This is a genomic window from Gimesia sp., from assembly GCF_048260065.1.
Taxonomy (GTDB): Bacteria; Planctomycetota; Planctomycetia; order Planctomycetales; family Planctomycetaceae; genus Gimesia.
In genome coordinates this window covers 1-46,138 of record NZ_JBLXHC010000030.1, presented here as the reverse complement: position 1 = coordinate 46,138, position 46,138 = coordinate 1, and the positions used below count along the sequence as shown (strand labels likewise).

Annotated in this window: 37 protein-coding genes, 1 tRNA gene and 1 other RNA gene; 18 read left to right on the top strand and 21 right to left on the bottom strand. The window is 52.5% G+C overall.

The genetic code is table 11. The annotated features are described in order from the left end of the window. Positions 1-215: 215 nt before the first annotated feature. Both ACN0YN_RS29905 and ACN0YN_RS29900 read right to left on the bottom strand, forming a co-directional pair. Positions 216-1,358 carry a hypothetical protein gene (locus ACN0YN_RS29905; protein ID WP_417388549.1) on the bottom strand — a complete coding sequence of 381 codons (1,143 nt, stop codon included), beginning with the start codon at positions 1,356-1,358 and terminating at the stop codon, positions 216-218. 94 nt (positions 1,359-1,452) lie between these two features. Next, the gene (locus tag ACN0YN_RS29900) at positions 1,453-2,700 is read right to left on the bottom strand and encodes a hypothetical protein (protein WP_417388548.1); all 1,248 of its coding nucleotides are present in this window, start codon (positions 2,698-2,700) and stop codon (positions 1,453-1,455) included. A 154-nt stretch (positions 2,701-2,854) separates the two neighbouring features. On the opposite strand from ACN0YN_RS29900, the gene ACN0YN_RS29895 reads away from it, so the two are divergent. The 5 genes from ACN0YN_RS29895 to ACN0YN_RS29875 all read left to right on the top strand — a co-directional run bounded on the left by ACN0YN_RS29895 (position 2,855) and on the right by ACN0YN_RS29875 (position 5,815). After that, the gene (locus tag ACN0YN_RS29895) at positions 2,855-3,112 is read left to right on the top strand and encodes a hypothetical protein (protein WP_417388547.1); all 258 of its coding nucleotides are present in this window, start codon (positions 2,855-2,857) and stop codon (positions 3,110-3,112) included. A gap of 83 nt (positions 3,113-3,195) precedes the next feature. After that, on the top strand, positions 3,196-3,795 hold the full coding sequence (locus ACN0YN_RS29890) for a hypothetical protein (protein ID WP_417388546.1): 600 nt from the start codon (positions 3,196-3,198) through the stop codon (positions 3,793-3,795). A 452-nt stretch (positions 3,796-4,247) separates the two neighbouring features. Next, entirely contained in the window at positions 4,248-4,763 is a 516-nt protein-coding gene (locus ACN0YN_RS29885; protein WP_417388545.1) for a protein-tyrosine phosphatase family protein, read from the top strand. Further along, positions 4,760-5,476: a DUF6891 domain-containing protein gene (locus ACN0YN_RS29880; protein ID WP_417388544.1), complete on the top strand. Its 717-nt coding sequence runs from the start codon at positions 4,760-4,762 to the stop codon at positions 5,474-5,476. Before ACN0YN_RS29885 ends, ACN0YN_RS29880 begins: the two co-directional genes overlap by 4 nt. A 254-nt stretch (positions 5,477-5,730) precedes the next feature. After that, positions 5,731-5,815, top strand: a tRNA-Leu gene (locus ACN0YN_RS29875). 75 nt (positions 5,816-5,890) lie between these two features. On the opposite strand, the gene ACN0YN_RS29870 is transcribed toward ACN0YN_RS29875, so the two are convergent. After that, complete coding sequence (locus ACN0YN_RS29870) at positions 5,891-6,586, bottom strand: GntR family transcriptional regulator (protein ID WP_417388543.1); 696 nt, start codon at positions 6,584-6,586, stop codon at positions 5,891-5,893. A 442-nt stretch (positions 6,587-7,028) separates the two neighbouring features. Here ACN0YN_RS29870 and ACN0YN_RS29865 point away from each other — a divergent pair, with 442 nt between their 5' ends. The 3 genes from ACN0YN_RS29865 to ACN0YN_RS29855 all read left to right on the top strand — a co-directional run bounded on the left by ACN0YN_RS29865 (position 7,029) and on the right by ACN0YN_RS29855 (position 10,543). Beyond that, positions 7,029-7,970: a DUF1559 domain-containing protein gene (locus ACN0YN_RS29865; protein WP_417388542.1), complete on the top strand. Its 942-nt coding sequence runs from the start codon at positions 7,029-7,031 to the stop codon at positions 7,968-7,970. Between the two features lie 94 nt (positions 7,971-8,064). After that, positions 8,065-8,478 (top strand): carboxypeptidase regulatory-like domain-containing protein, encoded by a 414-nt coding sequence (locus ACN0YN_RS29860; protein ID WP_417388541.1) that lies wholly within the window; start codon positions 8,065-8,067, stop codon positions 8,476-8,478. Between the two features lie 31 nt (positions 8,479-8,509). Then, positions 8,510-10,543 (top strand): FG-GAP repeat domain-containing protein, encoded by a 2,034-nt coding sequence (locus ACN0YN_RS29855; RefSeq protein ID WP_417388540.1) that lies wholly within the window; start codon positions 8,510-8,512, stop codon positions 10,541-10,543. Positions 10,544-10,730: 187 nt separating this feature from the next. On the opposite strand, the gene ACN0YN_RS29850 is transcribed toward ACN0YN_RS29855, so the two are convergent. Next, positions 10,731-11,156, bottom strand: coding sequence for a hypothetical protein (locus tag ACN0YN_RS29850; protein WP_417388539.1), 426 nt, complete (start codon positions 11,154-11,156; stop codon positions 10,731-10,733). Positions 11,157-11,450: 294 nt separating this feature from the next. Continuing rightward, an RNA gene (rnpB, locus tag ACN0YN_RS29845) (RNase P RNA component class A) lies at positions 11,451-11,828 on the bottom strand. Positions 11,829-12,001: 173 nt separating this feature from the next. On the opposite strand from rnpB, the gene ACN0YN_RS29840 reads away from it, so the two are divergent. The 3 genes from ACN0YN_RS29840 to ACN0YN_RS29830 all read left to right on the top strand — a co-directional run bounded on the left by ACN0YN_RS29840 (position 12,002) and on the right by ACN0YN_RS29830 (position 15,319). Further along, positions 12,002-12,508: an FHA domain-containing protein gene (locus tag ACN0YN_RS29840; protein ID WP_417388538.1), complete on the top strand. Its 507-nt coding sequence runs from the start codon at positions 12,002-12,004 to the stop codon at positions 12,506-12,508. A gap of 34 nt (positions 12,509-12,542) precedes the next feature. Next, on the top strand, positions 12,543-13,697 hold the full coding sequence (gene rsgA / locus ACN0YN_RS29835; protein WP_417388537.1) for a ribosome small subunit-dependent GTPase A: 1,155 nt from the start codon (positions 12,543-12,545) through the stop codon (positions 13,695-13,697). A 179-nt stretch (positions 13,698-13,876) separates the two neighbouring features. Continuing rightward, positions 13,877-15,319: a right-handed parallel beta-helix repeat-containing protein gene (locus tag ACN0YN_RS29830; protein ID WP_417388536.1), complete on the top strand. Its 1,443-nt coding sequence runs from the start codon at positions 13,877-13,879 to the stop codon at positions 15,317-15,319. Between the two features lie 269 nt (positions 15,320-15,588). Here the strand turns inward: ACN0YN_RS29830 and ACN0YN_RS29825 are convergent, their stop codons facing one another. The 5 genes from ACN0YN_RS29825 to ACN0YN_RS29805 all read right to left on the bottom strand — a co-directional run bounded on the left by ACN0YN_RS29825 (position 15,589) and on the right by ACN0YN_RS29805 (position 22,901). Further along, positions 15,589-16,212: a hypothetical protein gene (locus tag ACN0YN_RS29825; RefSeq protein WP_417388535.1), complete on the bottom strand. Its 624-nt coding sequence runs from the start codon at positions 16,210-16,212 to the stop codon at positions 15,589-15,591. A gap of 315 nt (positions 16,213-16,527) precedes the next feature. Beyond that, entirely contained in the window at positions 16,528-17,739 is a 1,212-nt protein-coding gene (locus ACN0YN_RS29820) for an AI-2E family transporter (RefSeq protein WP_417388534.1), read from the bottom strand. Positions 17,740-17,872: 133 nt separating this feature from the next. After that, positions 17,873-19,096: a DUF1570 domain-containing protein gene (locus tag ACN0YN_RS29815; RefSeq protein ID WP_417388533.1), complete on the bottom strand. Its 1,224-nt coding sequence runs from the start codon at positions 19,094-19,096 to the stop codon at positions 17,873-17,875. Positions 19,097-19,257: 161 nt separating this feature from the next. Further along, the gene (locus tag ACN0YN_RS29810) at positions 19,258-21,441 is read right to left on the bottom strand and encodes a hypothetical protein (protein ID WP_417388532.1); all 2,184 of its coding nucleotides are present in this window, start codon (positions 21,439-21,441) and stop codon (positions 19,258-19,260) included. A gap of 113 nt (positions 21,442-21,554) precedes the next feature. Next, positions 21,555-22,901, bottom strand: coding sequence for a DUF1501 domain-containing protein (locus ACN0YN_RS29805; protein ID WP_417388531.1), 1,347 nt, complete (start codon positions 22,899-22,901; stop codon positions 21,555-21,557). Between the two features lie 491 nt (positions 22,902-23,392). On the opposite strand from ACN0YN_RS29805, the gene ACN0YN_RS29800 reads away from it, so the two are divergent. Next, entirely contained in the window at positions 23,393-25,927 is a 2,535-nt protein-coding gene (locus tag ACN0YN_RS29800) for a DUF1553 domain-containing protein (protein WP_417388530.1), read from the top strand. 88 nt (positions 25,928-26,015) lie between these two features. On the opposite strand, the gene ACN0YN_RS29795 is transcribed toward ACN0YN_RS29800, so the two are convergent. Both ACN0YN_RS29795 and ACN0YN_RS29790 read right to left on the bottom strand, forming a co-directional pair. Beyond that, complete coding sequence (locus tag ACN0YN_RS29795) at positions 26,016-27,527, bottom strand: sulfatase-like hydrolase/transferase (protein ID WP_417388529.1); 1,512 nt, start codon at positions 27,525-27,527, stop codon at positions 26,016-26,018. A gap of 237 nt (positions 27,528-27,764) precedes the next feature. After that, on the bottom strand, positions 27,765-28,286 hold the full coding sequence (locus tag ACN0YN_RS29790; protein ID WP_417388528.1) for a type II secretion system protein: 522 nt from the start codon (positions 28,284-28,286) through the stop codon (positions 27,765-27,767). A gap of 430 nt (positions 28,287-28,716) precedes the next feature. Here ACN0YN_RS29790 and ACN0YN_RS29785 point away from each other — a divergent pair, with 430 nt between their 5' ends. Next, positions 28,717-29,769, top strand: a complete 1,053-nt coding sequence (locus ACN0YN_RS29785; protein WP_417388527.1) for a hypothetical protein — start codon at positions 28,717-28,719, stop codon at positions 29,767-29,769. Between the two features lie 97 nt (positions 29,770-29,866). On the opposite strand, the gene metG is transcribed toward ACN0YN_RS29785, so the two are convergent. After that, positions 29,867-31,912 (bottom strand): methionine--tRNA ligase, encoded by a 2,046-nt coding sequence (metG, locus tag ACN0YN_RS29780; RefSeq protein ID WP_417388526.1) that lies wholly within the window; start codon positions 31,910-31,912, stop codon positions 29,867-29,869. Between the two features lie 217 nt (positions 31,913-32,129). Further along, a complete protein-coding gene (locus ACN0YN_RS29775; protein WP_417388525.1) occupies positions 32,130-33,137 on the bottom strand; it encodes a CNNM domain-containing protein in 1,008 nt (335 codons plus the stop codon). Positions 33,138-33,499: 362 nt separating this feature from the next. On the opposite strand from ACN0YN_RS29775, the gene ACN0YN_RS29770 reads away from it, so the two are divergent. From ACN0YN_RS29770 to ACN0YN_RS29760, 3 genes are all read left to right on the top strand, one after another. Continuing rightward, entirely contained in the window at positions 33,500-34,996 is a 1,497-nt protein-coding gene (locus tag ACN0YN_RS29770; protein ID WP_417388524.1) for a hypothetical protein, read from the top strand. 69 nt (positions 34,997-35,065) lie between these two features. Further along, positions 35,066-36,037 carry a sugar phosphate isomerase/epimerase family protein gene (locus ACN0YN_RS29765; RefSeq protein ID WP_417388523.1) on the top strand — a complete coding sequence of 324 codons (972 nt, stop codon included), beginning with the start codon at positions 35,066-35,068 and terminating at the stop codon, positions 36,035-36,037. A 3-nt stretch (positions 36,038-36,040) separates the two neighbouring features. Next, on the top strand, positions 36,041-37,162 hold the full coding sequence (locus ACN0YN_RS29760) for a glycosyltransferase family 4 protein (RefSeq protein WP_417388522.1): 1,122 nt from the start codon (positions 36,041-36,043) through the stop codon (positions 37,160-37,162). Positions 37,163-37,179: 17 nt separating this feature from the next. Here the strand turns inward: ACN0YN_RS29760 and ACN0YN_RS29755 are convergent, their stop codons facing one another. From ACN0YN_RS29755 to ACN0YN_RS29725, 7 genes are all read right to left on the bottom strand, one after another. Continuing rightward, positions 37,180-37,584: a hypothetical protein gene (locus ACN0YN_RS29755; protein WP_417388521.1), complete on the bottom strand. Its 405-nt coding sequence runs from the start codon at positions 37,582-37,584 to the stop codon at positions 37,180-37,182. Between the two features lie 147 nt (positions 37,585-37,731). Further along, positions 37,732-38,937, bottom strand: a complete 1,206-nt coding sequence (locus tag ACN0YN_RS29750) for a hypothetical protein (RefSeq protein WP_417388520.1) — start codon at positions 38,935-38,937, stop codon at positions 37,732-37,734. Then, positions 38,876-40,360, bottom strand: coding sequence for an IMP dehydrogenase (gene guaB / locus ACN0YN_RS29745; protein WP_417388519.1), 1,485 nt, complete (start codon positions 40,358-40,360; stop codon positions 38,876-38,878). Before guaB ends, ACN0YN_RS29750 begins: the two co-directional genes overlap by 62 nt. Before the next feature lie 113 nt (positions 40,361-40,473). Next, entirely contained in the window at positions 40,474-41,394 is a 921-nt protein-coding gene (gene rsmA / locus ACN0YN_RS29740) for a 16S rRNA (adenine(1518)-N(6)/adenine(1519)-N(6))-dimethyltransferase RsmA (protein WP_417388518.1), read from the bottom strand. Continuing rightward, entirely contained in the window at positions 41,381-41,998 is a 618-nt protein-coding gene (locus ACN0YN_RS29735) for a riboflavin synthase (RefSeq protein ID WP_417388517.1), read from the bottom strand. Before ACN0YN_RS29735 ends, rsmA begins: the two co-directional genes overlap by 14 nt. A gap of 54 nt (positions 41,999-42,052) precedes the next feature. Then, positions 42,053-42,940, bottom strand: coding sequence for a CDP-diacylglycerol--serine O-phosphatidyltransferase (gene pssA / locus ACN0YN_RS29730; RefSeq protein ID WP_417388516.1), 888 nt, complete (start codon positions 42,938-42,940; stop codon positions 42,053-42,055). Further along, entirely contained in the window at positions 42,924-43,922 is a 999-nt protein-coding gene (locus ACN0YN_RS29725; RefSeq protein WP_417388515.1) for a phosphatidylserine decarboxylase, read from the bottom strand. Before ACN0YN_RS29725 ends, pssA begins: the two co-directional genes overlap by 17 nt. A gap of 553 nt (positions 43,923-44,475) precedes the next feature. Here ACN0YN_RS29725 and eno point away from each other — a divergent pair. Both eno and ACN0YN_RS29715 read left to right on the top strand, forming a co-directional pair. Continuing rightward, positions 44,476-45,750 (top strand): phosphopyruvate hydratase, encoded by a 1,275-nt coding sequence (gene eno / locus ACN0YN_RS29720; RefSeq protein WP_417388514.1) that lies wholly within the window; start codon positions 44,476-44,478, stop codon positions 45,748-45,750. A gap of 170 nt (positions 45,751-45,920) precedes the next feature. After that, on the top strand, positions 45,921-46,138 hold a 218-nt coding region (locus ACN0YN_RS29715; protein ID WP_417388513.1), incomplete at its 3' end, for a hypothetical protein.

Here is a 46,138-nt window from a genome sequence, read left to right as displayed (position 1 = left end):
AAACCACTTGACAAGATGCTCTTCATAGATAAGCCCGAATATAATTCGGGCCGAGCGTAGCGAGCAGGAGGTCGCAGATGCCGCGTTCAATTCTGTACCGAGTGTCCTCTTCTTTCCGGGCACGGCCGGACGAGCCGGACCTTAGCACACACGTTCGGAGACATGGGTAACACTCATGTAATCTGTGATGCACCTTCATCACAGCTCGCCTTGCCTCAAAGCACCTGCAGTACCCGCTCAATCTTCTGCTGTGTCTCCTGCGCCAGATTCGGTTGCTCCCGGGCCCAGTCCAGCCAGGCGAATAAAAAGGGGCGCAGCTCCGTTCCCTGCTCAGGGATCTTGAAACAAGTCGGTAAAACATGCTGACACGGCTTCCCTTTTCCCTCTGCGATTTGCAGAAGCGTATCAATCACAGCGGGTTGCACCCGCTTTCGATCCAGCTGCTCGACAACCAGGATCCATTCACGAACCTCCGCGACCGGATCATTCAGCAGACTCCGGTTCATGATCTCGATTGACTCTGCATCACCGATCGCGCTCAAGGCTGTGTTCATGTTTTTGCGATCGCGCCAGTCCGGCAGCTGCTCGATATGATCCGAAATAAACGCTTTATAGCCTGCAAGGTATTTCTGCCGGTCCGCCTGGTACAGTTGGGTATAAACCACAAATCGCAGGGCAGCTTCAATCGACTGATCTTTCAGCAGTTGTTCCAGAAATGCCCTGTATTCCTGCGCCCCTCTGGTGGGCGGCGTCAGATAACGCAACAGCACGGGGTCCCCATACTGTCGATACAGGTCAGCCACCATCGGGCCGGTAAGCCCCCGTCCCTGCAATGCCTTGAGCACCGCTTCTTCCAACCCAATCCGGGCATGATACACCTGCAGCAGATCTTCTGGCTGTTTGATTTCCAGCTGAGACCGCTGCATTTCATCCAGTGTGAATCGCAGGATCGCAAACAGCAGCGGGTCCCTCGACTGCTGGTAAGTCTTCACATCCAGGAAAGCCACATAGCGCTCATAACGGAGTTGTTTCCGGGGAAGCTGATTCGCTTTTCGCTCAGTCCGGGTCAAATATTGAGTCGCTCTTAAGGGGGGCAGCCAGCCATGCACATCGATCCGATGACCCATGAAGTAAACTTCGCCCGGATGCCCATTGTTTTGATAAGGCTCTGTCAGCCGACGCACCGGAAATGATCCCAGTTCATACAAGATCGCTTCATACTCCTGCTGCTCTGATTTCTGATCAACAGCAGTTTTGATGGCGGGTTCCGACTGTGCCTCTTCGGCAGCAACGGAATCCAGGCAGACACCTGTGAGACACAAGATCAGGACAATTGCAGGGGGGATCATTTTCAACATCAGTCATCGTATTCCTTTACTGTCATCGGCAGGATGGTACAGTTGGCTTGCCAACTGTGATCGAGAGATATCGCAGCCAAACTGCAGGGCAGACTCACAATTCCTGAGCCGGTGGACTTATTCCACCAGTGGTGCGCAGCGGACGCCGAATCCGCTTCAGCTTCATCGTGTGCAGGCTCTGGAGGGAGTTCTGGATTTTCTGTTCCGACGCTTCGGAAAGACCCTGCTGCTGACGCGCCACCAGCAACAGATTTCGTAAAGTCCGTGACAGCTCGGTCTCCCCGTCATTCTTTCCCGGCCCTTCGTTTCCAAACACGTAAGCACATCGGCACTGCTTTCCCTTTTCCAGCACCAGCAGTTGAATTTCATCCAGGAAATGGTGTGTGAGTTTGAGCTCCTGCAGATCGTCGAGGATCCCCGTTCGCACTTCATAAATGGGATCATTCACCAGGCTCCGCCGGACAACCGCAAAGCAGTCCTCGCCGCCAAACTCCAGCAGCGCTCGATTCATGCGGCTACGGTCTGGCCATTCGGGAGCCTGCTCAGTACTTTGGATCAGAAATTTCCGGTATTCAGCGCGATATTGTCCCTGATCCCACTGATAGAGCAGTGAAAAAGCGACATGGCGGTAGCTGGCATTTAATCCAGGTTCCGTCAACAGCCGCTTTAGAGACGCAAGATATTCATCCTGACCGGACTCTGGTGGTGTCAGAAATCGCAAAACAACCCGAGCCCGATACCGTTGATAAAGTCTGGCCGCAACAGGTCCGGAGAATGGTTCTTTTTTAAGCTGCCTCAGAAAATAAAAATCCCATTTCTCACTGGGATAGTAGGCCTTCAGAAGATCGCCGGGATGTTCACTCTTTACGTTGCGATCATATAACTCATCAAACGTAAATTGAATGACAATCTCCAACAGCGGATCTTTCGTCTGCTCATAGGTTTCAATATCTAGAAAAGAAAGATAGCGTTCGAAGGGGAGCGCCGCTTTCGGAATACCATAGCGTGCTTTTTCCGACTCGTTCAAATACCCATTTCTACGAACGACATCGGGATAGAGCCAGCCATTGAATTCAATTCTGTGGGGGGTTAGGGAAGTAATATGCCCAGGGTTTCTCGGATCCTGATGCACGCTCCTGAGCCGGCGGACCGGAAACGCCCCCAACTCGTACAACATCGCTTCATACTTCTGCTGCTTTGCTTTCTGATCAACAGCAGTTTTGACGGCGGGTTCCGGCTGCGCCTCTTCGGCAGCAACGGAATCCAGGCAGACACCAGTCAGCCCGCACACCAGAACCAGAGCAGGGGAGATTCGGTTCAACACACGATTTGACAGCTTCATGCACAGCCTCAGAATCAAAAGAAATTCTTACCTGAACCAGATTTCAGTATAAGTAATGCATGAGAATCTGTCACCATGATTTTAAAATGTTATGCAGGGATTCGTATTCAACCGGTCTCGACCCCATTTACTCCCGTTGCACAATGCTAAACTCATGGCCGATCTTAAAAGCAATCGTCTGATCTATCTCAAAGGTTTTCTGTTTCTGGTGATCCTGCTGTTTGCCGCGGGGTTGATCATTGCCCGGACTCGTTCGTGGCAGATAGCATTGTTACTGCTGCTCGTGATCTGGTCCGCCGCCCGCCTGTATTACTTTATGTTTTACGTCATCGAAAAATATGTCGACCCCAAATATAAATTCGCCGGCATCGGCTCTTTTCTGCAGTACCTGATTTCGAAAAAACAAAAATAGCTGACACACAGATATGAATTCGCGAGTTTGAGAAAGTTGATTGAAAACAGTGTTGAGAAGCCGATGAAAACCAGAGGTGCACGATGATCTTTTTTAAAAAACAAGATTCCAACGGAGAACGGCTCATCGCACTGCTCAATCAGATTCGCGAGGCGGAATCTCCCGACGGCTGGGAAAGAGTGACCAGCATCGCTGTGGGCGGGTTAACCGATCTGGGCTTTTCCCAAAGCAGTCCCCATCTCCTTGTGATTTCATCGCAGGGACGGGTCGTGATCGATTGTCAGACAGGCGAAAAAGTAGCCCGGAATTATGATGAGATGGATGACTGGTTCAAGCCGCAGCTGCAGTTATGTCAGGGGATTGGCCCCCTTGCTTCCGAATGGATCCAGACCTGTGGTATCAACGGTGGTGGATTGCCATGGAGAAATCAGTTTGGAGAAAGTATAGAAATGCTTTCAGCATTCTGGCCCGTTTATGAGTTATACTTCTGCTCTGACTATCAGTCGCCATTGATCGAAGGTGCGGCCAGCCATTGTTGCATCATTGATTCAGATCCTCTGATAGCCTGTGGCTTCTCATGGTGTGGTCATTTTCTTGTCTCTGCCAGCAATAGTGATTTGACATTATGGAAAAAACAGAATTCAAATACACCGACCGCTTGGGCACCATCTTCGGCACCATGACCAACGATGGTACATGTATCAGAGAATTCGTGTAGACCAGTTTCACACCACGAAGGAAACTGATGAAACGTTCGAACTGGAATTTTCTACCACGAAAAACACGAAACCACACGAAAGTAAAAATGGGTGGGCCCGAATATAATTCGGGCCGAGCGCAGCGAGCAGGAGGTCGCAGTTCCCCCGTTCGTTCAAGCATCGGGTTCCCAACCTCTCACGGCACGGCCGGACGAGCCGGACCGTGGCACACGGAAACCCTGCTCGAATATGGGAAACATACTTTTGTATCAACCGTCCGTGTGCCACCGCTCAGCTTGATGTAAAGACCGGTCACACCGTCAACACACGTTCGGACACATGGGTAACACTGCCTGTGAAATTTAAATGAAGATCATATCGCACCGGATGTAATCCGGACCGTAATCGATTAGTCTGAAAAGTCGAAAGTCAGTTATATGTTTCAACCCACTATATACCTCATCCAGACGATCGGCGCGGGCTCGCTCTCTGTGATGGCCCGGCCGGTTCCCGGGGAATGGATCGATGATGAATTCGTCGGGATCGCGCGGCTGGGGATTTCACACGTGGTTTCGCTGCTCGAAGATCAGGAAGCCATCGAGATCGGTCTGGAAGAGGAACCTCAACTGGCAGAAAAGCATGGCATGCAGTTTAGCTCGTTTCCTATAGCGGACCGTTGTCTGCCTGAGTCAGCAGCCGCCTTTGCGGACTTCACACGGACCCTGTATCAGGGTATTCTGAAGGGAAGTCATACGGTCGTGCATTGCCGTGCGGGCATCGGGCGGGCCGGGATGACGGCGGCGGGTATTCTGCTGCAGCATGGCCTGACAACATCGCAGGCATTCGAACTGATTTCTAAACAGCGACGTGTTCCGGTGCCGGATACTCCCGAGCAGTACCACTGGGTCCTGAAGCACGAGCAGCAGATCACAGGCAAAGAAAAGCAGTCATGAAATATGCGAACGTGTTGCTCATCTTCTGTCTGCTCCCGTCCGGTTGTGATCAGTCGCAGGATCAGACGACTGTCACACCGTCGCCGGTTGAGAAAAAACGACTGCTGAAAGTTCCGGTTCTCAAACACAAGGGATCTCAGATGACTCTGGATGCGGAAGTACTCAAAGAAATGGACTGGCTGGTCCGCTCGGGTCTCTATGACAAAGCCGATCTGATGCGCGTCTTCTGTGAAGAGATGTATGCTCCGGGTGACCTGGACGAAACCCTGGTCTCAGCTGCCATCGATGAGCGACTGGCAGCCCACCGCGCGGCGCAGAAAAACTGGCCTGCTGTGACCGACTGCGATCGTCTGGATCAGGCATTTGACCGTATGGAAAAGCGGGGGCTGATCACCATCCAGAATGCCGGCAATACACAAACCGACGGGCATGAGATCTTTCAGGTCTACCTGGAAGAACACCCCCAGCCGGAAACGGTGATCGGTTACTGCTTCTACCATAATCAGGATCTGGAACGTGTAGTGGATGGTTTGCCCCTCTATCTGGCCTTTGGTCCCGTTGATTCTAAGGATGAGGAGACAAAAGGGGTCGAAATCGGGAACATCGTGCGGGAAGAACTGGAACGGGGCGGACTGGAAGTCGAATGGCAGGGCACATTTAACGATCGGCTCCGCGTGCCCGGTATGGTCTGGCAGAAGCGGATCCCGGAATGACTCCGATGTGGCGGAATCCGACAGGGGTTTGAGCCTTATAACCGGTTCCTGCTGCATATTCTGCGGGATGTTGTCGCATTTTTGCGAGTCTTATCACTGGAAATAGGGGACCAAAGTCTATAATATACCTGCTTCCCCACCGTGAGGCAGGGCAGATCCGAAAGTTTCATTTCGGTTTCTCAGCCATAAATTCTGTCCCCCACGGTTGATGTGTTTATGATGTAAGTCAATAATACAGAACAGGATACGATTAAGCCCAAGTGGCGGAATTGGCAGACGCGCTAGATTCAGGTTCTAGTATCTGTAATGGATGTGGAGGTTCGAATCCTCTCTTGGGCATTCCGTAAAAAAGACTTCGAGCAAATTTGCCCGGAGTCTTTTTTTATGGATTGTGAGTCCTGGTGAGAACCGCGTTTATTGCGGACATTCATCCTGCAGCCGACTTAATGTGAGTTCGCGGCTGTTCTGAATATGAACCGTCATGGCTTTGCGGGTCATTTCCGGGTCACGGCTGGTGAGTCCCTCGAAGATCGCCGTGTGGTCGGCAATGGTCATCTCCAGAACTTCGATGCTGTAACTGTGCCGCGCCGCGCCGATGATCTCGGTCAGCAGATGAAAGTCGCCAATCACGGTCAGCATGCGCTGGTTATTGACCGCGTTCATGATCGTCTGGTGAAACTTCAGATCAGACTTGTCAAACCGGACCGCGATATCCTGCCCCTGCTTCTTACCCGCTGTCATCGCATCATGCAGTTTTTTCATCGTATCGATGGTGGACTGCAGGGACTTTAACTGCCGGGCAGAAATCAGCTGCGAAGCCTTGGCGGCGGCATACGGTTCGATGGCTTCCCGCATCTCGTAGAGTTCGGTTGTGTCCCTCAGAGTCGGCCGCTTGACGACGGCTCCCAGTTGAGGCACCAGTTCGATCAGTCCTTCGCTGGCCAGTCGCCCGATGGCTTCGCGCACCGGTGTGGCACTCATGCCGATCTCGTCTCCCAGCGGGCCGTAGCGGATGCGGGCGCCCGGTGCAAATTCTCTGTTTAACAGTTTCTGTCGCAATACCTCATAAGCGATCTCGGACTGATTCTTCTCTGACGTCGGCTTTCGCATTTATTTTCTAAACCTGAGCTGGCTGAATCCAGTATTTCCTGTCAGCACTAGACTATCAAACTTTTCATTGTCACCCATGATACTGTCATTGATGTCTGTTAATAGTTTTTTTGTTCACATTTTTTACTGCGTCAGACTGTCAGAGGCGGAAAAGTCCGTTGAGTTTCTCTGGCTGAAACGTCTGTTATAAGGTGTTCTCTGCTAATAATATGATTTTATCACAGGAAGTCATGAAGTGACAAAGTGTATAGATTAGCCAAAAAATTTTCAAAAATTTTTCTTTGAACTGCGCGCTAAAGTCTATAGACTTTAATTATGGCTCACTACTTGCCTTGATTCTGGCAGAAGCGTCCAGGCGAGATCGAGAGCTCCATTCTTTGCGATTCAGCATTCCTTCGCTTCTGCTTGACATGCATTTCTAGAATGCGAAAGGACGAGTCTCATGCAACGTCATCACGTCAGAGTTCGTGGCTTTACCCTGATTGAGTTACTGGTGGTGATTGCTATCATCGCCATTCTGATTGCGCTTCTGTTACCTGCAGTTCAACAGGCGCGGGAAGCCGCCCGACGCAGTACCTGCAAAAACAATCTGAAGCAGCTGGGTCTGGCAATTCACAATTACCATGAAACACATCGCGTCTTCCCTCCCGGATACTGTGGAGATCCGAACAACAGCTGCTCGGTTGTGGATTCTTCCAATAACGGCTGGGGCTGGGGAGCGTTTATTCTGCCGTTCATCGATCAGGCGAATCTGTATGATCAGCTGGGCGTCGGCCAGGTGAAGCAGGCGGTGTGCAGCGTTCCGACAGGAGCTCAGGCCGCGGCGACTGTGGGCAGCGCCGATCTGCAAAAGACACCTATTCCGGTCTTCATGTGTCCGACGGCCACCGATCCGACGATTAACCCGGGGCGTGTTTCCGGCGGCCATGCCAAATCGAACTATGCAGGTGTCGCCGGCATCGACTGGACCGGAGTTGATTCGACGACAGGCTTCAAAGCGATTTTTGTCGACGGGACAAAATTCGTGACGCGTCTGCGCGACTTCATTGATGGATCGAGCAACACTTTCGCGATTGGCGAAAAATACCGACGCGATATAGACGGCACTTTAACGTCGCAAGTGGCAGGTGAATACTATGGAGCCGTCTGGGTCGGGATTGCCCCTGATGTTCGCGCAGCCAATGTTGTTGGACAGCTGGCGCCAACCGGCTCGTCTTATGCCGTGAATGGCGGCTCTGTCAATGCGTTTGCCAGCCAGCATGCCGGCGGCGCGCACTTCCTGTTCATTGACGGACGGGTTCAGTTCATCAGTGAGAATATGGACCAGGATAAGCTGTCTGCGATCGCCACGGGTAACGATGGCAAGGTTGCAAATATGGAGTAAGGAACGAAGCCAGTGTTGCAGAAATCTGCTGCACTGGCTTTCTGCTCACAATTCATCTCTCACGAATACAATTCGAATCATAGCAGGCGCAACTATGAGAAAAAGTTTGAAAACCGTTCTGTTCGTTTTTCTGTCGGGACTCTTCATAACCGCATGCAGTTCCCGCCCGGATGATCAACCGGAGCTGGCCGAAGTGAAAGGGCTGGTCACGCTGGACAGTTCGCCTCTCGTCGGGGTTCTGGTTCAATACACCCCAGAGGAAGGGCGGGGCTCGCAGGCTCTGACCGACGAGAACGGCAAGTATGAGTTGATGTATGTGTATCCTACCATGGGGGCCAAGGTGGGCTCGCATACGGTCACCATCAATACTCCTCCCACTGATGATTCCGATCCGGAGGCGCCTAAGGTGAAGGAAGTGGTGCCTGAAAAATATCGAAAGAACTCGATTCTGAAGGCTGAAGTCAAACCGGGGGAGAACGATATCAGCTTTGACCTGCAAACCAGGTAATTGAAAACCAGAGACGCTCAAGGAACTTCTTATGCTGTGGAAATCAAAATGCATGCTGTCATGCGCGCTCCTGTTAGTCACTTTCACAGTCTTGTGTCACGGACTGAAATCAACAGCAGGTGATGAACCGAAGCAGTCCGACTCCCGCAGCCCGGGATACTTTCGTCCCGCGCATCCGGTTCCCGTTTCCCCCAAAGTCGAATACGGGCAACTCGGGAGGGGCGAAGATTATCGCTCTGTTGTCGTGGGTACCGCCGATGTGTTCGGTTCAGGTCCTTATGATCTGTTTGTGTTTCCCGACAGACTGTTTCCGTTTCGAGGATTCAGTATCAGTGGCGTACCCGGTTATGGGAAGCCGGTCAAAATCACCGGTTCCGCGTTGAACGGGACGATTCTTACGGGCCCCGATAAAACGATTTACGGCCTGTTTGCCGCCGGGAAAAAAGTTCGTCTCTGCAGGTTTGATCGTGAGAAAAAAGAATTCCAGCAACAGGCGCTTTCGCCGGAACTCGATCTGCCTGGCGGCATGGGGCGGGCACTGGCGGGCTTCATTGACGCACAGGGACATTTCAATGTCTATCTTTCGATCGGCGACGGCAGCACTTACCGCCCTGAGGGGGATCACCATGCGGCATCGTATATGCCTTACGATGGTGCCGGTTTCTGGCGCGGTACGATTTCGCGTCGTCAGTTGTATCACGCCAGATTCGATTCACTCGATCTGAAAAAAGTGGAAGCCGTCTCCCGCGCGGGACAGGGGCCGGGAGAATTTCTGTTTAATTTGGGAGGTATGGCGATTGTCAATGCGGGAGCAGATCACCCGCCGGCACTGGTGACCAGCGATAAAATGGGCGTGTTCCGCTACTTTGAAATTGATCCGCAGACGGGCAGTCTCTCGCCGTATAAGCTGGTCAACGATCGAGAGCAGGTCGGGTTGCGGCATCCTGTGATTAATGCGAATCTGTGTGCCGTCGTCGATCCTGAAACGGGGCTCTCCAATCTGATTGTCGGTGATACCGGGCGCGTCTGGTTCTATCCCTGCTCGGGGCAGTTCGCGCCGAATGGCTCGCCGATTTATGATCCTGTTCGTGCCGTGATGAGAGAAGACGCGCACCTCTGTCTGGGAGAACTGCCTGTCATCAGTCCGGGGGATGTGGACGGCGATGGCCTGATCGATCTGATCGTCGGCAATGATGCGGGGCAACTGCTGTTTGTCAAAAACATCGGTGATCAGGAGCGAGTGGAGTTCGCGCAGCCCGCGGAGCCCGCTGTGGGAGGCAAAACGCTGGATATTAAAGCCGGTTATCGCGGTTCGATTCAGGGGCCCGGAGAGGGAATGTGGGGCTACACCTGTCCGACGCTGTATGACTGGAACGGCGACGGGCGACCGGACGTCATTCTCAACAGCATCATGGCTGACTACATGGTGCTGCTGCAGGAACCAGCGGAATCCGGTGTCGCGTTTTCGGAACCGAAGCCCCTCTACTGTGATGGCCTGCAGATGCACCTGGCGTGGCGATGTCAACCTGCGATTACAGACTGGGGCAAGCCGGGGCAGATCTGTCTGATTGCATTGGATGAGCAGAACCTGTTAAGGCGATTCTGGCGGATCGATAATCAAAATGTGGCGCGCGGCGAATTATTGACACTCAAGGATGGTTCGCCGATCACCGCCAATGTAGATGAAGCCGCCGGCCAGACCGGGCGGGCCAAGCTGGTTGCCCATGACTGGGATCAGGACGGGAAGATCGATCTGTTGATCGGTGCTTCGCGTGGACTGTCTTTCCCGGCATCGAAGTCAACGTATCTGCCCAGCGGTTATTTATTGACGCGTCAGGCGTCCGTTCTGTTTTTGCGGAACATCGGCACGAATGAGAAGCCGGTGTTTGACTATATCAAGCAGCTCGATTTTGAGGGAACGCGGATCGGCCTGGGAATTCATTCCTGCTCACCCGCGCCGGTGGACTTCGGTCGGGGTGTGGTGGACCTGTTTGTGGGAACCGAAAACGGAACGATTCATTATTACCCGCGCGAAAGCTTGTCGATTTCCACGTTGCCATATTAATCGGTTCGACAGAGAGAGAGGGGGGAGGCTGGCAGCTTAAACGAGTCTTTCTGCTGCTGATTCAATCAACAAAAAACGGACCCGCAACCAGAGTGGTGCGGGTCCGTTTCGCATGCTTGATTTATTAAAAACCCCTGGCCGGGTTAGGCCCGACCAGAGAAGGAAGGTTTACCTCTTTTAATTCGTCCTAGCGATTGTGACGCCAGTTGTCTTTGTAATCGTATCGGTCGTGATCATGTCGGTCATGTCGATCATGGTCAAAGCGATCGTGACGATTGTAGTCGTACTTGTAGTTGTTGTACTTACTGTTGTAGTAAGACGAAGTGTAGTTCGTCACAGGCCGGTAAGTATTGAACAGGCCGGTATAGGAACTGTTGTAACGATTCACAGCAGGATTGTACGGAGTAAACAACGGACGGTTATTCAGATAGCTGTTTTTGTAGCTTGAATAGTAGTTGTCATTCCAGTTTCGGCTGGCTGTGGAATTGTAACGTGTGTCATATTTTGAATTGTAGTAGCTGCTGGTGCCGCAGAACGGAGTCGCTGCAAAAGAAGTGCTGCTGATCAAAGTTACGGCTGCCATAGCTGCGATTGCGAGTGTGAAGTTTTTCATCATTATCTCCTTTAATGGTTTTGGATTTTTTAAAAGTGGCTTTTTTGGTTTTCAACTGTTTCACTTGTTGTTGATGAAAGAGTATTAAAGCAGATGGCGTGCCATAAAAATGTGGAATGATTCTAAGTGTATGTGATATAAGGAGATAAAAATTATTTAACTGTCGTAGAAATGATTTGAGGTGTTGTCAAAAGTGCAATATTGTAGAATTTGTTACAATCAATATGACAACAGTGTGTATTTTACTGTGTGTTCGAAGTGATGTCTTTGAGGGTTGCGGAGGGGAAATCAATAAGCGGGAGCAAGCCTGTAAGCCGGGTTATGTCGAGAGTGGCCATTTATCTGGGACAGCAGTTGCCTGCTGCCTCGCGCGACCGACCCGGAAGTCGTAACGGATCGGGCCGATCCGTGTCCTGGCGAACCAGAACTGCTCCCTGCTTGGTCTTGCACCCGGTGGGGTTTACCGAGCCAGACCGGTCACCCGGTCTGCTGGTGCGCTCTTACCGCACCGTTTCACCCTTACCTGGCCGGAGTACCGGCCGGGCGGTTTACTTTCTGTTGCACTTTCCCTGTCCTCGCGGACGGTGGGCGTTACCCACCACCGTGCCCTGTGGAGCCCGGACTTTCCTCCACGGATTCCGGAGAACCCGCAGCGACCACTCAGCCGACTCCCGCTATTGAAGACTCCAGTATAAAGTAAGGAGTCCCCTTGAACTATCCCCAAAATCTGACTTTTCTCAAGAGAAAGACTTTATAATGTGTGGCCAGCGGTATAGATTAAAGTCATGCGGGCAATTCATGATCTTTTGGTAAACAATACATAACAGAGGCGCCAGGAAGTCAGAATGTTAGGTGAACTCAACCCGTGTGGAGGCGGAGATCCGATCCCGCTGCTGTCTGAAGTGTTATTGATTGGTCGCCGCAGCAAATGTGACATCACGCTGCAGTTTCCCAATATCTCTTCGCATCACTGCCAGCTGGAATTCCTGAACGGCTACTGGCGGGTTCGTGATATGAACAGCCGCAACGGGATCAAAGTCAACGGTGACCGCTGCGATATGAAGTGGCTGCTGCCGGGAGATAAACTCTCAATTGCCAAACACGAGTACGAAATCAACTACACCCCCCAGTCCGATGAACCGCCGCCGGAAGAAGAAAATCCGTTCGAGATGAGCCTGATGGAAAAAGCGGGCCTGGTCAAACGGGAAAAACGGCCGGAACGCCCGATGGCACCGCCGGCCAGGAAACCATCCAAAATCGAGCTGCCGGAAGACGAATCCCAGATGACGGACGACGAACTCGGATTGAAATTTCTCACCGATCCGGATGACGAGCAGGATGGTTCAGCGTAATTTATGATCAGACAATGCGGGAACCAGAACTGTAGTGGCTAAGAAAAAAGGCAAAAAAATCCGGGTGGCGTTCAAAAAGAACCGCCAGAAAAAGGTCCGGAATAATAAACTCGCCAGCCACCAGATGGATGAGCAGGTTGACTCGCAGTACGGGGATGCTTCCGAGCGACTGACGGGCAAAGGGGATCTGACCCGCCATCGCACCGTCATGGGCGTCGAACAGGAAACGGAAGACGGCACCGAGATCGTCATCGACATCGACGAAACGAACTGCCTGTCAGGCCGCGTGATCCGTTCGCAGGGTCTGAACTCGGTCGTACAGGTAGAAGATGGCAACCGCTATGAATGCACCGTCCGAAGACTCGTGAGAACCATGTCCCGTGATGACCGTAACGCGGTCGTGGCCGGCGATCATGTACTGATTCGCCCGGAAGGGGATGAACACCAGGCGGTCATCGAACGCGTTGAACCGCGCCGCTCCTATCTTTCGCGTGGCAGTAAACGCCGCGAACACATCCTCGTCAGTAATATCGATCAGGCCGTCATTGTGGTCTCCGCCGACGATCCGCCCCTGAAGCCTTCACTGATTGACCGCTTCCTGATCAGTTCGGAAAAAGGGAACATCCACTCCATCATCTGCATCAACAAAATCGATCTGGTCGACCCGGTCGCCTTCCAGCCTCTGATCGGCGTGTATGCTCAGATGGGGTACGATATCGTCCTGACCAGCGTCACCGAAGGAACCGGCATTCCACGTCTGCGATCCCTGCTCAAAGGGAAGCAGAGCGTTTTTTCCGGTCAGAGTGGTGTAGGGAAATCATCGCTGCTCAACCAGATCGACGAACGGCTTTCGCTGGAGACAGCCACGATCAGCCAGGAAAACCGCAAAGGACGTCACACCACCCGTTCTGCCGTACTGCTTGAAATCGCTTCCGGTGGCTGGGTGGTCGATACCCCCGGCATTCGTCAGCTGGAGTTATGGGATGTGATTCCCGAAGAAGTGGAAGGATTCTTTCGCGACTTTATCCCCTTTGTGACGCAGTGCCGTTTCCCGGATTGCTCGCACACACATGAAGCCGACTGTGGCGTAAAACGTGCCGTCGCCCATGATTTCATTTCCCGCCAGCGCTATCAGAGTTATCTCAAAATCATCACCGGCGATGAACCCCGACCTGTGTACCATCAGTAGTTACAAAGCGATGCTGAATCTGTCACGCGCTGCCTCACGCAAATTTCTTCCCGCAGCCGTTGAACCTCCTTCCCTTCTTGCTTAGACTCAGAGATGCTTTTTAAGCAACGTTAAGTAATGCGCTGGTTTCAGTGCCTGCGAATTCCCACCTGAACTTCTCCCGATGGAAAGCCGTTCCCATGAAATCCAGAAGCCTCGTTCCCGTGTGTTTGGTTGCCGTGATACTGGCGGGCCTGTACCTGATTCCTCCCGCAACTTCGCAGTCTCAGACGACTGAACCGTCCGCTGCCGCTTCGCTCAAAGCGGGCAAAACCGTATTAGATATGGGAGCCACCGGGGATGGAAAAACGGATGACTCCGCCGCCATTCAGAAGATGGTCGATGCTTCGGTCGGCTCGCTGCGATTTCCTTCGGGGCAATATCGCTTCACCAAACCGGTGGTCATCGATTTGAACAAAGTCGGCCCAACTTCGATTTCCGGTGATGGCACCGCAACGATTCTGATGGAAGGAGCCGGCCCCGCATTCCATTTTGTAGGCACCCACAATGGAACGGCGAGTCCCAAAACCGTGCAGCCCGTCGTCTGGGATCAGGAACGCACACCGATGATCGACGGTATCGAAATCGTCGGCAAACATCCCGAAGCGATCGGCGTGGCAGCCTCAAAGACCATGCAGATCACCATCACAAGGCTGGTGGTACGCAAGGCCCTGCATGGAATTCATCTTTACGAACGCAACCGGAACGTCTCCATTGATGACTGTCATCTCTACGAAAATGAAGGGGTCGGCATTTATCTGGAGAATCTGAATCTGCATCAGATCAACATTTCCGATTCGCATATCAGCTACAACAAGCAGGGGGGCATCGTCGTCCGGGGGAGTGAAATCCGCAACATCCAGATCGGTAACTGCGACATTGAAGGAAATATGGGACAGGACACACAGCCCACCGCCAATATCCTGTTCGACATTTCCAAAGGCTCACTGCGGGAAGGTGCCATCTTCGGCTGCACGATTCAACACACGAATGATGCACCCGACTCTGCTAACGTCCGCTTTATCGGCAACGGTCCCGAAGATCCGCGCAAGGTCGGGAACTTCGCGATTGCCGACAATTCGATGAGTGATGTCGCCGTCAACATTCACCTCCAGCATGCCCGGGGCATCACGATTACCGGCAATACACTCTGGCAGGCATATGAACACAATCTGCTGGTGGAAGACTGCTCGCACATCGTTCTCGGCTCTAATCTGCTCGACCGCAATCCTGATTACCGGGCAAAAACCAAAGATGCGAACGTTTTCAAAGACTGCACCGACTGCACACTCAACGCGTTGAATATCCTGGCGACCCGGAATGTTGCCGCGGGTCTGATTCTGGAAAACTGCGCGCGAATGAACATCACGAACTGTTCGATCCGCCAGTGTCAGAACGGCGGCATTCTGCTCTCAAACGTCAAGCAGTCCCGCATCTCCGACTGTCTGATCACCGAAGGGGAGAAAAACTTCGCGATCCGCGTCACCGGTGGCCAGCAGATTCAAATCACCGACAACCTGGTTTCCGGCGACATCGACGTCGGCCCGGGAACAGATGTTTCGAATACCATGACCGTATATTGAGCGGCAACTCCGGTTGTGTTTCTTTGATGTCGCAGCAGCACCGTCGGTCAAGCCGAGCGGTGGCACACGGACGGTTGATATAAAAAAAGTATGTTTCCCATATTCAAGCAGGGTTCCCGTGTGCCACGGTCCGGCTCGTCCGGCCGTGCCGGGGGAGTATAGGACATCTGGTACTGGAACGAACGGGTCAGCTGTGACCTCCTGCTCGCTGCGCTCGGCCCGGTTACGTATTTTAGTTCGGTACGCTCTCCATGTTGCTGATCGCTTTCTCACGGACTCTGTCCTTCAGAGCTGGCGATATCTTTTTGTTTTACCTGGATTTTGCCAGAGGCGACCCGAGTTGCAACCGCCTCAAGTTCTTTCTTGTTGATCCAAACTGCAAACTCTATTGTGCCTTCTTCGCCAAGGTAATCGTCCATCATTCCAAAATAGTCGATGGGAATGAGGGAATTACTGACAAACTCATGTTTTGTACCGTCAGCGGTCTTAATTAAAAATGATTCTGTAGTCTTCACTAGCTCGAAAATTCTATCATCCAGATATTCCCGTGAGTATGAACGTAAGAAACGAAAACCAATCAGTTTTCTCATTTCCGTTTCACTTAGCACCTCAAGATTGTCAACGGCGTTTTTAACCGCATCTTCATAAGCCTGTATGAGTTCACTGTTCGATTCATCATAAAGATAGGCTTCGTCTTGAACCCATTCACCACAATCTGCACAGGCCCATATTGCACACCCTTTAATTATTTCAAAACATCCTATAAGGGCAATTTTATCTTGTAATTTGAGGGTATAAATTTCGTTATCCGATGGAGACCCATTAACTCCGGGGATAATCCGAGTTGAATCGCAATATTTACATTTATCTGGTTTGCCTTGTTTCGTTCTCATTGCTACTCACTCTTCCCTAAGAAGCAAGCCGCCCCTACTTCAGGGCAGGTAGGAAACTTGAAACAGGGTTGTGCGATTACTCTGACAGTTTCCTGTTGTCTGCGACAACCCCGGATTTTATCCGAGGCTACCCTTTCTTTTACATGGCCCGTACGGCATTAGTCGCGGTTACTGCAGAGTGGGAGACAACCGGAGCTAACGCTCTGTGGCTAATCAGTCCATTCTACGGTTAATTCTACTCCCACCACTCGTTTTACTTTCGTGTGGTTTCGTGTTTTTCGTGGTAGAAAATCAAGTAAGAAAAACTCACCGTTCTCACGCTACCGACGCCGATTCACCGGGCAGAATACCGGCCAGCAGGTTGCCTGCCATTCGTCCGGATTCAAATCGCATCAGGACGATCCGAATAGCAGCAGTAATGGGGACCGCCAGAATTGCGCCGATCGGGCCCCAGAGCAGGGTCCAGAAGGAGAGGGCCAGCAGGACCGTTACCGGGTGCAGTTGCAGGCCTTCGCCCATCAGTTTTGGTTCGATGCCGTTCCCGATGGCCATTTGAATCGCGCCGGGAATCAGGATCACGCCGGCTATTACCCAGGGACTGTCTGAGAACTGGGCAAAGGCAACCGGGATCGGCAGCAGAGTTGCGATCACCGAACCGACGGACGGAATGAAGTTCAGCAGAAAGGTCAGAATCGCAAACACCAGTGCCAGTTCCAGTCCAAACAGTTTTAATGTCACGCCGACCAGAATGCCGGTAATCAGTGACAGTACCAGCTTTGTCGAAATATAACTGCGAATTTTCTGTTCGATCTCGCAGTAGATTACATTTTTGACGACCGCATTCGGGTCGCGTCCCGCCAGCAGAAAGATGACGAAAACCGCCACAAAAAAGGAGGTCGTTGTAAAATTGAGCGCCGACTGCATGGTACTGACGGCGATCGATTTCAATGAGTCTTTCATGTAATCAATGGTCGCTTTTTTGAGCGAATCCAGGTCGATCCCCATTTTCTGGAACCAGCCGGTCTCGGGTTTTTCGGCAGCCACTGGTTCTGCTGTCTCAGCGTCTGCCGGGGCTGGTGTCTTCAAAGTCTCTTCTTTCGGATCGACGTCTTCCGGCTCAAGTTCTTTGATCTCTTTTTCCAGTTTGGGGAGGGGGAGATCATCGGCCTCTTTAGCAGCTTCAAAGGCAGAGTTGATAAAGATGCCGAACTTTTCGCTGTATTGATTTTCTGCTTTGTAAATCACCTGCTGTGTCGAATAAATCAGGGTCAGGCATAAGAGAAAGCCGAACGATAAGACCAGCAGCAGCGTCAGTGATATCGCGATGATTTGAGGCAGTTTCCATTTCAATACCAGCAGGTCGACGAGGGGCGTCACAATGGTGGCGATGAAGATGGCAATCACAAACGGAATCAGAACCGCCTGGGTGATATAAAAGACTCCTGCCAGCGCGATGATGGACAGCAGCAGCAGGCAGCCTGTGATGACCTTGGCTTGCTCATCCGATGGTTGCAGGGGAGTTGACATGAAAGATGCCCTTTGCGGATTGATATTTTCTGTTCGTGACGTCCGGTCTGCGCGTCGGGAAACGTCGCTGACTTCAAACAGCGTATGCGCACGATACTGGGAAACAGAGAAACTGCAAAGAGAAAAATTGCATTTAACGGCTGATTTGTCGCATGTATCTGAGAAATTGCTGATCGAGCTGGTTCAGGTCCTCGCCAAAGACGGACTGAAAGTCTTTGAGCCGTTGTTCCGGTGTCGACCAGATCAAAGGCTTCCGGGCCGCGATCAGGTGCAGATACTCTTCATACTGCCGGCGTCTGGTTTTAATCAGGAAGTAAGAAAAGGCCCACGCTTCCGCATACGTATCGAGGATGGTCTCGGCATTCTGAAACCGCTGGTCTGAAGAGATCAGTGTCTGCAGCGAGTCGGCTGGTCTGCGGGTGCGTGCATAATCCTGAAACTGTCTCAGTCGCCACGGATTCGGTTTGCCGACGGTGCGCCAGCCGGTCTTGCTTTTGAGGTCAGGGGTTTCAAAATACGTCGCCATGCCTTCGGTCAGCCAGAGCGGATTGTCGGCGAAGCGGGTATGCAGACCCACATTGAAGGCGATCTGATGTGTGCATTCATGGATGACGGTGGCGACATTGAACGGCGACTTTCGCAGTTTGAACAGAATGTCGGCATCGGTGTAAGCCGGACGTTCATTCGGAGCCGCGGTCAGATCGTAGAGCACCATCCGGTTGGATTGAATCGAATAAAATCCGTGTGTGGCAGCCGCACCGTCACCCAGGATCTGACTCGCGTACTGTTCGAAGTTGGCACGATCCTTGAAGATGACTGCGATTAAAGGGACTTCGGGTTCATGCAGGGGATGGGCTTTATCATCCCAGTAATTATGCAGGACCATATAGAGTCGTTCGAACAGAAAACCGCACCACTGTGAATAACGTTTGCCTGCCTGGCTGCAGATCGTGAAATGTTTGGTCTGTGTGACAGTGAAGTCATCGCCGAATTCCGCTTTGAGCTGTTTTTCCAGCTCGTCGGCATCCAGGGGTTTGAATTCGCGATCCAGAGCGCGTTTGCTTTTGAGTTGCTCGGGAGTTGCCGTCAACAGGCGGCCATCGCGGGTTAGCATCACCACACCGCCGTCCTGAGCCTGCAGGATCTGGGCTGCTTCGATTGTCTGTTCCCGGTTCTGGTCATCCGTAAACGTGAATTCATACAGAGGGGGGGCTGTTTTTTCGTCTTTAGCAGCGCTCTGAGCAGAAACCGGCTTGCCAGCAGACAGGCAGCTAAGACACAGGCAGCAGATCATCGTGCGCAGGAGAGAGCTGCGACTTAACAGTGAATGCGAAAATGTCAAATCTCTCCAGGTCATAACAGACTTTCTGCGCAGGAAGGAACTTCTAGAGCGTGTCACAATTAACCATAGCGTCTGTCAATCTAATTGACTCGGTCCCAATGGACCTGGAGACGCTACAGTAAAACTGGACACAGTCTAGCTTCCAGAATAGGGGAGAGAGGGGTTGAAGTCGATCCCTATTTTTTCGCCAGCTTGTCTTTGCCATCCTCATCGGTGATCGTCAGATAAATCACGTTCGATGCGTAGTTGGTGGTAATTGAAAATGTAATGCCCACGCGCGCCATGGCTGCGAACGGGAAGCGTTTGACGGGTGTCGCTTTTTTGGAAGCTTCAATGATCAATGTCCCTTCCAGTGTATCGCCGGTCAACCGGGTTTTGCTTTTCTTGGAAAGCGTGACGCCGGGTGGCAACTGCAGCCCGAATTTCGAATTGAAATATTCAAACGCGGTCGCCAGTACGATGGGGTCTTTATACGCTTCGCTGCGTTTGACCTTCACTTTGATCTCGGCAGATTCGCCGGGCTTCAAGACGATTTCACTGGGGGTGGCGGTCACTTCCAGGATATCCAGAGGTTTTGTGACGCCTACGATCGAGGTGTTGATCGGCCAGCGTGCCTGTCCGCCACCACGCGACTGAATTTCGCAGGTGATGCGTCCTTCGCGGACCAGTTCCTGCTCTTTGCCGTCCGGGCCTTTGACTTTGGCTTTGCCGGTGATTTTGACCAGAGAAGCGTTAATGGGGGCATCTTTATCTGCTTTCAGAATCAGACCACAGTCATTGACGCCGGCGGGAAGTGTCACTGGTTCAAAGGTGACGCCTTTGGGGAGACCTTCAATGTTCATTTCAATCGGGCCGTCAAAACCATTCAGACGTTTGACGCGGGCGAACCACATCATGTTCGTTCCCGGTGCGATCTGTGCGTAATAATATTCGCCGCCGACCTGAAAATCAGGACCACTCAGTTCCGCCGTCAGATGATAGGCAAAGCGAGCGCCGCCCCGATCGTGCAGATCACGGAGAGAGACATAGTACTCGCCGTCGGCAGGGGCCTGAAAATGGAAGTCGACGTCTTTCATCTGCAGTCCATCGTCGGCTTCCACGTTTGCACCACCGTTCACATAAACGCGTTGGGCTTTGCCTTTGGAGTCGAGCACTTCCATCACGCAGTCCAGCGGCAGATCAATGCGATTCGACATCAGCTGGAATGAATAGTACTGGTTTTTTTTCGCTTTGAATGAGAAGAACTGAGTCTGCTCTGCCTCTGTAATGACGCCGCTCACACCCAGGGGGAATGTCAGAGGGAAGGCGGTTTTCATCGAGGTGTTCGTGTCAGCGGCGACCGCCTGGGGATGCTCGCTGATCAGCGTCCAGACGGCGTTGGTCTTGCCGGCCGGTGTTTCAAAAGTCCGTTTGGCCCAGCCTGTCTCTTTGGCCTCTTTCGCGGAGAAGCTGGCTTTGTTGTGTCCCTGTAACGCGTAACCTGCAAGAGCGACTTCCGCTGCTTTCCCTTTTTGCACGGCCAGCGGCATCGTATGCGTCACATAGGGACCATCGCTGATCTCAACGCAGTACGCATATTTCCCGGTGCCCACATAACGGGTATCCCGGATTTCAAAAACATAGTCGCCGTCAGTAGGCAGAGTGAAGGAAATCAGGGAATCCGATTTAATGAAGTTGTCGTTCTGGGCGATGATCTGTTTCTGCGGACCGTACAGGGTCAGGATCGAATCCATCAGGTACACGTTGGAAGTCTGCATGGTATGAATCGCTTCTGTCACACGCTGAGCATAGACTTCCAGGGTGATCTGCTGTCCTTTTTTCCCTTTGAATTTGAAGCAGTCCATGTCTTCGGATCTCTCGACGATTCCGCAGACGGCTGCGGGAACCGTGATTTCCTGGGCAGTATCAAATGTGTTGTTATCTTTCTTTTCCACTTCTTCGATCACCGGATAGGGGGTGACCAGCAGGTGAGTGACACTGGAGACTGCCTGATCTGTCGCGACCCGGCATTCGTAAATGCGGGCGGCCTGATCTTTGGGGACTTCGATTTCAAAATCAAACGGAGTTCCTACGGAACCACGGCCACGGCGCGGTGCGTCTTTGTGCTTCGTTTCCGCAAAGGTCATCTTGATGCCGGGCTGATCGAAAAAGACAGAGTGGGTGTTGTCCAGCGTGTAACTGGAGTGCAACTGAATTTTCCGTTTGTCCCCCTGCTGGACAGCCACGGGTTTGAATGTCACCAGTTGACGGAACCCGATTTTTGCAGGGGGCGGCGTCTTCTTGTCATCGGCGGCTTTGAGGTGCGCGGGAGTGATGACGAAGCAGGCAACGGTCAGCAGAGAATAAAGTAAGCAGCGCATCGAATGTCCTGATTAGATCAATAGGAGTGCTGTAAAACAGGGACGCCCCTTGGAACTCATACGTTCCCAGGGGCTGTCACTGTTGGTTTTGGGATGAGTGAAGCCGCCGGGAATTAACCCATCAGCTCCGGAATCGGTTGTCCTTCGCAGACGATCAGGGGGCGACCGTCTTCCGGTGAAACAAAGTAATGATCCAGGTTCACACCCAGTTTTGTGTAAATCGTCGCAGCGACGTCGGCGGGGTAATACTCTTTTCCGACGGGACGGGAACCGGTGTCATCGGTGGCACCGATCACCTGACCGGCAGGAGTGCCCGCACCGATCATCATCATGGTGGAAGCGGTTGACCAGTGGTCACGACCGGCGGCAGAGTTGATCACCGGGGTCCGTCCGAAGTCGGTCAGCCAGACGACCAGTGTGTTATTCAGCATGCCACGCTGTTTGAGGTCCAGGACCAGTGTTGTCAAAGCCCGGTCAAACGGAGGCAGTGAACCACGCAGCGATTTGAAGTTGTTGGTGTGAGTATCCCAGCCGCCACTGCTGACAGTAACAAAACGGGAACCCGATTCAATCAGACGACGGGCCAGCAGACAGCTTTGACCCAGGTAATGCCGACCGTAGTCGTCACGAGTCTTATCTGATTCCTGACTCAGGTCGAACGCTTTCTGGGTATCAGCGGAAGTGATCATGCTGAACGCGTTCTGATAGTGGGAGTCAGATGCTTCGAACGCATTCTGATTGCGGTCTGCCTGACGCTGCAGCGTATCAATGGCACTCAGGGCCTGTTGACGGCGTTTCATGCGATCGATGGTGATTCCCGATGGCGGAGAGATATCACGCACGGTGAAATTCTTCGCGTTGGGATCGCCGGGAATTTCAAACGGGTTGTACTGCAGTCCCAGGTAACCACCCAGTCCACCATTAAAGCGACGGTCAACATTGTTGCCGATCTGAATGTGGGGGGGGATGTTCGTTTTGAATCCTTTGGTTTTCGCCACCACTGCTCCATAGCAGGGGTACGTCACCGAAGGATTGAATTTATGACCGGACAACATGAATGCATCAGCCGTTGAGTGAGCACCGTTCTGCGGATTCAGATTCCGCATGATGGAAAACTCTTTGGCGTGTTTCGCAAACAGTGGCAGCTGATCGGTAAACTGATAACCGGGCAGGGCAGTGCTGATGGGGGAAAAGTCGCCACGTATATCAGCGGAGGCGTTCGGCTTGGGATCGAAGGTGTCGTGATGGCTGGTACCACCTCGAGTCCAGATCAGAATACAGTTGGTATCGTTAGAAGGATCCGTCAGCGCTGCAGACTCACTTTCAGAAGCACGAGCCTGTCCACGCAGCAGTGAATCGAGAGTGACTCCAAACGCACTCAGCGCACCAACTTCTAACAGAAATTGTCGGCGACTTCCGGTTTCGCAGTTCGAAACCTTTTGCGGGAATAGCTTCAGCATTGGAAACTCCTTTGGTGTGGCAGGTTCCTGGTGTTACAGGAATTTATGAGGGAGGGATGTTTCGTCAGGGTTGTTGATTTATTAAGTAACTATCATAATTGTAACCGTTTATGTAAGGTAGGCAAACATTAAATCGGCTTTCCGGCCCGAAATTAATAAGTTGGATTTTCGCATCCCCCAGAATCACTTCTTGATCGTATTAATCTATAGCGATAAAATGAAGTGAGCAGGGGACTTTTCCGTACAGTAATGTAGTTTTGTGGCTTTCCTGCCGTTGCTGGCTTATGAAGGAAAAAAATGATGAAAGTGCAGAGTTTTTTTTGCTTTTCCATCATTTTTTAGTATATTTAAGTATAAATGGCGTTTTATGTTAAGCCATTAACTCCCACCTGATTCCACACTCAACCTGCCATCCCACCTGTAAAAGGTTTTTCAGCGGCGTCGTGTTTTGTTCTGCGAGTACGATTCACTGCTTCAGGAATCCTCCTCCGATGAAGTCCGGCCCCCTCAAGAAAGTTGATCTCATGTTCGACTGGAAATTATTTGTGAAACGAAATCAGATGTCACATCGAATCCTGTTTCTCACATTGTTCGTTGCGGTAGTGTCGTTGCAGAATCTCTCTCACGCTGCAGAGACAAAACTGAATGTCTCGCCGCAACAGATCGTACTCGAAGGCCTGCTGGATTATTTCCAGATCCAGGTGCCTGTCGAAGCGAATGGCAAGATCACAGGCGATCTGACGCATCAGTCGACCTTTACCAGCCTGACTCCTGATGTGCTGGAAGTGAATGCGGAGGGACTCGTTCGTCCGCTGGCTTTCGGTAAGGGAAAGATTGAAGTTACACATGCCGGGCAGAAATCAGAAATTTCTGTGGAAGTCAAACCTCGCGCGAATGGAAAGAATGCCAGCTTCGTGAAAGATGTCGTCCCCGTTTTAAATAAAGGGGGTTGCAGTCTGGGGGGCTGTCATGCCAGCCAGTTTGGTAAGGGGGGCTTTAAGCTGTCACTGTTTGGATATGCTCCCGAACAGGATTATCCGGAAATGGCCCGTGATGACAGGCAGCGGCGTATTTCGATTCTGCAGCCGGAAAACAGTCTGATTCTGCAGAAGGCCTCCATGGCAATTGCACACGGTGGCGGACGTCGATTCGCAAAAGACTCTTATGAATATCGCATTCTGAAAACCTGGATCTCAGAAGCGGTCACTGAGATTGACGATAAGGAACCGACGGTCGTCGGAATGCAGTTGACTCCCATGTCGCGCCGTTACCAGCAGGGGGACGTGCAGCAGTTGCGTGTCGTCGCGGAATACAGCGATGGCTCGACACAGGATGTCACCGCGCGGGCTCAATACGACAGCCTGATTGAAAATATCGCGACGGTAACACCGCGGGGGAAAGTGGAAATCGTGGGAGCTGGTCAGACCGCCGTCATGGTGCGTTACATGGGCCAGGCAAAAATTTCGACGGTTATTTCACCTTATAAGAATGAAGTCGATCTGGCTGGATTCAAGCCGAACAACTTCATCGATGAGCATGTCAAACAGCGATTCACTGAACTGGGACTGGAGCCTTCCCCGCTGTGCAGCGATGAAGTTTTCATCCGTCGTGCCTTCATCGATACGATTGGTACGTTGCCCAAACCGGAAAAGGTGATGTCGTTTCTGGCATCGAAAGCACCCGATAAACGGAGTCAGCTGATTGACGAGTTGCTCGGATTAACGGGTGATCCGGAGCGGGACGTGTATGTGGAAGCATGGAGTGCCTACTGGGGCATGAAGTGGGGCGACCTGCTGCGTAACAACCGGAATAAAGTTGGTGACGGCGGCATGTGGGCCTTCTCCAACTGGATCCGTCAGTCACTGCGGGAAAACAAACCCGTGAACGAATTCGTGAATGAGATCATCACCGCGCAGGGTTCGATCTACGAAAACGGTCCGGCCAACTATTTTAAAATCGCCACGAATCCGGAAGACCTGGCAGAAGCGACTTCGCAGATCTTCCTGGGAGTTCGCCTGCAGTGTGCCAAGTGTCACCACCACCCCTTCGAAGTTTACAGCCAGAAAGACTACTACAGTCTGGCCGCCTTCTTCACGCGAGTCGGAAATAAGGGGAGTGTTGATTTCGGCGCGCTGGGAGCAGATACCATTGTCAAAGTGAAAAGCAGCGGATCGATTCGGCATCCACGAACGAAAAAAACAATGGAGCCGACTCCGCTGATGGGTGAGCCCATCGATACCTCTTCCTACCGCGATTTCCGTCGGCCGCTGGCACGCTGGATTACTTCTCCCGAGAATCGTCTGTTTTCCAAGAATATGGTCAACCGCTTCTGGTCTTACTACATGGGGACCGGATTTATTGAACCCATTGATGACATGCGGGAAACGAACCCGGCTTCCAACCCGGAACTGCTGAATGCTCTGGCGGATCATTTTGTGGAATCGGGTTACGACCTGAGAGAACTGATGCGGGCGATTATGAATTCCCGCACCTATCAGCTTTCTTCGGAGCCACTGCCTGAGAACGTTGCGAAAACCCGCTTCTATACACATTACAATGTGAAACGTCTGCCGGCGGAAGTTATGCTGGATGCGTTGGATGATTTGACCGGTGCGCAGGAGCGTTTCAGCGGAGTTCCCCAGGGGACCCGGGCGATTGAACTGCCTGACCCGAACTATAATTCGTACTTCCTGGATACGCTGGGGCGTCCCAAGCGTGTGATTACCTGTGAATGCGAACGTGCCAGCCAGCCGAACCTGGCACAGGTGCTGCAGGTGGCCAACGGTCAGTTAATCAATACCAAGCTGGCTTCAAAAAGCGGCCGCATCGAAGCGTTACTGAAAGCCGTCGTACCCGATCATCAGGTCTTTACCGAAATGTATCTGGCTGCCTTCAGTCGATATCCGACGAAAGAGGAACTGGCGAACTGCGATCAGATCGTCAAAGCGGCCAAAAACAAACGGGAAGGCTACCAGGATGTGATGTGGGCCATCAGCAACAGCCGCGAATTCCTGTTCAACCACTAACACAGGTTTCTGAAACAGCAACAGCCCGTTTCCGATAGAGGGAAACGGGCTGTTTTTTTATCCGGCTTCAGAATAGCAGCGGTTCTGATCAGGGCTGCTTCTGCTTTTTCTGTTTCTTTGCCTCTTCCTGCTTACGGTAATATTCCGAGAGAATTTTTCCCTCATAGCGGGCGAATTCCCATTCAGGCCAGCGGGGGGCTTCGGCCTGGACTTCATCGAAAATCTCCTGCATTTGTTGTTTCATTTTTTCCAGGATTTCCTGTTCGCTTTCAGCACGGTCGGTGGTCTCGGCGATGTCACTCTGGATGTGATACAGTTCGAAGCCTTCCAGCTTCGCATTTTTGACAGCGTCGATTTCTTCCGCTGTAATACCGCCGGACGGTTTGGGGCTGGGAACATTCAACTTCGCGAGCAGCTTCCATTCACCATCACGGATCGCGACTTTGGCATCGTTGTGTGCCCGGTTGAACTGCCAGTAGAGCGGCCTTTTTCGCTGGATCGATTTACCTTCCAACAGCGGCAGTATATTCGTGCCATCCAGCACGCGATCGGTCGGGGACGGGATGTCAGCGACGGCACACAGGGTGGGTAGAATATCGACGCCACATACGGGGACATCGCTGGTGGTTCCCGGTTTGACATGATCGGGCCACTGGATAATACCGGGCACGCGAATTCCCCCTTCGTAAGTCGCTCCTTTTTTATCGCGCAGTGGTCCGGAAGAACCATGCGGGTGTCGTTTTGTGATGGCCGGCCCGTTGTCACTGGTAAAGATGATCAATGTGTTATCCCGCAGTTTCTGTTCTTTCAGTGTTTTCAAAATACGACCGAAGGCATCATCCATTTGTGTGACATTGCCGTGATGCGCGGGCAGGGTGGAATCTTCGGGCGCGGTATAAAGTTTGCGAAAACGTTCGGCACTGGCGATCGGTTCGTGGGGCTCATGAAAACAGACAAACATGAAGAACGGTTTTTCTTTATCGCGGAGTTCCGTCAGCCACTGTTCCGCTTCGTCGGCCACCAGCTGCGATGCATATCCTTGCAGCGGACCCACGGGTTTGGCGTTTCGCACGAAGTTAAATGGGTTCTCGTGCGTGGGCAGGGCGTTGTTCTGCGTCGAGAACCAGTGATCGAAGCCGTGATCGGAAGGCTGGGGCTGTCCGACCATATTGAACATGCCGTTGAGATGCCATTTACCGACATGACAGGTCGCGTAGCCTGACTGACGCAGTAAAGTCGCGATCGTGATTTCCCGTTTGCGGACATGCATGGGGGAGAGCATGGGAATCCAGTTATAGATACCGACGCGGAACGGCGTGCGGCCGGTCATCAGGCCGGTGCGCGAAGGGGAACAGTTGGGATGCGCCGCATAACAGCTGGTCAGTTTCAATCCCTCTTTGGCAAAGCGGTCGATATTCGGACTTTGAATCAGCGGATGACCGTAACAGGCGAGGTCCCCGTAGCCCAGGTCGTCGCAGAGCACCACCATGATATTCGGTCGCGCGGGTGACGTGGAAGCGGCCGTTTGAACTGCCGCGGAGGATTCGTTCGTGAAGAAGAGACTGGTAACGAATACCAGCGCGAGGGACAAGCTTCGCATCGTGTCTGCCTTTCTGAATCTGCGCTGCTGTCACCACGATTCGTGAGACAACGTTTCAGCGGTTGAGATTTGCTTTGTTATTAATACTTAAAAGCAAAGTCAGCAGAAAAGCAACACAAGGTCGTCAATTCCATAAAAACAGCCCCTTGCACAAAAATCATGCAAGGGGCTGATTCAGGTTTACACTTTTCAAATTAAGCACTCAGCCAGATTTTCAGGCCAGGCTGAGCCAGAAGATTAAAGCGTGTCTAAAGCTCTGCCGTCAGCGGCATTGCCAGAGTTGTTACCTTTAATTTCACCTGTCGCAGGATTATAAATCCAGCCGACAACTTCCGTTCCATCTTTAGCAGATTCATCGGGAGTCGTACCGGCCACGTCGGTGACGATCATGATTCCACGACCACCAGTAAAGGGGTTAGGAGGAACACTGCCAATCAGGTACGGACCCAGTGGTTTGGTTCCGACGGCACCGGTGGTTCCATCTTTATCGCTGGAAAGCAGCAGTGCATTGCGGAAATCATCCGTATCGGTCGAACCGTCTGCGGGATATTTGCCATCGTGCTGGAACTTATAAACCTGAATCTGGCTTCGCAGAGTCTGCAGGTCCTGAACGAGTACTGATTCTTTGGCATCATCGTTCGTGGAAATAAACTGTGGTAAAACGGTTGCAGCCAGGATTCCAAGAATCACGACAACAATCATTACTTCAACGAGTGTAAAACCAGCTCGTCGTTTCTGCTGTAGAGTCGTTTTAGTCATTGTCCTTCTCCGAGATTTACGAATGTGCGATTCACTTCGTGTTGTTTTAAATACTTCGAGGTGTTCCGAATTGAGTTCGCTTAGGGAACTGGTAACCCCGGTTTGTTACAGGATCAGATTTGTGCTGGGAATAAAATTAACTTACGTATCAGATCCTCTGTCATTGGCCCGATCAGAGGGGACACCGACTGAGTGGCCACCCAAAACTTATGTTTTTTATCAAGCGAGTCAATTAAATTTCAGAAGAATAAAGACTTGATGGCGTGCGTTTTGGTGGTTTTGAGGGTTGTGCTGGTTTGAGATGAAAACCTCATCCAAAAATCAGTAAAAACGGTGATCAAGAGTGGATGATTCCTGTAAAATACGTCGAAGTGATGGACCGTTGATAACGCCAGTTAAATCGGTTGCAATGATAGTCGGGATTGTCTGTGTGTGGCGTTTCGTTCAAATTCCCGAATTTCAATGGAAGCATATCGTTCTGAAAGCGGAATTGATGTCAAACCTGTTCCGGATATTAGTAGTAGTTGTGCTTTTTCAACAGGTGCTGCGGGCCGAGTTACCCGTGTCATGCGATCGAACAAACACATTTCGTGTTTCCTTGCCGGAGGGTTCTGTCACAGGCGAATCCAGCCTGCGCGAACATACTATTATCTGGCATCCTGAAAAGAAAAAATATTACCTGCTGGCAGATGTCATCCCGCTGGCCAGTGATAATCACCCCAATACCTATAACACGGAAATTCATCTGTTTTCGAGTCCGGATTTAGCTGACTGGCGCTACCATGGTGTGGCGATCAGAAAAGGAACTGCAGCAGACGCCTTCGATCGCTATGGTGTGGCCAGTCCTGTTGCAGCGACGCTGGCCGATGGCGTGATCTACTGTCCTTACAGTGCGCGTAGAACCAGACAGTATACCGGGCGGAGTGCAGGCCTGGCCTGGTCGGGCCCTGATCCGGAACAGATTCCCTGGAACAAATCCGGTCAACCAGTTTCAGAACTGCCCGGCGAAGACGATGATGTCGCCCTCATATCGAGAGCCGGGGATGACCGCTTTCATCTGTATCACCGTACGACGGGAGTCGACGGGTATCAGATCGTATACCGCGCTTCTAAAAATCCGCGAGACAAAGCATCCTGGTCCCAAGCCATTACCGTGGCGGCACCGCCTGTGATGGTCCGAGCCCAGGAACTGACAGGAGCGGTCTTTGTCGATGGGCTCTTTCACCTGTTTATCATTGAGCATTTTCATAAAGGAAGTGCTCAGATTGCCCATGTCGTATCACAGCAGCCCGCTGGTCCATTTCGGGCGTATCATAAAAATCAGCGATATCTCGAACCTGAAGATCAGCCACGCAACATCATCTACAGTGGGCATATTACACCTGTGGTCAGGCAGGGAAAATGGGACGCCTTTTTCTGGACGACCAGCCAGCAGGGAAAACGTTATGGTTTAACCGGGCATCCGGTACGACAGAATCCATAGCAGGCTTCTCCTGGACAAACTGTTGCCTGACATGCATACGAAAACAGGCCGCCCGAGAGAACTCAGGTGGCCTGTTTGATTACTTTGGATTTCGCATTTAATGCACGCGCTGTCCTGGCACCGCGCCTTCATCCGGGGAGAGCAGGAAGACATCTTTCCCGCCCGGTCCGGAAGCCAATACCATCCCTTCGCTCGTACCAAACCGCATTTTGCGGGGTTTGAGATTCGCACAGCAGATCACCAGTCGACCGATCAGGTCTTCCGGATTGTAAGCTGCTTTGATGCCGGCGAAAACGTTGCGGCGTTCATCGCCTCCCAGGCTGAGCGTCAGCTGCAGCAGCTTATTCGCTTCGGGAACTGAGTTCGCTTCCACAATCCGCGCGACGCGCAGATCGACTTTCACGAAATCATCGATCGTGCATTCTTCCGACATAGGCTCCTGCTCGAGGGCGTCTCCGCTGTCGTTCCATTGTGAGGCGGCTGCTTCACTTTCAGCGGCTTCGGCTTCTTCTTTTGCTTCTTCAGTCATGGCTTGTACCTGTTTTTCTTCTATTCGTTTAAACATATGCTGGAATTTATTGACGGCCGTTCCTGCCAGGGGAGTCTGTGCCTGATCCCAGCTGACAATCGGATCATTTAACAGTTCGCCGGTCTGCTCAGAAAGTTTCGGCAGAACCGGGCTCAGATAGATGACAATCTGCCGAAACAGATTTAACGAGATCGTGCAGATATTCTGCAGCTCCGCCTGTCGGCTTTCGTCTTTACGAAGTTCCCACGGTTTCTGATCTTCGACATACTTATTGGCGCGATCCGCCAGTGCAAGAATCTCTCTCATTGCACCGTTGTAATCGCAGGCTTCATAAGCGGCGGCAATCGCATCACTGCGGCTGGCGGCATGCGCGAACAGTCCGCCATCCTCGGGATACTCAGCAGACAGACCCGTATTCGCGACAAACTTCGCCGAGCGACTGGCCAGATTGACCACCTTGCCTACCAGATCGGAATTCACTTTCTGAACGAATTCGTCCAGGTTCAGATCCAGGTCATCCAGTCTCGGTCCCAGCTTGGAGGCGTAATAGTAACGCAGGCAGGCGGGATCGAGGTGATTCAGATAAGTGGCCGCTTTAACGAAGGTCCCCTTCGATTTGGACATTTTTTCGCCGTCCACGGTCAGGAAGCCGTGAATGTGAACCTTCTCGGGCAGATTAAAGCCCGCGGTTTTGAGCATTGCCGGCCAGAAGAGCGTGTGGAAGTAAGTGATATCCTTGCCGATAAAGTGATGCACTTCGGTTTCGGGATTCTTCCACCATTGGTCGAAGTCTTCGCCGTTCTTCTCACACCATTCCAGTGTTGAGGCGATGTAACCGATGGGCGCGTCGAACCAGACGTACCAGTAATTGCCCGGGCTGTCCGGGATTTCAAATCCGAAGTATGGGGCAGGGCGGGAAATATCCCAGTCCCGCAGCGGGTCGCCCAGGAAGTGCCCTTTCAGATAGTTGGCAACTTCGGACTGCAGATGCTCGCCTGACTGTGTCCATTCATCGAGGAAGCCGTGCAGGTCTTCGATGCGGACAAACAGATGAGTGGCGGTCCGCAGTTCCGGCGTGGTATTTGAGAGCGTACTGATCGGGTCAGTCAGGTCGGCCGGTGTGTAAGTGCTGCCACATTTATCACAGTTGTCGCCGTACTGATCGGTGGCTTGGCATTTGGGACAGGTCCCTTTGACAAAGCGGTCGGCCAGAAACGTATTTTCCTGTACGTCGAAGAGCTGAGTCACTTCTTTCTCAACGACCAGTCCCGCGGTGCGTAATGCGCTCCAGATTTCATGGCACAGCTGGCGATTCTGTTCGCTGTTGGTGCTGCCGTAATTGTCGAATTCAATATTGAACCCCGAGAAGTCGGCAATATGTTTCTGCTGGACGTCGGCAATCAGCGCTTCTTCCGAACGGCCTTCCTGGCGGGCGCGGATCATAATCGCTGTTCCATGCGTATCGTCAGCACAGAAGAAGCGGCAGGCATGGCCGCGCAGTTTCTGGAACCGCACCCAGATATCAGTCTGGATGTATTCCACAAGATGGCCGAGATGGATGTCACCGTTGGCATAAGGCAGAGCCGCGGTGACCAGGATGCGACGTTGGGTCATAATAATTCCGTAAAAGGTGAATTCTGGTCAGGGAGTGAAACAAACTAATATAAAAAGACACGGAAATCACGGCGGGGTTCTCTCGAATCGCTGGCCTGTGAATGCACGCGGATACAAATCTCGTGACCGTTTGAGTTTTGGTTATTCAATGGGCGTTGATTGTACGCCCCACGGCCTGATCCCGCAATCGAGCCGAAAAACAGCGAAAATCAGCCGTTTAGAGGACCTCGCGGGTCATCATCAGCGGTCCGTTCGAAGAACACAGGGCTTTCACCAGATCGAGCTGACTGACGATGCCCAGCTGTTTGTCGTTTTCGTAGATCGCTCCATACGCCGAAGCGGAGTTTCTCAGAATATAGAGCGATTCCAGCATACTAAAATCAGACTGCAGTCGAGGCATGTTGTATACCGCAGGAATAATCGGGGCCGGCGAGGTGATCAGATCGACCAGTTTCAGATAGGAAGTCCATTCAGTGGAGTTACCGCGGGAGCGAATGGGAATGAACGAGAGCTGATTCCGTTGCGCTAACTGAATGATGTCAGCGGCATCTGTCGTGCGCGTGACACCGGTAATCTGATTCTGAGGGATCATCAGTTTTTTGACGGACTGGGCCGCCGTATTGAACATGCCTCGTACCAGCTGTTTCTGTGAATTACTCAACAGACCTTCCAGGTGCCCTTCTTCCAGCACTTTTACCAGGCGTTGTCGTCCCAGAACCAGCTGGGCCGGCTTATTCCGATCGGGGGAAAAACGTTCCAGATAACGTGTAATCGCAACCAGGGGCGTGCTGATAATCCAGAAGGCGTAATAAAAGAAATCGAACCAGCGACAGTAGCGTTTCAGCAGCATCGAAGGGGACCGGTAATACAGATTTTTAGGCACCAGTTCGCCAAAGATGAAGATGATCGGCGTGAACAGAATTGTCGTGACGATTTCAGCCGAACCTCCTGACTGCTGAAAGACTTCAGCGATACCGATCGAAATGGCGATGGTTGTCAGATCATTGGCCAGGTTATTTCCAATCAACGTGGTCGCGACAAAATAACTGGGGTTCTGCGCAAACCATAAGAGACGCTTGGCGATGGGATCTCCCTCGTTCGCGTCGATGTTCAGCCTGAGAAAGCTGACGCGATAGAAGCCGGTTTCTGATCCACTGAACAGGGCCGACAGCCGCATGCCAATGGCAAACAAAGCCACTGCACCAAGAAGAGGAAGCCAGTTCAACGTAAAATACAACCTTCAGCAGGAATGGAATCAGGAACGCTTTTCTGACGGATGCACGATCCGACTGCCGTGAATTCTCGTGAAACGACAGGCAACTTGCAAGAGGTGCCTGCGGAACCGTCCTGAAAATCAGTTACTATTTTCCCGCTCACAGAATCCAGTGACTACCATTTTCGCGAATGATGACCTATGTTTTAGTAACAACGCGGTTGCCCAGACTTCTCATTTTGACATGAGTTCCGCCAGATCGCCTGCCGCTCCGCTTCTGGTTTGATTACAAAGTCAGGCAGCAGTGAGGAATCTGCCCTAAGTCGCTGCAGTATAAAGAATTAACCTGACTCTGTTTAAATAAGTGGATATTTATGAAAGTTCAGCAGTTTCTGGAGCATCACGGAATCAAAGAGAATCCGTTCGGGCAGGAAGACGCACAAAGCGATCACGTTTTCAAGGAATTCTGTCTCAACGGAACGCATCATCCGGTCTGGGACAAAATTTTTTCCAATCCGGCCAACCCGTCCACATCGGTGGTGTTCGGCGAAAAAGGAGCCGGTAAAACCGCCATCCGGATGCAGATGATTGAGCAACTGCAGATGTATAATGCCAATCATCCCGAGAATCGGGTGCTGGTGATTGAGTACGACGACTTCAATCCCTTTCTGGACTGTTTCCGCGAACGCTATTCCGGACGCAATCGCCGCCCGGAACGTCTGCTCTCACACTGGCGGTTATGGGACCACATGGATGCCATTCTGTCGATCGGCGTAACACAGCTGATTGGCCAGATGATCGAGCCAAACGAATCGGCAGATAACAACATCAAATCCGTCTCCAAAGCGCAGGTGGCGAATCTGACGCATCTGGAAAAACGGGACCTGCTGCTGCTGGCGGCGTTCTATGACAACAGCCTCGACATGCCCGCCGTACAACGCTGGAACCGGCTACGGAAAAAATTGAAGTTTGCTTACTGGAAAACCGAATGGGAGCGGGCGCTCGGTTTCCTGGTGACCATCGTCACGGTCAGCCTGGTCTTCTACTTGGGGAACTGGAAGGACTTCAGCAAGTGGTGGATCTGGCTGATCATGTTTGTCGGCTGGGCACCCTGGTTATGGCGACAGACGACACTGCTCTGGAAAGCCTGGCGCGTGACCCGCGAAGTGCGCGTCTTCGATCATCTGCCCAACGCGTTGCGAAAAATTCTTTCGCGCATCGAGCGACGGGAACTCGCCGGCCAGCCGATCCCTTATCGGGACCGCAGTGATGACCGCTACGAACTGCTCACCAAATTCCAAACCATCCTCAAAAAGATGGGCTTCACAAATATCGTGATTCTGGTCGACCGGGTCGATGAGCCGCACCTGGTCAATGGGTCGGCGGAACGCATGCGGGACCTGCTCTGGCCGATGTTCGATAACAAACTGCTCAAACATCCGGGCGTTGCGTTCAAGCTGCTGCTCCCCTCTGATGTAGTGTATTATCTGCAGCGCGAAGAAAAGGAATTCTACGAACGTTCGCGGCTGGATAAGCAGAACCTGGTGACCTCGCTGGACTGGACCGGCGAATCGTTATACGACGTCGCCTGCGATCGCGTCCGGGCCTGTGCGACGGAACCCGGTTCCAATGTCTCTATTAAGGATCTGTTCGACGATTCGATCTCGGAACAGGAACTGATTGGTCAGTTTGCACAGCTGCGGGTGCCTCGACATTTATTCAAATTTCTGTATCGGCTGATTGTCGATCACTGCAATCGCTATACAGTGGATAATCCCAGCTGGAAAATCAATCGGGAAACGCTGCAGAAGGTGCTCAGCCTGTTCCAGCGGGACCTGGAAGCCTTTGACCGGGGCATGGGAACAGGTTGAAAATGGTCTGCGCATCCGGTAGCTTTAATGGATAACCAACCCGCTCCCACAGCCCACCGGAATATTTCAATGCAAACCAATCTCAATCGACGCGAAATGCTGGCCGCCGCAGGTCTCCTGGCAGCAGGATTCGCTACATCTCCCTCTGCCTCGGCAGGGACGCACCGTACACGTACGGCTGCAGAACCTTTCGGCTACTGTTTCAACACCAGCACCATTCGGGGGCAGAAGCTGGGAATTGTCGAACAGGTCAACCTGACTTCGCAGGCCGGCTACGATTCGATTGAACCCTGGCTGCGCGACATCGATGAATATGTGAAAGCAGGCGGCTCACTCTCAGACCTCAAGAAACGCATCGACGATGCCGGCCTGACGGTGGAAAGCGCAATCGGCTTTGCCCAGTGGATTGTCGATGATGAAGCAGCGCGAAAAGAGGGAATGGAAGTCGCGAAGCGGGATATGGACACGCTTCGCCAGATCGGCGGCATTCGCATTGCGGCTCCGCCAACCGGCGCGACAAAGCAGACCGATCTGAATCTGTTCGAAGCCGCAAAACGGTATCGCGCCTTACTGGAACTGGGAGACCAGATGGATGTGATTCCGCAGGTCGAAGTCTGGGGCTTCTCCAGTTCACTGTCGCGACTGGGAGAATCGATGTTCGTCGCCATCGAGAGCGGGCATCCCAAAGCGTGTCTGCTGCCTGATGTCTATCACATCTATAAGGGGGGCTCCGACTTTGCCGGCCTCGGTCTGCTCAGTGGTTCTGCGATCCAGGTCTTTCACGTGAATGACTATCCCGCCGATCCGCCCCGTGAAACGATCAACGATGCACATCGCGTCTATCCCGGCGATGGGGTGGCACCGTTGACCGATATCTTCCGCATGATTCATCAGGCCGGCTTCCGCGGAACGCTCTCGCTGGAACTGTTCAACCGCGACTACTGGCAGCAGGATCCACTGGAAGTCGCGAAGACCGGACTGCAAAAAACAAAAGCAGCCGTCCTGGCGGCGAAACTCGATCAACCGGTGAAAGCTGACTGATTCGTGAAACGGATAGCGCTCCTGTTTGAGTTCGGCTCGTTGAATGGAGGCGAACATTCGATGCTGGCCGTACTCGCGCGCCTGCAGGGAAAGGAATTCGCGTTCAGCGCCTTCTGTCCCCCTGACAGTCTGTTGCAGTCTGCGCTTGAGAAACTTGGCATCGCATGTCATCCCGTGTTCTTTCACGATGCTGCCAGGCAGCGACTGTCGCGGGAAGCGATCGCGGAACAGATCATTCCTGTGATCGAGTCAGGAGACTTTGATCTGCTGCATGCCAACAGCCTGTCGATGTCGCGGTTGACAGGAGCCCTCGCTGATCAGCTGCCTGTGCCCTGCTCAGGTCACCTGCGGGATATCATCAAACTCAGTCGCGCCGCGATTCACGATCTGAACCAGAATCAGAAGCTGGCAGCAGTCTCAGCGGCAACCCGCGATTTTCACGTCGGTCGGGGACTGGATCCTGCGCGGGTCACCGTCTGTTATAACGGCGTTGATGTCGAACGCTTTCAGCCCAGACCGACGACAGGCGCTTTGAAACAGGAACTGGGACTCAACGCGGATGTTCAACTCTGTCTGACGATTGGGCAGATCGGTCTGCGCAAAGGTCAGGATGTCCTGGCGGAAGCAGCCCGACTGCTGGCAGAGCAGGGGGATCAGCGGACGCATTTTCTACTGGTGGGAGAGCGTCATTCGCAGAAACAGGAGAGCATCGACTTTGATCAGGCACTCGATGCCGCGTTTGAACAACCAGGTTTACAAGGTCGCCTGCATCGGCTTGGATATCGGGAGGATATCCAGTTCCTCATGAACGAAGCCGACCTGCTCGTACATCCCGCGAATCAGGAACCTCTGGGGCGGGTGCTGCTGGAAGCGATTGCCAGTGGCTTACCGATTGTGGCGACCAATGCCGGCGGGACGGAAGAAATCGTAAAACACGAAGAGTCTGCGCTGCTGGTTCCTCCCGGGAATGCTGGTTTGCTGGCAGACGAGATGCAGCGCGTGTTGAATGATTCCGGTCTCAGTCAGACTCTGGCGCAGGCAGCACTGCAGAGATCAGCAGAACAGTTCACCAGCGAACAGGCGGCAGAGCGGCTGACCGCGTTCTGGCAGAGCTTGACTGGTTGAGTCTGAGAACTTCAGCTTCAGGCACGGTCGTTCGGGTGAAACTCTTCCCAGCGTTTCCAGGCGTAATCCCATTCCATCCACAGACGCAGCACTGACCAGAGGATTCGCATTTTGCTGAGTTGTTCGGGGGGGAGTTTCCCCTGGGATTCGACGGCGTTCTGAGTGGCTGATGCCAGTCCCCAGTGGCTGGCCAGTTCCCGACAGAGATTGTCGGCGGTGAGATCGATTTCCGCTTCTTCTGAGACAAAGCCGGCAGCATCCGCCATCACGAACAGTTCAAACAGTCGACTGCGATAAGGGTCCAGTTCCAGCGGTTTGGTTTCTGCTTCTGCTTCACTGACTAATCTGGCCACGCGCTGAATAATATCGTTGGCTAGATCACGGGAGGCAGAAGAAACGTTGTTGACAGAATCGCGAGACATGGTGCTGAAGTTCACTCTCAAATACGCAGAATCGGTGGGAGAAAAACAAAAACACACTCCAATCAGTCAGATCAGAGTGTGTTTAGAGAATATCGAATTGATCGTCGTTCAGCAACCACCGCTTCAGAATGATTCAGATCCGAATCATTACGGAAGGATAAAGATCAGGCCGGTTGCTGTAAGTCCTTCCGTAAGTGCTGCTTTAGTATTCCAGGGAACACCATTGATACGTTTCGGAATGTTGGGTTCACCCGGACGATAGAATCCCAGCGGATATACTTTTTTCCTCACAGGGTCGATGCTCATCTGGTAAGGCAACGCAATCAACTGACCGGTGAACCGACCGATGGAGACAAAGGGCTGCACCAGATCGCGGCGTGAGTAACCGTAGCGTTCCAGGTTGGGATCTTCAAAGTAGAGTGGGTTGTAGTGCAGATCAGAGGCTTCCCAGGTATAAATACTTTCGGTGAAGTTACGACCCGAGTAAGGTTCGTGGCTCAATTGGAATTCGCGGGGGCAGGCCAGAATTTGTCCCCCTTCTTCATCCGAAGTTTTACAGGGTTTGCCATCCGGTCGCGGACACAGGTTGCGACAGGGTTCGTTTTTGGCGATCTCCGGATCCGGTTCGTAATTGAAGAACGGGCTGATGCCGGCAATCTTCTTTAACATGTGTGGGGTTTCGTCTTCCAGGAAACCGGGAGCATTGGGATCCAGGCCTGGTACGGGATCAGGAGATTCATAGGTATTTTGTGTATTGATGTAAGCGGTACCTGCAGTTTGAGTATCCGGGAAGACCGGTACAATCTGCTGTGGCTGACTGACGGGTGCCGGTCCTTTGAATTCCAGATTTTTTGCCGTCGCAGCGGGGGCAGCAGGATTCTGCTCCAGCCCGATTGTTTTATAAGGTTCGGCTGCAGGAGCAACTGGCGTGCTGAAGCCGCTGTTGGCGGCCGGAGCTTTGTTGAGTGCTCCGGTGGCCGCTGGTGTTTCCGGCATGTCATCAGGAATCTGGCGGAATTCGGGAACGAATTCCAGCTCATCACTGTTTCGGCTGGTCTTGCGCTGCTCGCGGCGGTCTTTGCGTTCCTGTTTTTTCTGCTCGCGTTTACTCTCTTTGGCGAGCGATTCCCAGCGTTGTTCGGGAGAACGGCTTTTGAGTTCTTCCCAGGTTTGTGCTGATGAGCTGGTCTGGGACAGGAACGGATCGGTGGATGTTGCAGACTCACCAGCGAATGAGTAAGGACATGATCCCAGCGCGATCGCTGCGGTTAATACCCACCGCAGGCGGCGACTATTCCATAGGCGAATGTTCGGCTGTGTAATTTGGTGCTTCTTGAGTAACTGCAATATCATGCGGATGGTTCTCCCTGACCGTTGCTGCTGAAACCTGAATAAATCGAGCTTCGGTACGCATTTCCGCGACAGACTGGACACCAAGATAACCCATGCCGGCCCGTAGTCCCCCTACAAGCTGATAGAGCAGATTCTGCAATGGGCCTTTGTAAGGCACACGACCCTCTACTCCTTCCGGAACGAGTTTTTTCGCAGTGTCCTTTCCATCTTGTGTAACTGAACTTTGTCGGTAGCGTTCGCTACTACCTTTAACCATCGCTCCCATGGATCCCATACCGCGGTAACGCTTGAAACTGCGTCCCTGGTAGAGAATCAACTCGCCTGGACTCTCATCCAGACCTGCGAGCAAACCTCCTAACATTACCGTATGAGCACCTGCTGCCAGTGCCTTGGCAATGTCACCACTGTAACGAATGCCTCCGTCCGCGATGACCGGAATTCCCGACCCTTCCAATGCTTTGGCAGCATTGGAAATAGCCGTTAACTGCGGCACACCCACACCGGAGATAATTCGTGTCGTACAGATTGAGCCAGGACCGATGCCGACCTTGACGGCGTCTGCACCAGCATCTGCCAGGTCACGGGCACCCTGTTCTGTTGCCACATTACCGGCAACCACATCGATGTCCCATCGTTTTTTGATTTCTCTCACGGTCTGTATCACATTGCCCGAATGGCCATGTGCACTGTCAACGACCAGGAGGTCCACCCCTTTTTCAATCAGTAAAGCGGCTCGTTCATAATCGTGTACACCAACGGCAGCTCCTACTCGCAGCCGACCTCGTGAATCTTTCGAGGCCAGAGGGAACTGCATCGTCTTGTCGATGTCCTTAATTGTAATAAGCCCCTTCAGTTGATAATTTTCGTCAACCAGCAGAAGTTTCTCGACCTTATTTTCCAATAATATCCGCTGAGCCGCTTCAAGCGTTGTATCTTCTTTAGCCGTTACAAGCTTATCTTTCGTCATAACCTCGGAAACAGACTTGTCTGGCGTGTCTAAAAATCGCAGGTCTCTACTCGTTAAAATTCCTACAAGTTTCCCATCTTTTGTGACAGGGACACCGCCGATATTCCTGCGTTTCATGATATCAGCCGCTTCCGCGACCGTGGCTTCCGGTGGCAGGGTGACAGGATCGACAATGACCCCATGTTCACTTCGTTTCACCACATCCACGAGCATCGCCTGCTGATCGGCGGGCATATTCTTGTGAATAATGCCGATGCCCCCCTCCTGGGCCATCCCGATTGCCATATCACTTTCGGTGACCGTATCCATGGGACTGCTGATGATCGGAACATTCAGGGGAATATTTCTGGTGAGCTGAGTGGCAACACTGACTTCCGATGGCATTACTTCGCTATATGCAGGTTGCAGTAAGACGTCATCAAATGTAATTCCCTGACAGATAATGCGATCTTCCATTGTTCCTCTCCTTAACGCGACACTTGAATGTTTTTGCTGTTTATGTGTGATTTATTTTATACTGATTTTGGTTGAACGTATTTTAGACACCCTGATGGAAGGGGACAATTTTTTTACCGGTTTGCCTGCTCTGCGATCTGTTCCTGAAACGTGTTTGACAGTTCAATCAGTTCGGGAACGGTCAGTTCTTCGGCCCTGGCTTTTTCTTTATCAATCTCATGACTCAGCAGGATCGCATCAACGGCCGCTTTCGACAGTTGTTTGCTGTACATCCCGACCAGCGTACTTCGCATCAGCTTTCGACGATGCTGAAACACTCTGCGGAGAAAGTCCTGAAAGAAGACCCGGTCGACGATCTTCTGTTTGAGTGGCGGGTTGGGTGTAAGCTGTACGATGGCGGAATCGACTTTGGGACGCGGCCAGAAGACCGTTGGCCCCACTTTCTTCAACAGCTTCACAAAACATTGTGACTGCAGCCAGACCGACAGGGCACCGTAATTGGATGTCGCCGGTTTACAGGCCATTTTTAAACCGAGTTCGTACTGGATCGTCACGACCATGCGATTCCAGGGCAGATCGGAGGCAACGATGTTCGAGATGATCGGCGTCGCCACGTTGTAAGGCAGATTCGCAACCAGTTTGAGCTGGCTGCCCGGATGCGCTTCCAGTTGTGCGGCGATTTCATCGAGCACGGTCGGCGACATGTGGTTTTTATTTTTTAACGCATCACAGTTCAACAGCGTGATGTTGTCGTATTTCTGAGTCGCTTCCTTAGCCAGCGTATGCATGTTGCGATCATATTCGACCGTGATCACATGCCCCGCCTGTTGGGCCATGAAGGTGGTCATGCCTCCGGTGCCGGTGCCGACTTCGAGCACGATATCGTTTGGCTGGATGTGACCGTTTTCAACGACGTATTCGATGATATTCAGATCGATCAGAAAGTTCTGGCCCAGATCAGAGCGCGGGTTAAAGCCATGCCGCTCGAAGAGCTGCATTAAATAGGATCGAGTCTGCCTTTCATCTTCTTTCATTGAAACCATCTGATGTTATGGGAATCAGTTTCTGTACGTACTTCCCGAGGATATCCGTTTCGATATTCACAACGCTGCCCACCTGTTTCTGACCCAGGGTGGTCACTTCCAGCGTATGTGGTATCAAAGCGATGCTGAAGGCGGCCGGCTGGCTTTCCACAATCGTCAGGCTGATCCCGTCAATCGTGACCGAACCTTTCGCGACCATCTGCAGAGCTAATGCTTCCGGCACATTGAACCACATCGTGATCCACTCCCCGTCTTTGTCGATCGATTTGATCGTACCGACGCCATCCACGTGGCCCTGGACAAAGTGTCCGCCCAGTCTGCCGTTGGCTGCCAGGGGGCGTTCCAGGTTGACCTCATCGCCGGGTGCCAGCAGACCCAGGTTGGTCTTGGCAAGGGTCTCCGCACCCGCCTGAAATTTCAGGAAGCCGGCTTCGATTTCCACGACCGTCAGGCAGCATCCGTTGATGGCCACACTGTCTCCCATGTGGGCATCATTCGTTATCCATTCCGGAATCGCTAGCGTTAAATCGATGGCGGAGCCGTTCTTCTCCAGAAGATGAACGGTACCTCGACCCTCGACCAGTCCCGTAAACATCGGCGACAGTACCTTCAAGGTTCGATAAAACAGGGAGTTAAACGAGTCAGTTTCTCAAATTTGTTTCGATTTGTATAGTCGCCCAGAGACAACTTCTTCCCAAAAAGCACGAATTGGAGACGAAAACGCGAAATAACAGAACAGAACCGGGATGGCTAACTCCTGAACCAGGAACACTAAAGCCATCGAAAAGACCAGCTGCAGTACATGGCGGCGGCTGCGCTGACCCCTGAACAGCTGATTAAAGACATGCGAATAGTGAATACGCGAGACCATCAACGCTGCGACGGCCAGAGTGATCCAGGGGAGCGACCAGGCAACTGCAGGAATCAACCAGTCGGCAATCGATTTTGCCAGGGTATCGTGTTCCGTCTCCGACAGTTTATAGATCCCCCGCATGGCGACCAGAAAGGAAGCCACCACTCCCGCTGCGGCAGGTGAGGGGAGCCCGCTGAATCCTTCGTGCGTGTCCTCTTCTTCGGTTTCCACATTGAAGCGGGCCAGTCTCAGGATCGTACAGACAGCAAACAGCAGCGCAATGACCCATAACAGGCGGGGATGATAATCGGTTCGAAACTGAACCATCTGCAGCATCAGAAAGGCCGGTGCTACTCCGAAGCTGATGGCATCACACAGGCTGTCGAGCTGGGCACCGAATTCACTGGTCTGATTGGCCCAGCGGGCAGCACTCCCATCCAGCGCATCGAAGAGCATCGCCACAAAGATCAAGGCCGCAGCTATAAACAGATGCTGGTTCTCGAAGGAATTATACAGACCGGGTGAAGAACCCAGCATGCGGGTCAGGCCACCTCCATTGGCAGCCTGTCCCAGATATTCCGGACCGACCTTCGCGGCATAGGTGATCGCGCCAAATCCGCAGGCGGCGTTTCCCAGTGTCAGCAGTGTCGGCAGCACGGCGATCAGTCTACGCTTTTTCTTCATCGGATGCCTCTCCCGTTGGTGTCACACTCTCTGCTGCATCCGTGTACTTTGCCAGAATCGTCGATCCCGCCTGGAGCTTGTCCCCCGGTTTAGTCAGGATTTCCAGGCCCGGCTCTTTGGGAAACACGATTACCGTTCTGGAGCCCAGCTTAATCATTCCGAACTGCTGCCCCTTCTGTAACTCATCCCCCGGCTTGATGCGGCAGACGATGCGGCGGGCAATGGCACCGGTAATCTGTTGGACCAGCATGGGACGGTTGGTCGGTTCCGGCATCTGCAGGTAGACTTCCAGCCGCTCGTTCTCGCGCGTGGATTCCGGTCGCAGCGCGTTGAGACATTTACCCGGTTTGTAAGCGAGTTTGATAATCCTGCCCGCGACCGGCATGCGGTTGATGTGCACGTTGAAGATCGACAGGAAGATGCCGATCTCAATGGCCGGGCCGCCGATGTATTCATGATGTTCGATCTCTTCAATCGTATCAAAGGTCCCGTCAGCCGGTGAGACAATCACTCCTTCTCCCGCCGGAATCGTTCGATTCGGATTGCGGAAGAACCAGACAATCTCCAGTCCGAACAGAACCAGTGTGAACGCCAGCAACCAGCCGAAGATCGCGACCAGGCCTGACGCCTGAAAGGAGAGCAGCAGTCCTGCTGTCAAAGCGGCACCGCCGAAGAACAGGGTGGAGAGTACGATCAGTTCTGCCAGTCCTTCCCGCGCAAACGGGAGCCGACTGCGATAAGCAAACGGATCGTCTTCGGGCTCCCAGTAGTAGCCGCCCTGATTTTCATGGTACTTCAGATCGCGCGGATCGAGGACTTCATGCGGACAGGGATTGAAATCCCCTTTCCTGCAGCTCTGCATTTTCTGCACGTAGCCACGCCGAAATGTCTTCAGCCAGAACCGTCGCCAGCGTCCCCAGAACATCTCCAGATTGATAATAATTCCGCCGCCCGGCTGAATTGTCGTCAGCTGGGGGTCCATAGGTTCCACGTTCAGGCGGGGGTAGGACGTGGCAGATGTATGTGAACTATTTTGTTGTGAAGTTGAACTCATCGGAAACAGTTTCAAACCAGGCAGTTTTTAAAGGCATTTTCATAAGAGATCACAGGCCTGTTTTGAGCCTGGGACTGGAATAGAACAGTTTAACAAGATTCAGGGCGCCTGACGAGATTCGCGATTCCCGTCAGCAGCGAATAATCGGTAATCCTCAAGCGTATATCCCCGAATCGAAAAAAACAGCTTAGTCTGACAGGATTCTTTAGAGAAGTTAATCATTCGGAAAGCTATTCTATTCAAGGGGTTTCGTCATTTAACACGCTCGTAGTCCCTGCTGTTGGCTTCCCTGGGGGGCGCTTTAGATCGTTAGCCCGGGTCCCCGAAAGATTCATACATTCTAAACCCAGTCATTTGAGCTTAATCCCTGTTTCTGCTAAAAAGATGCTTCTCTGAGAGCCTTTGTATCGAACAATGTTGATGTGTCACACACTCAGCTGCTCGAGTTCATTTCATAGAAGTAATTGAGGAAACACAAACGATGAGTATTGCCATTAGTTCCGTTCATGCCCGTGAAATTCTTGACAGCCGCGGGAATCCCACTGTGGAAGTGGATATTGAACTGGAAGACGGAACTGTCGGACGCGCCGCTGTACCCAGTGGTGCCAGCACAGGGATGCACGAAGCCTGTGAACTGCGTGATGCAGATAAAAAAGATCGCTTTCTGGGCAAAGGGGTTCAGCAGGCCGTCGAAAATGTGAACACCGAAATCGCCGATGTACTGGTCGACCTGGATGTCTGCGATCAGCTGCTGATCGACCGTGTCATGCTGGATCTGGACGGAACCGAAAACAAATCACGCCTGGGTGCCAACGCGATCCTCGCCTGTTCACTGGCAGCAGCGCATGCAGCAGCACACGCTTCCGATCTGCCACTGTTCCGTTACCTGGGTGGCGTCGGTGCTAACCGTCTGCCTGCCCCGATGATGAACATCATCAACGGTGGTGAGCACGCCAGCAACGGCATCGACCTGCAGGAATTCATGGTCATGCCTCTGGGCTTCGACAACTTCAGTGATTCACTGCGTTGTGGAACCGAAATTTTCCATTCACTGAAGAAGGTACTCTCTTCCAAAGGTCTGAGTACTGCCGTCGGTGACGAAGGGGGATTTGCTCCCGATCTGCCAAACAGTGAAGACGCCATCGATGTGATCCTGACCGCGATTGAAAAAGCAGGTTACAAAGCCGGCGATCAGGTGAAGATCGCCCTGGACGCTGCTTCAACCGAATTCTACAACTCGGAAACCGGTATCTACACCGTGGAAGGACGCGAGTTCGATTCCGCCGGCATGGTCGACTTCCTCGCTTCCTGGGTTGATAAATATCCGATCTGCTCCATCGAAGATGGTCTGGCAGAAGACGACTGGGAAGGCTGGAAAGCATTAACCGATCGTCTGGGTGGTAAAGTGCAACTCGTCGGTGACGACCTGTTTGTAACCAACCCCAAACGTCTGCAGCGTGGGATTGATGAAGGTGTTGCCAACAGCATCCTGGTGAAAGTCAACCAGATCGGTACGCTCTCTGAAACTATCGAAGCCGTTCAACTGGCCGGCCGCAATGGTTACACCGCCGTCATGAGCCATCGTTCCGGCGAAACCGAAGACACGACCATCGCTGACCTCGCTGTTGCACTCTGCACAGGACAGATCAAAACCGGTTCCGCCAGCCGAACCGACCGTATCTGCAAATACAATCAGCTGCTCCGCATCGAAGAGATTCTCGGTAGCGAAGCAACCTTTGGTGGCACGATCTCCTGATCGCTGCTGCAAAGCCAGAATGAATTCACTCCTCTCTGATTCAGTTAAGAGAGGAGTTTTTTTATGTGCGTCAGGCATGACGCGCAGCGTCACGACCTGACGCTGTCAACCGGTTAGCGAAAGCGACCCGGGAAGTGACTTGTCGGGTGCAAGTCCCGATGGAGGCCTTGATGACAGGAACTCCTAGCCGAACTGCAAGGGTGTCCGCCGCGAGGCGGAATCTGAAGGAAGCAGCAGGCAAACTCCTGGCCCGAGGAACACGAATCGCATACGAGGCACTGGTCGGATGGGCGAGAAGGCATAAAGATTCGAAGCCCGATGTCATCCGGATCGGACTGGTGTATATGCGGCGGGTATATGGGAGGAAAGTCACGCGTCTTACCCTGAG

Excerpts from the sequence above, each read along its gene's own strand:
- ACN0YN_RS29905 (WP_417388549.1), bottom strand. The coding sequence starts at position 1,358 with ATGTTGAAAATGATCCCCCCTGCAATTGTCCTGATCTTGTGTCTCACA.
- ACN0YN_RS29900 (WP_417388548.1), bottom strand. The coding sequence starts at position 2,700 with ATGAAGCTGTCAAATCGTGTGTTGAACCGAATCTCCCCTGCTCTGGTT.
- ACN0YN_RS29895 (WP_417388547.1), top strand. The coding sequence starts at position 2,855 with ATGGCCGATCTTAAAAGCAATCGTCTGATCTATCTCAAAGGTTTTCTG.
- ACN0YN_RS29890 (WP_417388546.1), top strand. The coding sequence starts at position 3,196 with ATGATCTTTTTTAAAAAACAAGATTCCAACGGAGAACGGCTCATCGCA.
- ACN0YN_RS29885 (WP_417388545.1), top strand. The coding sequence starts at position 4,248 with ATGTTTCAACCCACTATATACCTCATCCAGACGATCGGCGCGGGCTCG.
- ACN0YN_RS29880 (WP_417388544.1), top strand. The coding sequence starts at position 4,760 with ATGAAATATGCGAACGTGTTGCTCATCTTCTGTCTGCTCCCGTCCGGT.
- ACN0YN_RS29870 (WP_417388543.1), bottom strand. The coding sequence starts at position 6,586 with ATGCGAAAGCCGACGTCAGAGAAGAATCAGTCCGAGATCGCTTATGAG.
- ACN0YN_RS29865 (WP_417388542.1), top strand. The coding sequence starts at position 7,029 with ATGCAACGTCATCACGTCAGAGTTCGTGGCTTTACCCTGATTGAGTTA.
- ACN0YN_RS29860 (WP_417388541.1), top strand. The coding sequence starts at position 8,065 with ATGAGAAAAAGTTTGAAAACCGTTCTGTTCGTTTTTCTGTCGGGACTC.
- ACN0YN_RS29855 (WP_417388540.1), top strand. The coding sequence starts at position 8,510 with ATGCTGTGGAAATCAAAATGCATGCTGTCATGCGCGCTCCTGTTAGTC.
- ACN0YN_RS29850 (WP_417388539.1), bottom strand. The coding sequence starts at position 11,156 with ATGAAAAACTTCACACTCGCAATCGCAGCTATGGCAGCCGTAACTTTG.
- ACN0YN_RS29840 (WP_417388538.1), top strand. The coding sequence starts at position 12,002 with ATGTTAGGTGAACTCAACCCGTGTGGAGGCGGAGATCCGATCCCGCTG.
- ACN0YN_RS29830 (WP_417388536.1), top strand. The coding sequence starts at position 13,877 with ATGAAATCCAGAAGCCTCGTTCCCGTGTGTTTGGTTGCCGTGATACTG.
- ACN0YN_RS29825 (WP_417388535.1), bottom strand. The coding sequence starts at position 16,212 with ATGAGAACGAAACAAGGCAAACCAGATAAATGTAAATATTGCGATTCA.
- ACN0YN_RS29820 (WP_417388534.1), bottom strand. The coding sequence starts at position 17,739 with ATGTCAACTCCCCTGCAACCATCGGATGAGCAAGCCAAGGTCATCACA.
- ACN0YN_RS29815 (WP_417388533.1), bottom strand. The coding sequence starts at position 19,096 with ATGACCTGGAGAGATTTGACATTTTCGCATTCACTGTTAAGTCGCAGC.
- ACN0YN_RS29810 (WP_417388532.1), bottom strand. The coding sequence starts at position 21,441 with ATGCGCTGCTTACTTTATTCTCTGCTGACCGTTGCCTGCTTCGTCATC.
- ACN0YN_RS29805 (WP_417388531.1), bottom strand. The coding sequence starts at position 22,901 with ATGCTGAAGCTATTCCCGCAAAAGGTTTCGAACTGCGAAACCGGAAGT.
- ACN0YN_RS29800 (WP_417388530.1), top strand. The coding sequence starts at position 23,393 with ATGAAGTCCGGCCCCCTCAAGAAAGTTGATCTCATGTTCGACTGGAAA.
- ACN0YN_RS29795 (WP_417388529.1), bottom strand. The coding sequence starts at position 27,527 with ATGCGAAGCTTGTCCCTCGCGCTGGTATTCGTTACCAGTCTCTTCTTC.
- ACN0YN_RS29790 (WP_417388528.1), bottom strand. The coding sequence starts at position 28,286 with ATGACTAAAACGACTCTACAGCAGAAACGACGAGCTGGTTTTACACTC.
- metG (WP_417388526.1), bottom strand. The coding sequence starts at position 31,912 with ATGACCCAACGTCGCATCCTGGTCACCGCGGCTCTGCCTTATGCCAAC.
- ACN0YN_RS29770 (WP_417388524.1), top strand. The coding sequence starts at position 33,500 with ATGAAAGTTCAGCAGTTTCTGGAGCATCACGGAATCAAAGAGAATCCG.
- ACN0YN_RS29765 (WP_417388523.1), top strand. The coding sequence starts at position 35,066 with ATGCAAACCAATCTCAATCGACGCGAAATGCTGGCCGCCGCAGGTCTC.
- ACN0YN_RS29755 (WP_417388521.1), bottom strand. The coding sequence starts at position 37,584 with ATGTCTCGCGATTCTGTCAACAACGTTTCTTCTGCCTCCCGTGATCTA.
- ACN0YN_RS29750 (WP_417388520.1), bottom strand. The coding sequence starts at position 38,937 with ATGATATTGCAGTTACTCAAGAAGCACCAAATTACACAGCCGAACATT.
- guaB (WP_417388519.1), bottom strand. The coding sequence starts at position 40,360 with ATGGAAGATCGCATTATCTGTCAGGGAATTACATTTGATGACGTCTTA.
- rsmA (WP_417388518.1), bottom strand. The coding sequence starts at position 41,394 with ATGAAAGAAGATGAAAGGCAGACTCGATCCTATTTAATGCAGCTCTTC.
- ACN0YN_RS29735 (WP_417388517.1), bottom strand. The coding sequence starts at position 41,998 with ATGTTTACGGGACTGGTCGAGGGTCGAGGTACCGTTCATCTTCTGGAG.
- pssA (WP_417388516.1), bottom strand. The coding sequence starts at position 42,940 with ATGAAGAAAAAGCGTAGACTGATCGCCGTGCTGCCGACACTGCTGACA.
- ACN0YN_RS29725 (WP_417388515.1), bottom strand. The coding sequence starts at position 43,922 with ATGGACCCCCAGCTGACGACAATTCAGCCGGGCGGCGGAATTATTATC.
- eno (WP_417388514.1), top strand. The coding sequence starts at position 44,476 with ATGAGTATTGCCATTAGTTCCGTTCATGCCCGTGAAATTCTTGACAGC.